The organism is Pseudomonas sp. MYb541, from assembly GCF_037479595.1.
In the GTDB taxonomy this organism is placed as follows: Bacteria; Pseudomonadota; Gammaproteobacteria; order Pseudomonadales; family Pseudomonadaceae; genus Aquipseudomonas; species Aquipseudomonas canadensis.
On sequence record NZ_JBBGYS010000047.1, the window covers coordinates 1 to 49,864 of the forward strand.

The window sequence follows — 49,864 nt, forward strand, 5'->3', positions numbered from 1 at the left end:
ATAGCACCGTCTACCAGCACCTGCGCCTCTTCCACCAATTGCTTGAGGTGATCCTCACCGATAAAGCTCTCGGCGTAGATCTTGTAGATATCCTCGGTGCCCGATGGCCGTGCGGCGAACCAACCGTTTTCGGTCATCACCTTCAACCCGCCGATCGCCTGGTTGTTGCCCGGCGCGTGACTGAGAATCTGCTGGATGCTTTCCCCGGCCAATTCGGTAGAGGTCACCTGGTCCGGCGACAACTTGCCCAGCAAGGCTTTCTGCGCCGGAGTGGCCTTGGCATCCACACGAATCGCGAACGGCTCGCCCAGGGCATCCGTCAGGCCGCGGTAGATCTGGCTTGGGTCCTGGCCTGTGCGTGAAGTCATTTCTGCAGCCAGCAGCGCCGGGATCAGGCCATCCTTGTCAGTACTCCATACAGTGCCGTCCTTGCGCAGGAACGAAGCGCCGGCGCTTTCTTCGCCACCAAAGCCCAACGAGCCTTCGAACAAGCCATCAGCAAACCACTTGAAGCCTACGGGCACTTCATACAGACGACGACCCATACGTGCAGCGACGCGATCGATCAAGCCGCTGCTGACGACGGTCTTGCCCACGGCGGCGTCTGCGCGCCAGTCAGGACGGTTCTGGAACAGGTAGTCGATGGACACCGCCAGGTAGTTGTTGGGCGCAAGCAAGCCACCGGACGGGGTGACGATGCCGTGGCGGTCGTGATCCGGGTCACAGGCGAAGGCTACGTCGAAACGTTCCTTAAGACCGATCAGGCCTTGCATGGCGTAGCTGGAAGAAGGGTCCATGCGGATCTGGCCATCCCAGTCGACGCTCATGAAACGGAAGGTGGAGTCGACTTCAGTATTCACCACGTCCAGGTTCAGGCGGTAATGCTCGGCAATCGCCGACCAGTAGCGGACCCCTGCTCCGCCCAGCGGATCCACGCCCAGGCGCAGGTCGGCGCTGCGGATGGCGTCCATGTCGATCACATTGATCAGGTCAGCCACATAGCTGTTGAGGTAGTCATGGCGGTGGGTGGTGTCGGCCTTGAGCGCCTGGGCGTGGGTGATGCGTTTGACCCCAGCCAGTTTGTTGGCCAGCAGTTCGTTGGCCTTGGCTTCGATCCACTTGGTGACGTGAGTATCAGCCGGTCCGCCATTGGGAGGGTTGTATTTATAGCCGCCACTCTGCGGCGGGTTGTGCGACGGGGTGATAACAATGCCGTCGGCCAGGCCGGTGGTGCGCCCACGGTTGTAGCAGATGATGGCGTGGGAAATAGCAGGCGTTGGCGTGTATTCGTCGCCTTCGGCCAACATCACATGCACGCCATTGGCCGCCAGGACTTCCAAGGCACTGGCACCGGCAGGTGTCGACAGCGCGTGGGTGTCCAGACCGACGAACAACGGGCCGTTGATGCCCTGCGCTTCGCGGTACAGGCAGATGGCCTGGCTGATGGCGAGCACGTGCCATTCGTTGAAGCTCAATTCAAACGAGCTGCCACGGTGCCCAGAAGTACCGAACGCTACGCGCTGAGTGGAGATTGCTGCATCAGGCTGGCCCGTGTAGTAGGCCGTGACCAGTCGCGGGATATCCACCAGCAGTTGAGCTGGCGCCGGCTTGCCCGCAAAAGGACTGATTGTCATGCATAAACCTCGGAAAGAAGGATTCAGGATAAAACGGCAGTTTACTGGGAGTTGGACTGCTGCGCGATGTAATCGATCCTACAATAGCCAGAGAAACTTCACGCATTTATCCCAACTGGGCCTGACGCAACGCTTCGCTTAGCGCCATCAGGACAATATCCAGGTCCGGTTGCGACTGAAAAGTATGGCTCAGGCGCAAATGCTGCTGATGCAGGCCGTTGACGCTGAACAGTTCGCCGGGGGCAATCACCACTTGCTGGGAAAGTAACCGCTGGAACACCTGGCGCATATCCACTGTCCTCGTGGAGGCCAGCCAGAACGCTGCGCCGGCAGCGGGCGCACGGTAGGTCAATTGGTCTCCCAGATGCCGATCCAGACGCTCGCACATTTCGTCCGCCTGCTGGCGCAATAGAAGGCGTAGTCCACGCAGGTGCTGGTCGATTCGCCCACTGTGATAAAGGCGCGCAATGGCGCGCTGGCGGATCGGCGACAAACGAAAGCAGCGCAACAGGAAATGACGCTGCAATTCGCTGTTCATACGCCGAGACAGTAGATAGCCATAGGGCGCCTCCGAACCCAACACTTTCTCGAACGAGGAAAACACTATCAGCCGTTCAGGGTTCACCAGCTCGCGCAATGCGGTCTGTGGCTCGTCGAAACCCAACTCGCCAAAGGTGTCGTTTTCCAGCAGCCAGCAGCCGTGCTGCTCCAGCATTTGCGCAATGGCCAGGCGATCTTGGGGCGGCATTGAAACGCCAGCCGGCACGCTGACCCTTGATGACAGCACCACTAGATGCACCGACTTGGCACATAACAACTGATCAAGATTTACCAGATCCAGTCGTCCTTCCGGCGTCCAGGGCAGCTCGACAATATGCACGCCAGCATCCTGAAGCAGGCGCAGGACCAGCCAATCGCAAGGCGATTCCACAATCACCGACGTCCCCCTCAAGCCCAAGACTTCAATGAGGATGTCCAGTACACCGCGCAAGTCGGCACCGATGTAAACATCGTCGGCCTGCCAGCAGCGGGTCGGCGACGACGTGTAGCGCGCCGCCAACGCTGCGCGCAGCTCCCAGACACCGCAAGGCTGAGACCAGGGTTGCGGATGTTGCGGATACTGGCGGACCAGCTCACGCTCCAGACGCAACAGGGTGCCATCCAGCGAAGCCAGCAGCGCGGGCTCATCTCCGCTGAGCACCACCATGCCGGGGCGCCGCGCCGCTGCGTAGAGTCGGTCAAGCAGGTCACCGCTGGCGCCTGCCAGCGGATTTGTGGAGAGTGGCCAGGCGTAATAACCGGATTTGGCTACCGAATAGACCCTGCCCTCTTTTTCAAGCAACGCGTAGGCATACTGAACCGTCGAGATCGACACGTTCAAGCGTCCTGCCAATTGCCGCAGGGAGGGCAGTTTTACCCGTGCGTCGGTACTGACTTCGTTGATCAGGTTGATCATGTAGCGATAGACCGCCTGATACGCGAAATCCGCCTGTCGTTCTCCGCGCAGCGTCATCGCCCGGACGATTGACAGGCTTGCGCGCTGCCATGGGCCATGGCGCCAGCACTGCGCAGTTTGCCACTCGAGTAGCCTGACGGACGTTTGCGATAGAGTTGCTGCAACAAAGGCATGGGTAAACCGCTGGTATCGGTAAGCCATTGTTGCAGCATGTCGGCAGACGGCTTGCCCTGCAGGACTTTGTGCATTTCCGGCAAGGCCACCAGCATGCCTGGGTGACATTGTCGCAAAAAGCCTTCCAGCCGTTCACCATGATGGATAAACGGGGAAAACAGCAGGCAAACCAACTGAGTCTCGTCCAAGCCAAAGTACTGCTGGGCGTAGGTGCTCGACAGGATGCGCCCTTCACTGGCGTTCATCTGCGTGAGCAATGCCTCGGGCATGTATTGTGCAGCTTGCTGGATAAAACCCTGCACCCCTTCCTCATATTCCAGGTCACGCAGGCATTGGGCCTGCAGCCCACGCAGGTGTGCCATCAACTGCGGGTTCGAATAGGTGGGATGGCTGAAGTGAAAACCCTGCGGGGCAGGCGTGAAGGCCATGAACACGTTGAGCATGGACGAGGATGGCAGGTCTACATCGTCCAGTAAATCGGCGATACCGATGTACGCCAAGTGACGATGGCTTGCCTTGCTGGGGTTTTCACTCGGCACATAATGGTCTGCGTATAGATCACGGTAATAATCGGTACTCATTTCGTCCATGCGTGCGAACAGCCCGGTGAGCGACGACGGCCAAATCTCCGGTATCGCAATACCCGCACCGAGCACTGTGTTCTTGAGCCAGGCGAGAAGCTGGGCCTGCTTGCGTGGCGAGTCACCGCTGACCAACGCATGCACTCCGCCATTCCAGGAGGTGACGCGCTGGTAGAAATCCCCAAGCGCCAGGTAGGTATCACTGCACAACGTGGCGCGGCAGTCGCCAGAACTCAGGTGGCCGACCATCAACATATTGCGCTGGCTGATTTCTCGTCCCAAGTTAGATGCGGGCCGCAGATGATTGAAGGGCAAAACTTCCTGGTTTTCCACCATCAGCAGCTCAACCCTTGGATCATCGTGGAGAAACAGCCGACCGTAGCCCTGATTAATATCCTCAAGCATGCCCTCGGTCATTCCTGAATGCCGCAATGTCGCAACCCGCAACTGAAAAGTTCGCGGGGCTCGGCCAGCGATGGTCAATTGAGCGGCTCGCAGCAAGGCCAATGTGTAGCTACTCACTTTGCCGCCGCCGTGGGCCACCAGCACTTTGTAACCCCCTACTTGCTGCATGCCGCCTGCCGCCACCACGATTCGCTGGACCAACAACTGGAGTGCCGTACGTTCTTGACGAGTAAAGTGCCCGATCAAGCGTTGTAGCACTTGCTGATAAACATAAGTCATAGCCTGTTCGTGAATAATGCTCATCGTTCTATTACCTGAGTTTGGATATTAGTTTCAAGCAACTGCTTGCAGTATTTGCTCGACCTATAACGCGTGTAAAAAATTCGCGCGCAGCTCTGCGCGCTAATGACCAAACACTAGCACCACACAACAATATGACATCAGTCCCGTCGTATTAGCGTTACGCCCTGCAAGCGCCAAAAGCGCCGTGCGTACTGGCCTATGACAAGCAGGATTGTGATCCTAGGATATTTCCGACAAATTCTTACACCCATCTTGGCAACCACTCAGGGAAGCGTCTTACAAATAACCGCAGCCAACTTTCCAACTTGTTTTGTTGAGGCTTTACATAAGCACCTGTATCCGCCTGGCGTCCTGCGCTTTCCGCGAGATCAGTTTCAACTCGCAACAGCATCATTGGATATTCAATCATTGCTCAATCCTTGAGATGAAAGTGAAGGCGCAATTATCAGTGCTGGAATAATGATTAATAGATACAGAACGCTGCCGAAAACCAGTGCAGATGAATAACAACAGACCTGTAAAACACGCGCATACAAAGACGCCGCACTGGAATTCAGGGCGGCGTCAGTGAAAAGATCAGGTTTTAGGGGTTAACGTGCCAGTCTGGCTGCTGACGGGACCACCGTTTCACTCCCGTCAAATGGCGCTTTTGCCACCTATGACAGGTGTAAGAAACACCCTTTTTGAGAATATTCCTACACCCTAAACAGCTTCAACCTGCAACGCAACGCGTTCGCGGCAAGGGCATTCATCCATGTAACGGTGTGCTTCCACGAACTGATTGAACGGAAACACCGTGGTTTTCAGCGGTACCAGCACACGGTCGGCGGTCAGTTGGTTGATATCCCGGAGCGCTCGCTGCAAGGCGACCTGGTCCTGGATAATGCCCAGCTCAGGCTTGCCGGTGAAATTGCCGATACAGTGCACAAAGAACTGAATGTTCTTCTGGAACGCTGCACAGGCCGGAAATGGCGTCTGGTTGCCGCCCTGCAAGCCGTACAGCACCAGGCTGCCACGCGGTGCGAGGACATCACCGAGCAGCGACATCTGCGGGCCGCCCAAACCGTCGAACACCACGTCAACTCCACGGTTGTCGGTGAACTTGTTGATTTGCATCAGCAGGTCCTGCTCTTCGGTGACGATGACCTTTTCCGCACCCAGGGATAGCAGGTATTCACGCTCATCGCTGTCTTTGGTGGCGGCAATCACTCGTACACCCAGGGCTTTGCCCAGTTGTACAAAGGAAGGGCCGGCGCAGTGGCTGGCATCAGTCACCAGCGCAAATTGCCCAGGCTTGACCCGTGCCAGATCCACGTAGGCAAAGTAGGCAATCAGCAACGGCGTGTAGTGCACGCTGGCCTCGATAGGGCTCAAGACATCCGGATAACGGGTCAGGGCCGAACGAGGCAGGACGATCTGTTCGCCATACACCGGGTAATCATTAGGGCTCTCGGCCGGAAAACTGGCCACCTTGTCGCCCACTGCCAAATCATCCACGCCATCGCCGACAGCGACCACGACTCCGGCCATCTCATGGCCAAGGCCGGACGGCAAGCGTGCATGGGAAGACGCCAGGTTCTGGCGCCACAGAATGTCATACCAGCTGATGCCAATCGCTTCGACACGCACCTGCACTTCGCCCGGTGCGGGCTGCGCGGCTGCATGCTCTTCGCATTTGAGCACCTCGGCCGGACCAAACTTGTGAAAACGGATCGTGCGGGACATCGCAAACCTCGTCAAAGTAACCTCTAATGCCATGAACTCTATCTGGGCTTTGTGGGTAAGACCACCGGTCGCCATTAATAGTCGACATGCCTGTCATTGATTCCGCATGTGAGGAATAGACCTCAGCTATCGTAGGAAAACTCAATTATCCTGTGCAGAGTACCAGCCTTTCCCCGTAAGATTCATGCCGGCCATTGTTTACATATGGTCGCTCTCGTCAAGTTTGCTGACTCTTCCAGGACACAAGATGAACCGTAACGACCTGCGTCGTGTCGACCTTAACCTCTTGATCGTATTCGAAACCTTGATGCATGAGCGCAGCGTGACCCGCGCGGCCGAGAAATTGTTCCTCGGGCAGCCGGCCATCAGCGCGGCGTTGTCACGCCTGCGCGGGCTGTTTGATGACCCCCTGTTCGTGCGCACCGGCCGCAGCATGGAGCCATCGGCCCGGGCGGTAGAAATCTTTGCCCTGCTCTCTCCGGCTCTGGACTCCATTTCCACCGCTGTCAGTCGCGCCGCCGAGTTCGACCCGGCCACCAGCACCGCCGTGTTCCGCATCGGCCTGTCCGACGACGTTGAATTCGCCCTGCTGCCGCAACTGCTCAAACGCCTGCGCGCCGAAGCCCCCGGCATTGTGCTGGTGGTGCGCCGCGTCAACTACATCCTGATGCCGGGCCTGCTGGCCTCCGGCGAGATCTCCATCGGCGTCAGCTACACCGCCGACCTCCCGGCCAACGCCAAGCGCAAAGTACTGCGCCGCAGCCTGCCGAAACTGCTGCGCGCCGACAGCGTGCCGGGCTCCCTCAGCCTCGACGACTTCTGCGCCCGCCCCCATGCGCTGGTGTCGTTTGCCGGTGACTTGAGCGGGTTTATTGACGAAGAACTGGAAAAACTCGACCGCAAACGCCACGTCGTATTGGCCGTGCCGCAGTTCAACGGGTTGGGTACCTTGCTGGCAGGCACGGATATTCTGGCGACCGTGCCGGACTATGCGGCCGAGGCGCTGACCTCAGCCGGTGGCTTGCGAGCAGAAGATCCGCCGTTGCCAGTGCGTAGCTTTGAGCTGCATATGGCGTGGCGTGGGTCGCAGGATAATGACCCGGGGGAGCGGTGGTTAAGGTCGCGGATTCAGATGTTTTTTGGCGCCCCTGAGAGCCTTTAGGCTTCGTCTGGCAGGCTGTTTAGCTGAGCATTTCTGGCTTTTCATGGGCATGGAGATCCATTCATTTGCAAGCCCGCCAGTCCCGTTGCCTCACCGAAATCGCCATCAATTTATTCTGGCCCAGCAAATACAACCGCGCCCCGTCAATAAATGGTTCAGGCACCTGATGTTCGATCTGTTCGGCGATTAACTGCGCGCGCAGCCTTTACTGCCAATGCGAAAACCTTGGAGCGCAGGTGCGACACCTTCGGCCAGACCGCATGCACATCAGCGTTACCGAAAAACGACTTGCGACACGAAGCAGACATTAGAGCAGGTAAATAAGCCCGTCTTTTTTCTTCCTTTGGCCTCGTTTTTTGCCAGCAGATTTCAGGTTGCTCACCGAGCACTCCGATAGAATCAGGCAATACTAAAATCGAATCAGGCATAGTTCCCAGCCACTCTCCGCCCTAGCATAGCCTGACCTTATATATTCAGGAGTGCGCCCCATGCGTGCAGAAAAAACCATTTTTATCACGGGCGTTAGTAGCGGCTTTGGCCAGGCCCTGGCTAAGGAAGCTCTCGCTCAGGGCCATCGAGTGATCGGCACTGTTCGCAGCGAATCCTCTCTGGCAACGTTCCAGGCGCTCTTGCCTGAGAGAGCCCATGGCGTGGTGCTGGACGTTACCCACTTTAATGCCATCGACGCCGTCGTCGCCGCTATTGAGGGTCAGTATGGCCCGGTGGACGTGCTGGTTAACAACGCGGGTTATGGCCACGAAGGGGTTTTCGAGGAGTCGTCGCTGGAGGAAATGCGCCGTCAGTTCGACGTCAATGTATTCGGCGCGGTGGCGATGACCAAGGCGTTTGTGCCCTTTTTTCGCCAGCGGCGGGCGGGACGTATCCTCAATATCACGTCCATGGGTGGCTATATCACCATGCCAGGTATTGCTTACTACTGCGGCAGCAAATTTGCCCTGGAGGGCATCTCTGATACGTTGAACAAAGAGCTTGCGCCCTTCAATATTTTTGTAACGGCCGTGGCGCCGGGGTCTTTCCGAACGGACTGGGCAGGTCGTTCGATGCAGCGTACGCCGCGCAGCATCAGTGACTACGATGCGACTTTCGACCCGGTGCGAAAAGCCCGTGAGGAAAAAAGCGGCCTTCAACTGGGCGACCCGCAGAAAGCCGCACGCGCCATGATGACTATTATCACCAGCCCTAATCCGCCGGCTCAACTGCTGCTGGGCAGCGACGCCCTGGCTCTGGTGCGTGACAAGCTGCAGCGGACGGCGGAGAGTATTGAGCAATGGGAAGCGCTGAGCTGTTCCACGGACGGCTGAGCATAAAAGTGGAGAACGTACAATCGATGCCGAAATCCAAGGACCCGAGCACTGCGCGTATGGTGCAGTTGATGGGCCAGCTTGCACCGCTGGAGGGTTACAACCTGAGTCCGCTGGATGATGTGCGTTTTCTGCGTTCCAACCGGCCGCTGAAGCGCACCCCGGTTCTATATGAGCCGGGCATCGTCATCCTCTGTCAGGGGCAGAAACGCGGCTATCTGGGTGATGAAATTTACATCTATGACGCCCAGCATTATCTGGTGGTGTCAGTGCCAGTGCCTTTTACAATGGAGACCGACGCTAGCGAGGCGGAGCCAATGCTGGCGGTGTACATACGTCTGGATTTCAATCTGGCCGGCGAGCTGATTCAGCAGGTAGATGAGGTATGGAACATCCGCGTGGCTCAGCCTATGGGTATGTACGCCTCGCCCATGGACGAACCGCTGCGCCAGTCGACCCTGCGTTTTCTGGAAGTCATGGGCGACTGCACCGACGCGCAAATCCTCGGACCAGCGATGTTGCGCGAACTCTACTACCGCATTCTCATTGGCGAACAAGGCAGTACCCTACGCGCGGCTATCGCCCAGCAGGGTCAGTTCGGCAAGGTGACGCGCGCCATTCACAAAATCCACCGCTGTTACCACGAGCATCTGGATGTAGAAATCCTCGCCCAGGAAGCGCAGATGAGCGTGCCTAACTTTCATCTGCATTTTCGCAAGGTGACCGATTCCTCGCCTATGCAGTACCTCAAGTCGACGCGGTTGCATCAAGCGCGATTACTGATGCTGCGTAACGACCTGACAGCGGCCAAGTCGGCATTTCTGGTGGGTTATGAAAGTGCTTCGCAATTTAGCCGCGATTTCAAGCGCCTCTTCGGACGCACGCCAATAGCGGAGGTGGCGCGGATGAAGCAGGCTTATACGTTGCCGGCACCGACAACCCCGTCGCCCTTCGTGTCATCACACTGAGTTTCAAACAATCCTGTCTTGCCCGTCGCCAGTAGGCGTGGGAACGTGCGGATGGCGTGCCTGCCGACACAACGGGCGAGTGAAGTGTCACATCTGCTGCCGCATAGATAAACACCCATCCAGGATTTGTATATTCAGGGGCCTATCAGAAAAGCTATCGCTCTACGGCGATGCATTTGATCTCCACGAGAAGGCCGGGGCGAGCCAGTTCACCGACACCTATGCATGTCCATGCACAAGTACTCCGAGGAAAGACTTTATCCTTCACGCGTCTAAAAATTGGCATGTGGCGGTGCATATCGACGTGATAAGTTGTCATTTCGACGACATCTTCAAATTCGCACCCGCCGGCTTCCAAGACGAGCCGGAGATTTTCCCAAGCTGCCAAAAACTGCTGCTCTGGGTCTTCGATAACTGATAATTCCGGCGTCCGGCCTACCTGACCAGCGCAGTAAAGAGTCTTTCCTACCTTTACAGCTGGTGCATAACCAGCATGCTCGCAGAGCAATCTCATGCCATCTGGAACAATGATCTGACGATCAGTCATGGTTGTGGAGCCCAAAATATAAACGGATACGAAAGCTAACTCACGTGCCAGAACGGCGTCCAATCGGGTCACTGGGACTCAGCCTCATAAAACCGCATTCGCCACTCTAGAAACCCCGGCCAGTAAGCGAACGACAGACCACTAATAAATAAAGACGCGCATTGGCGTAGCTGCTTTCTCGATAGAAATACTAGCCCCGCGGCGAAAGAGCTATCGAGATCCGCCCGTTTAACGCCCTTACTCTGAAATTGACTTGTCGAGAAGGTGGCTCTCGACTGAAGAGGACTTGCGACGGCGAAAAATCCGTACGCCAGGCGACCGTAGCGGTGCTCTAACAATCTCAATCGGTAACCAGGTGAGGGTTATCGGGGAAAGAGCCACTGCGGTAGCGAACGCATTCAATCCCTCTTTGCAGATCACATCAGAAGAGAATTCGCTTTCCTCGCCATTGAAAGTACACACGATTCGCTCATCAAAGGACTTTGAGTAGGGCCGTCTACCCTCCTCATTTCCGCAGGTGTGTTTGATAATCTCACTGCTATCCAGAATGTTTCGATCAGGAAAGTTGAAGTCCGCAATATCCAAGCCACTGGCTCGCGTACCTGGCACTGATCGGCCCGGTCTGCTGAAAGAACCGTCGGCGTTCCTTCGCCATGGCAACAATTGAAGCAGCGCTCGCATCTCCGGCCGGCATGACAGGTTTGTGGTCGATTCCGATAACAGATGAGCGCGGGTTGTATCCGGCTCCTGCACAGGTGATCTGGACTGAGCCTGCAATTGGGATTGGAAATCTGCACTATGGGTCGTTGCCCGCTTCTTGTTTTCTGAAGTCGGTAACACTGATGAAGCTGGCGGTACCGCAGATATATAGGTCATGGGGACGCCTCATATCAGGTCTGGTGTCATGAGTCTCGCCAGCATTCCTGGCGTGGCTGTTCAGTTTTTGCGCCATCAGATCCCGCTGAACCAGTTGTATCCCTGGTCTTCCCAATACCCGCCCGGGTTGTCGTTGCTCACGAAAATCTCGACAACATGCTTGGGGTTTTTGAAGCCCAATTTGGTGGGTACTCGAACCCGCAGCGGATAGCCGTACTCGGGCGGCAACGCGACATCAGCGTAATCCAGCGCCAGCAGTGTCTGTGGGTGCAAGGCCGTCGGCATGTCCAGACTGGAGTAATAGCGATCAGCACATTTGAAACCGACGAATTTCGCTGTGGTATCGGCACCGATGTGTTCCAGAAAGGTTTTGAGCGGTACACCTCCCCATTGTCCTATGGCGCTCCAACCTTCAACACAGATCAAACGGGTGATATCGCTACGTTGCGGCAGTTTGCGCAAGCTTTCGAGTGTCCATGGAGCCTTGTCCCTGACCCGGCCGGAGACGGCGAGCGAGTAACTGGCGAGGTCCACTTCAGGGATATCGTCCTGGCCATAGAATGCGTTGAACGGAAATGGCGTAGTGATCTGCGCGCGGGTGAAGGTCGGCGCCAGTTTCTGTCCGCTGAACAGCCATGCCTGGACCCTATCGTTCCAGCGCGACATGGCCCAAAGGACCTTGTCAACCTGATCGCCGTCCTGCAGGTTGCAGCCGGTCAGCATCGACATCGCACCCACGGTCAAGCCGGCACGAAGGAAATGCCGGCGCTGGATATTCTCCAACTCAAGCTGTTGCGCAGGTTCAAGCCTGACGCGCTGAACAGTTCCTTTTCTGGATTCAGTCATGGCCATTTCTCCTGATATCAAGCGACCGCACCCCACCTGAAATCATTGGCAGCAGGGTTTTGGGTACCAGCATTACCAACCCAAGATGAATCACGACGAATGCAGCAATTACCGCCATCGCCGCAAAATGTACGTAGCGAGCGACGTCATAGCCGCCCAGTAGCGCGACCAGCTCTTGAAGTTGAATGGGTTTCCAGATCGCCACACCCGAAATGACGACGAGTGCGCCTGCTGCCAGCACCATCCAGTACATCAGGCGCTGCACAGCGTTATAGACACCCTTTTCATGCACGAGCCGGAAGCGCAAAGCGTCCGTAAAATCACGCTTCAATGCGACAAGCCCAATGGGCAGCAACTCACGTTTGAAATGGCGACTGACGACGCCATACAGCACATAGATTGCGCCGTTGATCAGCAGCAGCCACATGAATGCAAAGTGCCAGGCCAGCGCCCCACCCAACCACCCGCCCACGGTTACCGACACTGGAAACCTGAAGCCGAACAGTGGCGAGGCGTTGTAAATGGCCCAACCGCTCATGAACATGCAGACCATGCAGGCGGCGTTGAGCCAGTGGGTGAGGCGAACCGGCCAGGGATGAAGCTTTTTCTGTCTCACGTGTTTCCCCCTCGAAACCAGCCATGTAGCGGAGCGTTGCCAAGCGGCAGCGCCCCTGCCTTTTCAGGTGATTACATCGGTGGCTGGAAGCCATCCTTGCCAACTGCAATGCCGCGCGCGGTGGTTCCATCTGCGGCGGGGAACACGACAATTTTCGTACCTTTGACCAGTTCATCGGCTTTGCCTGGCTCGACGTAGGCAATTGGCACATCGTCCGGTACGACGATTTGTTTCTCGCCACCCTTGTAGTTGACGGTCAATGTGCGGCCGTCAGCTTTGGACAGTTTCCCCACTGTACCGTTGGTCATGGTGCCTGTGCTGCCATCCGCGTTCTGCCAGCCATAATGACCTTCGCCGCTGCCCTTCAGGCTGGCGTCAAAAACCGTCACCTCCAGCGCCTTCAATGTTCCGTTGGCCTGCGGGATGGCCGCCGAGCCAATGAAGCTGTCGGATTTGATCGATTCGATATTGGCCTTCGATACCCGGTTGATACCGGTCTTGTCAGTCAGTCCGATAGTCTGCTGGGCGCCGGAGCGGACAGTGAATGTCAGCGTATTGTTGCTGACGCTTTCCACCGTGCCACGCAGCGGTTTGATCACCGGCATGTCAGCCGCGGTAGCAATGACGGCAGCACTGAGCATCAACAAACCGAATGTGGTAGACAAGGCGTTTTTTAGTTGCATGGTGACGATTCCTCATGGGGTGATGTGCCGCCATCCTCGACCGCAGACCGGGACGTCACGATGACCGCCGAATGACATTTTTGTCATTCGTCAGCCCTGCCCATGAATGACAGAAATGTAACCGACTGCGCCCGCTCATCCCGTTACACTGCACAGCCGAGATACCGATGTCGCGGGCTGAATCCTGTCATGAAGAGACCCGAGCGCGCCTCACGATGCATATCCTGCTAATCGAAGATGACACCAAAACAGGTGAGTACCTCAAAAAGGGGCTCGGCGAGTCCGGTTACAACGTCGACTGGACCCAGCACGGCGCCGACGGCCTGCACATGGCCTTGCATACGACCTACGATCTGATCGTGCTGGACGTGATGTTGCCCGGGATTGACGGGTTTCAGATCATCGAGCTTTTGCGCGCCAGACAAGACGTCCCCGTGCTGTTCCTGACCGCGCGCGACCAGTTGCAGGACCGCATTCGCGGCTTGGAACTGGGCGCCGATGACTACTTGGTCAAACCTTTTTCGTTTACTGAACTGCTGTTACGCATCCGCACCATCTTGCGTCGTGGTGTCGTGCGCGAAGCCGACCATTTCCACCTCGCCGACCTCGAGCTGGATCTGGTCCGGCGCCGCGTTACACGCCAGCAGCAGGTGATCGTGCTGACCAACAAGGAGTTCGCCCTGCTGCATCTATTTCTGCGCCGGGCAGGCGATGTGCTGTCCAGGACACAGATCGCTTCGGAAGTCTGGGACATGAATTTTGACAGCGATACCAACGTGGTGGACGTAGCGGTCAAGCGCCTGCGCAGCAAGGTCGATCAGCCCTACCCTATCAAGCTGATCCATACCATTCGCGGTATCGGCTATGTCTGCGAGGTGAGGCCATGCGGTCCCGACGCCAACCCTCTCTGACCCTGCGATCGACCGTGGCGTTTTCCATGGTAGCGATGCTGGCCGTGGCCGGTGCAGGCGTTTATCTGTATCAGACGATGAAAGCCTCGGTATTGGTGTACAGCGATCATGCGGTCATGGGCCGCCTGGAACATTTTCGCAAGCTGCTGCACTACGAGCTCGCCATCGAAAAGCTGCGCGACAGCCCGCAGATTTTCAAGAACATGCTCGACAGCGAAGACGACATCTTCATCATTGAAGAGCCCGGACAGCAACCGGTAATCCAGGTAAATCCACTGAACGTCACGTTGCCTGAACTGCCCGTGATCGGCCAGGATACAAAGCTGAGCGTCAGTGACCTGCGTAGCGGCGTGACCGACTCGGGAACAATGCTGCGCGCCGCCTCCGTCGTCACGACGTCGGGGGGACGTGAAGTGCGCCTGACCGCCGCGCACCTCATGGGCAAGGAAATGGCTATGCTCGCGGCGTATCGCGAACGTATCTACCTGGCCGTTGCCCTTGCGTTTCTGGCCACCGCGTTGCTGGGTTACCTGGTACTGCGTCGAGGGCTGCGTCCGTTACGCAAGATGGCCGCGCATGCGGCAGCGATAACACCCGAGCGTCTGCACAGCCGTATGGACAGCTCCGATACGCCGGTTGAACTGCAACAGCTGAGTGACGCCTATAACGCGATGCTCGATCGTCTTGCCCGGGGTTATCAACGATTGACGCAATTTTCCGCTGACCTTGCCCATGAAATCCGCACGCCGGTGGGGTCGCTGATGGGGCATTGCCAGGTCGCCCTTCGCCAGCGCCGCAGCGAGGATGACTATCAGGCACTGATCGCTTCGAACCTTGAAGAGCTCGAACGGATCTCGCGCATCGTCGAAAGCATTCTGTTCCTTGCGCGCGCCGATGAAGCGCACGCACTGGTGGAGCGCCAGCAACTATCGCTGCATGACGAATCGCAGCGCATTGCCGACTATTTTGAAGGCTTGGCTGAAGAGCGGCGAATGACCGTACAGATAACAGGCGATGGAAACGTGCTCGCTGACCCTTTGCTGCTGCGCAGAGCCTTGAGCAACCTGGTGGCAAACGCCGTTCGCTATGCCTACGAGGGCACCGAGATTCAGATCCGGGTGATGGAAACCCCCGGCGGAGCCCGCATTGAAGTGAAGAACCAAGGGCCTGTGCTGAGTGATGAAACCGTGGGCAAACTCTTCGACCGCTTTTACCGCGGCGATGCGTCTCGCCACCAGAACTCTGACTCCTACGGCCTTGGCCTCGCCATCGTCGTGGCAATCATGCAACTGCATGAAGGTCACGTGCGTGTCGAACAGCCAAAGCCCGGGGTTATCTGTTTTTCGCTGTCATTCCCTGGAGCTTGAACGACGTCGGCGGACAGTGCTTGTCGTTCGCTGCCCCCAACTGAAACTCATGCGCGCAGGTCAACTGTCTGAGGGCTTGCCCAGGCTCTGGTGCTCGACCGGCGCATACTTTTCTTCGCCAGCAACGGGTACCCAGTCCTTCAAAGGTGTAAGAAAGTGCAGTTCAAAACGACGTGACAAGAACGCCCATCTTCCGTCCCGACGTTCAAACCTGTCGTGGTACAGCCCGCTGACTTGCACCGGGCCTTTTTCAATGTCGTGAAACAGGCAATCCGCAGCCACCGTACCCACCGCGCTGTCACCCTTAATATCGATCAGCGGGTTGGCCATCCAGTGATGCATATGTGGCATCTGGCGCCAGCTGTTTTGCGCCATCGCGAGGATTTCGTCACGGTTTCCGGCTTGGCCAAAACCCGGTAGATCCAGTGTTGATTCTTCGTGCCAGATACCGCTCAGGAGCGAGGCGTCGATGCGGTCGAAGGCATTGGCGTAGGCGTTTATCAGCGACTCGATGGCGGCGCGACTTTCCAGGGCGTCCAGTCGGGCGGTCAGTTGTTCCATGTTCATGATGGGGTTTCCTGCTGAGGCTTCGCATAAGCGACGAAGGCAGCCCTCCGCGAGGGCTGCGCTACGGTTGAGCACGTGTTCAGATCTGCGACAGGCCGCCGTCGACCATCAGCTCCACACCGTTGACATATTTCGCATCGGCAGATGCAAGGAACAGCGCCGACGAGGCGATTTCTTCAGGTTGGGCCATATACCCCAGCGGAGTGATCTGCTCGACGTGTTGGCGCAGCGCGGCAATGTCGCTCTCGCTCATCTTCAAGCCGTTATCCATCAGAGGCGTGCGGGTGAAGCCAGGGCTCAGGACATTCGCTCGAATCTTGCGACCTTTGAGTTCGTTGGCCCAAGTCCTGGCGAAGGACCGTACTGCGGCCTTGGATGCGTTGTAGAGGCTCAGTCCTTCCATCCCATTGCTGGAACAGATAGAGGCCGTCAACACGATCGACGCACCGTTTTTCAACAATGGCATCAACGTTTGAACGGTAAAAAAAACCCCCTTCACGTTAATGTCGAACATGTTGAAATAAGCCGCCTCGGTGGTCTCGCCCAGCGGGTTCTTTTCGCAAATACCCGCGTTGGCAAACACTGAGTCCAGCTGATCGTCGCGCGCCTCAATTGTAGCTTTGAGTTTATCGAGATCAGCCTGGCTGGCGACATCGGAAATGACCGCTACGACTCTGTCGCCTAGCTTCGCCACCGCCGCCTCCAGCGTGGCTGCAGAACGACCCGTGATGTAAACACGCTTGGCTCCCTCGGCAATCAAACCTTGCGCAATTGCAAACCCGATCCCTGTGGATGCCCCGGTGACGACTGCAACCTGATTAGCGAATTTGCCTGACATATCTGACTCCTCAGTCTCGATTGTGTGGCTCGACTGGAACCACAGTGCGGCCATTTTGAGAGGAGTCAGGGGCTGAGCGGCACTGCCATAAATGAACATTGGCCGTTCATTTATGTGAGGCGTAAGGGAAGGTTTGATCGTTTAGATTGGAGTCAGCTGATTCAGAGCATGACCTGCAATCGAGAATATTCTGGAACCGAAGGGTTCCAGGAAGGAGACCTTATGCCTAAGACAAAAGTCGCCCCCCCGGAACCGCGGCGTTGGTTGATGTTCACCATCTTGTTGGTCGGTGCATTTTTACCGCCGCTGGATTTTTTCATCGTCAACGTAGCGCTGCCTTCAATTCAGCAATCGCTAGGCACGGCCTCCTCCGCCGAACAGTTGATCATCTCCTCGTATGCGGCGCTTTATGCCGTGACACTGATTACCGGTGGACGGCTGGGTGACATCTATGGCCGCATGAGAATGTTCTTCGTTGGTCTGGTTGGCTTTGCCGTTGCCTCACTGATCTGCGGTGTAGCCGAGTCACCCTGGGTGTTGATCGCCGGACGTTCGCTGCAAGGCGTGACGGCAGCCATCATGGCACCTCAGGCACTCGCATCAGTGCAGGCGATATTCCCCGACTCCGAAAAGCCCTTGGCACTGAGCCTGTATGGCGCGGTCTTTGGTCTGGCTTCGGTAGTCGGCCAGGCACTTGGCGGAATATTGATATCGCTCAACCTGATGAACCTGGGCTGGCGGGCGATATTTCTGGTGAATTTACCGATTGCGTTACTGGTCATCCTTGTCGCCATTCCAGTGGTCAAGGAAACCCACGCACCACAGACAAGCAAGCTGGATCTGGGCGGAACGCTATTGTCGATGGTGACGCTTGCGGCTCTGATCATTCCTCTGATCGAGGGGCGTGAATCGGGTTGGCCTTTGTGGGCCTGGCTGTCGCTTGCAGCGGTGCCGCTGCTGGCCTGGCTGTTCTGGCGCTACGAAGCCCGCCTGCATCAAGCGCAAGGTGCTCCGTTGCTGAATCCTGCCGCACTGCGCGCGCCCGGTCTTGCCCGGGCACTGCTCGTCGCCCTCACCTTTTACGCGATCGGCGTGTTTTTCCTGCTGCTTTCCATTTATCTACAGGGAGCGCTGCACACGAGCCCACTCAATGCAGGCCTCGTCTTCCTTCCTTTCGGCGCGGGATTTTTGCTGGGACCGCTTTCCACCCCTCAGTTCAGGCGTTTTCTGGGGGCATACGTCAATCCCGTCGGAATGGGGCTTGAAGTGTTGGGATTTGTGCTCTTGGCCTGGCTCGTGGCGCACACGCCGATGTCCGCCAGCCCCGCTGCGCTGCCCCTTGCCGTCATTCTGTTTCTGATCGGTTTCGGACAAGGATTAGCCCTTCCGACATTGATGCGCATGATCACAGGACGTGTGGCACCCGCATACTCCGGCATGATTGCAGGCATTACCAGCTCCACCCTGCAAATCAGCACGTCACTGAGCGTGGCAATAATAGGCGGCATTTTCTACACCCTTCTAGGCACGGATACGGACGCGGCTGCCATCACCCACGCTTTCACCGTCTCCATACTCTGCATCGCAGCATGCCTGGCGGTAGGCGCGGGATTGAGCCTTACCCTGACGCGCCAACCTGCTACTGATCCGCAAACGGCGGCCATGCACCCAGCAGAGTGAGTCAACCGCATGCCTGATTGCCGATCATGATGGAAGCAAGATCGGCAAGAGCACGAAGGCTGTCCATCTGGCGCATGTCCTGGTGGTAGCCCATCCATATGTCGCGACCCGGTGGCGGCTCGTGCGGATCAATCAACCGCAGCGCCGTTAATTGGTCACCCAAGGCGCGGGGCAATACGGCAACGCCCTGCCCCTGCGTGCACATTTGCGCCTGGACTGTGCGGCTGCTACTGGTGAACAAGGTACGCGCCAGAGGGTAACGCTGCTGCAGCCACTGCACATCGGGATAATGAGACTGGGCAACACTCATGGTAATCAAACCAACCCCCTCGCCCTGTGGCTCGGGATCAGCAGATCCGACGGCCGTGTATAACCCATAGCTCAGGGAGATCAGCTTGCGGTGAACAATATCGGGTTCGGTGAAAGGGACGATTCGAAACGCGATATCGGCGTCGCGACGAGCCAGGTCAAACAATCGATGCCCGGCGATAACCTCAGGCACAATCAGAGGGTAACGTCGCCCCAGTTCACTGAGGACGGGGGCCAGCACATAACAGGCAAACCAGTCAGCGCAAGAAATGCGCAACACACCTTCTGGCTGGGCGCTGTCGCCCGCCAGGCGCCTTTCGATGGCCAACGCACTCTGCTCCATTTCCTGCGCTAGGCTGAGCAGCTTCTCTCCGCTGTCGGTCAGTACCAAACCTTGGGTGGTACGCAGGAAAATGGGCTGGCCACTGGACTGCTCAAGCACCTGCAAGCGCCGCCCCACGGTCGGATGGCTAACACCCAACAGCTTGGCAGCAGCGCCCAATGACCCACTGCGGGCAATCGCGAGAAAGATCCGCACATCACTCCAGTCCATACTCTACCCCGTACAAAAATGAACAGTGAGAGTGCAGTAATGGCAGTGCCGTAGCAATCCCAGGCTCGACATACTTCTCTGCATACACCTTCGTCGAAACACCAACCGAGGGACTGCAAATGAAGATTGGCTTTATCGGTGTGGGAAGCATGACCAGAGCGATCATTCCGTTGCTCATCCGGGCCGGCCATCACGTATCGGCATGGAACCGTAGTCACGCTGCGATTATGGATCTCGAAGGAGTAAGCGTTCTCGAATCCCCGTCCTCGGCCTTTCAGCAAGAGGTCGTCATCAGCCTGCTGGCCGATGATGCCGCCGTCAGGGAAGTGCTGCTGTCCAGCGCTGCTCTGGAAAATGCAGACAAGGCCTGCGTGCATGTCGTGATGTCGACTTTGTCGCCTTCACTCATGGTCGAGTTGCAGGGCATGCATGATGCAATCGGCATGGCATTGGTCGCGGCACCGGTTTTCGGCGTGCCCGCCGTGGCCGCGAGCGGCGAGTTGAACATCCTGGCGGCCGGATCGCAGCTAGCTGTCTCGACGGTTCAACCGCTGTTTGACCTGCTCGGGAAAAAAACCTGGTATCTGGGCGATCAGCCTGAACACGCGTGTATCGCGAAAATCGCCGGCAACATGATGATCACTCAAGCCATCCAGTCGCTGGGCGAAGCAAGCGGACTCGTTCAACGCCACGGACTGACCCCTTCGATTTTCGTCAACCTCATGACCCAGACCCTGTTCGCCTGCCCCAGTTATCAACGGTATGGGCAGAACATCGCCAACAACAGCTTTGAACCGGGTTTCAAACTGTCTCTTGGCCTCAAGGATATAAATCTGGCTATTGATGCGGGCCGTCTCAAGGACCTGGAACTGCCTGCTGCGGATGCAGTGCGATCGAAAATGACGTCGGCAGTTGCCCGGGGAGACGGGCACAAGGACTGGTCGGTCTTCGCTACGCAGACACTTACCCAATCAGCCGATCATGCCCAGCAACCCTGGCGAAGCGCACCGATAAAACGTACGCGGCGTGGCAACTTCTGGGTGACCGGCGCCCGTGTTACCCAGAACGGTAAAAATTTCCAGAAGGGTCCGATGTACGTAGCCTGGGAATCCCCTGAGCACATCACTCAAGCCTATCCCGTGGTGCTGGTGCACGGCGGCACGCTGCAGGGCACCGAATGGCTGGATACACCCGATGGTCGCCCGGGATGGGCGCAGCGGTTCCTCGAAGCGGGCTTCGTAGTCTTTCGCGTCGACAGACCCGGCCACGGGCGATCGCCGTATCACCCCGACATCATGGGACCGATGGGGCCAGCGTTCTCCTATGAACGCGCCCGCGAAGTTTACTTTCCAGAGGGAGGTGGAGAAACGCAGTGGCCGTTTGAGTCGGATGACGAAGCAGCGTTTGACGCCTTCATTGCAGCTTACGGCCCCATGCCGGCTGACCTTGCGGCCTCGCAGACCCTGGACGCGGACCGACTGGCCGAACTGCTCGACAGAATCGGTAAGGCCATCATCGTTACGCATTCCGCTTCCGGGCCCAGTGGCTGGTTGGTCGCCGATCGTCGACCCGACCTGATCGCAGGGATTGTGGCAGTGGAGCCTATGGGGCCGGTATTTGGCCATACGCCGGGTATAGGCAGCCTCGAATGGGGACTGACCGCCGCCCCTTTGACCTTTGATCCGCCTCGCGAGACGGCGGAGCAAGTCCGCACAGCAGAACCATCAACCCTGAAAATTCCCGGATTGCAGGGCGTTCCGGTAGCGCTGATGACAGGTGAGACATCAGCGTTTGCTTCTTACGCATCCAGCATTGTCCCTTTCCTGCGAAATGCCGGTGCCAACATTCACCACCTGGATCTACCGGCACTGGGTATTCACGGCAACGGCCACGGATTGATCTATGAACGCAATTCAGACTCGGCTTTCAAGGTAGTCATGCAGTGGCTGGAGGAATCGTTGAACATGCCCGATCCCGCGTAAAGCGCCTGCTCAGGTTCTCCGTCCAATCATGGAAGGACCAAGGAAGGGTACAGACAAGCCCCTTAGAACAACTGCCACGAGGTTATCCATGGACAATTCCGACATCACGCGTCAACTCTCGGCATTCAGACAAACCATCGACAATATCGACGCCGCGCTCATCCACATGCTTGCTGAACGGTTCCGCTGTACTGATGAGGTCGGCTTGCTTAAAGCCCGACATCAATTGCCAGCGGTGGACAAGAAGAGAGAGCAGCATCAATACGAACGTCTGACAGCCCTCGCCCAGGAGGCCAACCTCGATACGGCCTTCGTCCAGAAGCTGATGCAGTTTGTCATCGGTGAAGTGGTCGACCGCCACAGACAATTTGCGGCCAGGCATAACCCAGGACTCTGCGAGGGCGCTGTCCTCAAACCTGAAAACACCGCCGTCTAACCCGCCGCCTCCCCTCACTAGACGCCCGGGAATTGCTGATAGATCGCAGACAACTCGATAGAGAAGCGACTGAATAAGCCCCTTTCTCCGACCGATTCCTGAAAGGCAATTAGACTATCAAGACGAGCAGAACCGCATGAAATGGCCAATGATCGATCAGATTCGCAGTTTCACTGTTTTACCCTCTGGCTACACATGGGATTACCTGAAACGCGAGGAGATCGATGTAGCGATAATTTTTTTCCAGACGTGGTTTCCCTCCATTACGGTGGGGTTAGGGAGCCCTTTTCTGAACCAGCAATTTTATGAAGACAACGTGGTGCTCGAAGACGATCTGGAGCGGGCGATGTTCGCTATAGTGGTCCGCCGAAATCATGAAATCGTCGCGATAGCAACGTGGGAAAAAATTGACGGCGCTGATGTCATCTTCGGGCGAGTGGGCGCGGTAGCCAAACATCATAGACAAACCAAACTGGCCGTAGCTGCCCAAGACCTCGGAGAAAAAATGGGAAGGTTCATGGGAGCGGGCTTGATCTATGGTATGGCGACAACCAGCGCTCCGTATATGCAACAAGCACTGGAGCATGCGGGTTACAAAGCCGTAGGAATAATGCCTGGCTTCGACCAAGAGGAAACAGAGCCAGGAATCGTTCGCAGGGTTTACGAAGTCATCTACGCAAAACGACTCGCCCCCAACTCAAATTTTCTGATTCCTTCAGTACACAACCTCACACCGACCGTCGCTCGGCTTTATGCAGAAATATTTCACGAAACAATCAGGGCTGAATGAGAGGCAAGCATAAAACCAGTGTGTTTCGGATCAAATAAAGATCCTCGCTCACGCTGATTGCGTTGCTCGGGAGCGCCGCTTTAGCTTGCGTGCACCGAATACCAGGTACTGCCATACTGGAGTCAGTCGCAGGTCACCATTCAAGATCACTCGCACACTCAATGCGATTGGGGGCAAAAGGGGGGGCAAATAACAGCATTATCGACCTGAAAACGCCTTCCTAGAGCCTAGTCAAAATGTTTTTCGGAAGCTCTGTCAACATGGAGCAGCTATGACTGACAGCTCTCGGCCAGAAGTGGCCATTCAGCTTTCACAATCCGGGCCAGTCAACTGCGCTGAATTGAAGCCTCATGCGAAGGACGACACACGCACACCGCAATGGCGCACTGGTTTCTAACCACCAAGTCTTTTCGCAGGGGCACCACGCAGCAGCTTCAAGCGTGCGCAGCGATACTGGCTTTGCTTTGGAACATGTCGGTGTCAGCCTTGAAAATCAAATCGTCGAGGCCTTCACCATCTTCCGGATACCACGCCACCCCTAGGCTAGCGCTAACCTTGATCTGGCTGTTTTCCCATGGAATGGGCAAGGCGACGGCTTCGCAGATTTCACCTGTGATGCGCTGGATATCGCTTCTGCGATGCGCGCCGTCGAGCAGCAAGATAAATTCATCACCGCCCATGCGGGCAGCTATTTCGAACTCGCAAATATTGGATTTGATCGCCGAGGCTGCGTGGATCAGCATGGCATCGCCCGCCTGGTGGCCATAACGATCATTGATCTGCTTGAAGTGGTTCAAGTCGATATAGCACAGGGCCAGATGCTCTCCACGATTCTTTGCATCGAGCAGCCTCTGACTAGCGAAGGGAATAAAACTATTGCGATTGGGTAAGCCAGTCAGGCTGTCATAGAAAGCCAGCTTGTGTACTTCCTCTTCGGCGAGTTTGCGCAACTTGATCTCGTTGCGTAGATGGCGCTGGGAATTCAACAGAACCAGAGCGAACATCAGGACAAGCACAGCGCCGATGCTGATCAGAACAATGGTCTTGCGCAGTCGCTCAACGAGTTGCGGCGGGTTGGGATCGTAAATGAAGTTTTCCAGCCCGGCGATAGTGTCGACCATACCCAGTTCGAGGAAAGTTTCAGCCATACGTTGCCAACGCCCTGGGTTCATATGACCGATCTCGATCAGGTCAGATACCACCAGCGGACGCATGGCCTGAGCTTCGAACTGCAAGTGCGCGCGACTTTTGTCCACCGAATACTGATTGAGCAGCAGGTCTATGATTTGCTCGGGGTTATCCATCGCGTAGCGCCAGCCGCGCAGGGTAGCGCGGCGGAAGGCCTCGACGCGCTGTGGATGCTCGTCAATCTCGGCCTGGCTGGTGAACAGGATGTCGCTGTAGAAGTCGATCCCGTAGGTGACGGGCGAGATGATGTTGTATTCCACGCCCCGCTGTTGCAGGTAGAAGGGCTCGTTGGTCAGGTACGAGTTGAACGCCGTCACTTTACCGCTGGCCAGATCCCCAATTTGAAAACTGCTGGGTAGCAGTTGTAGTTTTTCGAGGGGTATACCCTCGCTACGGAACATCGCCAGAAAATCGGCATCTGTCTGCGCATCCATCAGCATCAACGGCTTGCCGATCAGGTCGTGCGCAGTGCGAACACCCTGGTCTGTGCGAGCCACGAGCACGGAAGGTGAGTGCTGAAAAATCACCGCCAGCGCTACCAAGGGCTTTCCATGCAGGCGTGCGTAGAGCAATTCGCTATTAGCTTCGCCGTATTGGGCACGCCCAGAGAGCACTTCTTCGACCGGTGTGACATTGGGGCCACCTTCGTGCAAGCGCACGTCCAGTCCTTCTTCACGGTAATAGCCCTGAGCGATGGCGGCATAGTAGCCCGCGAACTGAAACTGATGCCGCCAACGTAGCTGTACATCAATAACCTGCTCAGCACTATTCTGTTTAGTGACCGGACTCGCCCACGCAGCCTGAGCCGAGAGCAACACGAAACACAGTAGTCGACGCAGCCGAACCAACAGAAGTCTCTCCGGCCGGTCGAGCGCGTTAGAACAGCAACAGCGGCTGGGCATCGTGAGAGTCCATGGATCGCGCTCGTGGTTGAGCGTGCAAGGCGTGGCGCGACATTGTGACATCACTCATACAGGGCCAGCAATCGCGCGCCACGCCGCAAGCGGCCGCTATACTCGCTTGCGGCGTGGCTGGCGTTTGCTTCCCTGGAACAGACAGCTCCCGGCCATTTCCGGACATTGGAGAAACTTAGGTGTGCGAGTATTAAGTAAGCGTCCGGAAACTCACTCTCCGGACGGTGAGTAGCAGTGGGAAGTTGCTAGCTGGCCCTGTTTTTGTTGCTGGCGCTTGCTGCACCGTATGCCTACACTCCAAAAACCTATAATACCAGTGCAGAACGGCGGACAAGCTCGTGCAAGGGCGTTCACAAGGATATGTGGAGTTGGATAGTGAGCAATTACCTACCAGCAGGAGCATTTTGAAAACAGAGCCGCGCTTGGGAGCGTTGCTTGCACTGGTAAGCTTGTTGGTGTTGGGCATGCCATGCGTGGAAGCACGTACGCTGTCCCAGATTCGGGAAAGCGGCGTCCTGCGCATATGCGTGGCTGGCTCAAGCGCTTCTTTCTACCGGACTAACGCGGAGGCGTTCGCGCGGTCACTCGGTTTACGCCCACAGGTAACGGAACTGCCGAGTTTCGATGCGCAGTTTCACGACGATCGGGGCGAGACCGTACGCGAGGCAAGCTACGACCCGAAGCTACTCGCCGAAGGCCGCTGTGATCTTTATCCAAATGACTTGCAGATCGTCCCTTGGCGCGAAACGAAGATGTTGCTCGTGCCCTATTACCGGGTACGCAACCTGGTCATCGCCCATCGCTCCAACCAGTCCCTTGGCAACGAGGTGTCTGATCTGCTCGGTCTGACGGCGGCAGTGCAGAAGGGTACGGGCTACGAGCAGTGGATCGATGAAGCCAACCGCGGTCCTCTATCCAGTCAGCCGGTCAGAATCGTCTATGCGCCAACCGAGCAGGCGGTGAAACTGGTAGCCGATGCGAAGGTGGACTTCACGGTGTTGGGTAGTGAAAGCGCGCTGCGCTGGGCTCGTGAAGATCCCGAACGTCTCTCCATTGCGTTTCCGGTCAGCGAAGCGACCAGCGTTGGGTGGGGTGTTGCGCGCAACGCGCCGGATCTCGCACGAGCGCTGGAGCAGTTCTTCCAGTCCAGCAATCGCATTGATTCGCCGCTCGATGCGAGCTGGCGGCGGTACTATCGCGTATCGCTCATGGAATACCGGCTGTTCGAGGAGTCCCTCAACGAGGACGGCCTCGATATTAAAACCGTAATGAGCTGGGCGATACCGAGCTTGGTCGCGGTCCTGCTGTTGCTCGGCGCCATGCTGGCCTGGAACCGACGCCTCAACCGGGAAGTAGACGAGCGCAAGCGCGTTGCCGCAGAGCTAGCCGAGCGCGAGGCTTTCACCCGCGCGCTCATGGATACCAGCCCCGCCAGCCTGGTGCTGGCAGATCGGAACGGAGCTGTCAGGGAAGTAAGCCAACGCTTTTCACAGGCGACCGGTTATGTCAGCGAGGACCTGCTCGGGCGCAACGCCACGAGCCTGTATTTCGACCCTGAGGAGCGCGAACGCTTCCTCGAACTGCTGACACGAAACGGCAAGGTCGAAAACTTCGAGACCCGCCTGCTGCACAAAAATAGATCAATTCTCTGGGTTCTGGTCGGTGCATCATTCGTGACAATCCACGGTGAGACCCTGGTCGCCAGTTGGGTGCGCGATGTCACGGATCATCATGCGGCAGCAGTGGCGCTTAGCGAAGAACGCGCGCGGCTGCAGGCAATCCTCGATACGAGTCCAATCAACATAGCCTTTTCTACCCAGGGCGTGATCCGCTTCGCCAACCCCCGCTTCTGTGAAACGTTCGGCGTAGGCGTCGGTGACGCTGCTTCGCAGATTTACGCGAATGGGCATGATCGCGAAGCCATCGTCGAACGCCTCACGGACGACGGCATCGCAAAGGACCAGGAAGTGCCGATGCGTGACCGGCAGGGGCGCGAACGCACCATGCTTGTCACCTACCTGCCAATCCAGATCCAGGGGGAGCAAGGGCTGCTCGGCTGGCTGCAGGACATCACCGAGCGCAAGGCAGCAGAGCACGCGCAGCAGCGGGCGAAGGAGATTGCTGAAGAGGCGACGCGGGCAAAAAGCGACTTCCTTGCAAACATGAGTCACGAAATCCGCACGCCCATGAATGCGATCATCGGCATGTCTTACCTTGCGCTGAAGACTTCTCTGGACCAGCGGCAGCGCGATTATGTCTCGAAGATCCACAACGCGGGCACTTCGCTGCTTGGCATCATCAACGACATCCTCGACTTCTCCAAGATCGAGGCCGGCAAGCTTAGCGTCGAGGCAGTGCCATTTGAGATAGACGCAGTGCTCGACAACGTGTCCTCGCTGATTGCGCAAAAGGCCTACGACAGGGGCATTGAGCTGCTGTTCGACCGGGCGTCGGACGTTCCCGATACGCTGCTTGGAGATCCGCTGCGTCTGGGCCAGGTCATCCTGAACCTGGTAGGCAACGCAGTGAAATTTACCGAACAGGGGCAGGTGACGGTCGTGGTTCGCAACCTGGGCCGCACCGGCGACAAAGTTAAACTGCAGGTTCGTGTCCGCGATACCGGTATCGGCATGACTCCCGAGCAAACCGGGCGACTCTTTGAGGCCTTTGCCCAAGCCGATAGCTCCACAACGCGACAATTCGGCGGTACCGGCCTGGGCCTTGCCATCTCGAAGCGCATCGTCGAGCTGATGGGCGGAACGATCGCGGTTGACTCAGAACCGGGCAACGGCAGCACTTTCTCTTTCAGCGTCTGGCTTGGTCTTGACCAGCACATGCGTACGCAGCGCCAGATTGTCCCTGCGGAGCTCGCCGGAGCGCGCGTCCTGGTCGTCGATGACAATGCCGACGCGCGCCAGATCCTTTCCGACATGCTTCGCGTAGCGGGGCTTTCGCCGGTCGCGGTGGCGTCAGGCGAGGCTGCTCTGGAGAGCCTTCGCGGTGCTTCGGCCGACCACCCATTCCTGGCGCTATTGGTGGATTGGCAAATGCCAGAGATGGATGGCATCGAGACGACGCGCCGGGCGCTTGGCCTGCAGCCTGCACTGTACGCCGTCATGGTCAGTGCATTTGGGCATGACGAAATGCACGCCGCTGCGCAAGCGGCCGGCATTCGCGCGTTCCTGGTCAAGCCGGTCAACCAGTCCTCGCTGGTAGAGGTACTGATCAACTTATTCGCGCCGCAAACGGGCGTGGTGGCGCTAACCGTACCCATTGCGCAGGCGAAGGTGCTCGCCGGAGTGCGCCTGCTCGTCGCGGAGGACAACGAAATCAACCAACAGATTGCCAGGGAGCTTCTCGAGGCTGCCGGTGCCCTGGTGGAAGTTGCCGGCAACGGCTGCGAGGCGCTGTCGATGTTGGCTGCAGCGCAATACGACGCGGTGCTGATGGACGTACAGATGCCGCAGATGGATGGTCTCGAGACGACCCGGCGTATTCGCGTCGGGCCTCACTGCGCACAGATCCCGGTGATTGCTATGACCGCACATGCCAGGGTCGAGGACCGGGAGCGCTGCATCGAGGCGGGCATGGTCGACCATGTGACCAAGCCCGTGGATCCGCAAGCACTCATCGCCACGGTTCTGCGCTGGGTCGTACCTCGGTCGGCGGCAGTGGAGCCGTCCAGCGCCGCATCGGGCGAGGAGCGCCTACCGGACATTCCAGGGCTAGATAGCGCCGACGGACTGAGGCGAGTGGCGGGCAATCGCCAGCTATACATCAAGCTGCTGGGTCAATTTGCCGACCGCAGGGCTATGGAAGGGCAAGCGCTGGGGAACGCGCTACGCGCGGGTGATCGGGCGACGGCCGAGCGAATGGCCCACACCGTGAAAGGCGTTGCAGGCAACCTCGGTTTCAGCGGCCTGCAAGCCATGGCCGGTAAGCTGGAAACCGCGATCAGGGCACACGCTGAGTCGGACGCATTGGTGAATGAATTGATCGAGGCGCTCTCGCTGGCCGTGCATGCAATCCGTCAAGCGCTGGGTAGCGGCCAGGCAGCACCGGCGGTGGTATCGAGCGTCGACTGGGCACAGCATGCCATAGCGCTCATCCACCTGCTGGAGGCCAATGACGGAGCAGCGCCGGATTATATGGAACAGTATGCGGATTCGTTGCGCGGAGCACTCGGCCAAGACAGTTTCGAGCAGTTGATGAATGAGGTGAACAACTTTGACTTCGAGGCCGCACGGCTAACCCTCAAACGTGCATCGACGAACCGCGATACCCCGTGCTGGAGGGAGCATCATGAGTGAAACGCTAAACTACTCACTTCGCCCGATCATCCTCATTGTCGATGATACGCCGGAGAACATTACGCTGATCAATGGCCTGCTGAAGGACATCTACCGCACGCGGGTTGCCATCAGCGGTGAGCGCGCGCTGAAGGCAGCGGTGCAGGAGCCTCGCCCGGATCTGATTCTGCTCGACATCATGATGCCTGATCTGTCGGGGTATGAGGTGGCAGAGCAGCTCAAGCGCGATCCGCGCACCGCTCATATTCCGATAATCTTCATCACCGCCATGGCAACAATGGAAGACGAGATCCTGGGTTTGCAGATGGGCGCCGTGGACTACATCACCAAGCCGATCAACCCACCCATCGTGCTGGCACGGGTGGAAACCCAATTGAAGATCAAGGCGGCCGCCGACTTTTTGCGTGATCAGAAGGCTTACCTTGAGCAGGAAGTCCAGCGCCGCACCGCCGAGGTCATCGCCATCCAGGATGTGACCATTCAGGCCATGACCTCGCTGGCCGAAACCCGCGACAATGAGACGGGTAACCACATTCGACGAACTCAGCACTACGTCAGACTACTGGCCGAGATGCTTCGCGAACATCCGAGGTTCCAGCAGTTTCTCAATGACGAAAGTATCCGCCTGCTGTTTAAGTCAGCTCCGTTGCATGACATCGGCAAGATCGGCATCCCCGATGACATACTGCTCAAGCCGGGGCGCCTCACGCCGGAAGAGTTCGAGACGATGAAGACCCATACGGTACTGGGACGCGATGCAATCCGGCATGCCGAAGAGCAGTTGGGCACCTCGGTGGGATTTCTGCGCCTGGCCAAGGAGATCGCCTACAGCCACCACGAGAAGTGGGATGGTACCGGTTATCCCGATGGGCTGAGTGCCGATGACATCCCCATCAGCGCCAGGCTCATGGCATTGGCGGATGTCTATGACGCGCTGATTAGCCGACGCGTATACAAGAAAGGCATGTCACACGATCAGGCGCTGGAGATAATCCGCCAGGGATGTGCTACGCATTTCGATCCAGATATTTGCGAGGTTTTCCTGGCCAACCATGAGCAATTCCAGGCTATCGCGGTGCGTTTTGCTGATCGCGGTCAGGATGGCTAATGAACGCGTCGCCGTGAAATCAATGCCATGTACGGGACAACCACCGTTTCGCGGATCGCGTGCTGGCTGACCAGGGCGCTCAAGGTGTCTGACTGGATCGCTTCACCATTCATGGCGCCAGATCCCGCCGGCGGCGTGCTGCGGCGTCTTCAACAGCGATAAACAACCGCTCAATCGTAGCGGGGGTTAGCGCACGTGCGGCTTCCACCCCCTCCACAAAACCTTCTGCGCGCTCTTCGGCCAGTGCCAAGGCAGGCACATCTGCTGCGCGGCCGAGGCGTGCCAGGTGATTGGCGAGTTTGGTGCGGACCAGATCGGGCATGCTGACACCATTGCGCGAGAATACGACGCTCATTCTTTCACCCATTATTGTTGAGGTGAGGGATAACGCCAGGAAGGCGCTTCCTGATCGAATTAGCGGTCACTGCGTAAAACCACCGCTGTGGGGGTTGGTCTACCAGCGCAGGGGGGGCTGGTTTTCACCGGCCCACAAAAAAGCCCCCACACTGGCTTCAAGTGTAGGGGCCTTTTGAACATAAGCGGCGTTATCAGAATCAGTTGTGACGCGGGCTATCCACCAAAATTTTGCGGAACAAATGCCAGACTCCAGTATCTTTTACAAAAAGTACGCGTTTGTAGAGATTTTCATGACCGCGCAAGACGATTTGATAAATTGGAATAGCAGATGGCAAACTTCTGGAGGGGTCGTTTCCTGTAGGAATTGCGGTTCCCAACAACGTGAAAACGATCAGACCGAACTGTTCCTGCACGCTCCGAGCTGCTGGTACCAGGGTCAGAAACACAGGCCATGGGACGAGCTGCAAGCTATCGCTAAAAAGATTCAGAGTTCATAAAGGCTGGGCATTGGATACTTCTCTCAAGCGCGCCTAGCAATGCATTCAACTAGTTCAGCTATCACCCTGCGTTCGCGCGCGGGTAATCCGTTAAATGCCACACCAAAATCGCTGTCCTCAGCGCGACTTAACCGTTGACCGGTTAACACATATAAGACGTCGACGCCGACTTGAGCTAGCTGCGCCATATATAGCGCGCTCGGGCTTCGCTCACCCCGCTCATACTTAGACTGCGCATTCGCCAGCACGCCGCCAATGGCTGCGAACCTCTGCTGTGTGTAATTCAACCGAGCACGCTCTTCTTTGAGGCGCATCCCAATCTTGTCCATACATAACCCCCGCTCAACTCTAAGATGGCTTAGGAATTTTATGCCACCTCAGCAGAGACGGGAACCAGATAGCGGCTGCAAAACCGGGGCCGCTCATGTCCTCAATGCGACGTGCGAAATACGACGCTCAAGTTCAGTCACTGAACGGCGCAATTTCGCACCAAAATAGAGCGCCAGTCCCATGGTGGTCCCATGGGACTATTTTTTGGACGCAAAAAACCACAAACCCCCGACTTTCTCTAGGAAAATCAGGGGCTTGCGTTTTCAGAATGTGGCGGTGAAGGAGAGATTCGAATCCTCATCACCTCACGTGTCCACAGCCTCCGATTCAGCGCCTAAGCAATGACTGCTATTGGCCGATTTCTGCCTGTCGCGACCGGCTGAAACCGACCCAAAGCTGACGGTGGCGACAGTCAGAGATCGGCCAAAAGCAGCTCCTCAATTCAGGGGCGTTTTCGTCCGAAAAAACACCATTCGGAAATGTCTGAAAGAGGACGCGCAGGCACCTACCTCAAGGACGATGCAGCCCTGTCGCATCCCGCCAGTACAAGGTTTTTTCGAACTGAAAGCTAATAAGAAAGAAAGCCGAACACGACTGAGATATGGACCGAGCGATTTTATTCAGATCTTCCATAGCCGACTCCCCCTCTGGTTCGGGCCCTTTAATTCTGATGGTGCAACGCACAGCGACAGGGAAGTCGATACCCATTGTATTCTCAGCATAAATCGTAGGGGCATCGAGTACGTCATTGGTACTCAATTTAAGTCCCGAGGTAAATTCAGCGTATAGCCCATTTCCTGCGACCTCTATTTCCCAAGCACCGGCATTCGCAACTGCCTTGCTCAGCGTCGAAATTGTGAGCGTACTATCAGCTTCCAAGCACAGATCAAGACTCATGAATCCTCCCTTTTCCTTGGCTGCACACTTGCACCAAAATTTTTGAGTGCGATCTTCGCGACAGTGTATTTGGCTAGGGGTTTGAACGACCTCCGCCGTTCACTATGGGCGGGAGTCGACCCAAAGCCGACATAACTCCGTGCATTATCGTTTTTCCACAACAACCACATAATCGGAGAAGTCGACATCACCCACCCCGTCGCTACATTCCAACGTCATCGTGCCATCGGTCCCGTGGACGTGAATTCCAGCATTGCCAACCCATGCATTCATGCCAAAAGCGCTCTTCCAGACGTTCCAGATTTTTAGAACGTTTCCACCTTTAGAAAACACTTCTATCTCCAAAGCATCGGGACTGGTATCAGACCACAAAACTATTTCGGGACAGCCGTTGCCAGAGCCTTCGACGACGATTTGCCCGCCCATCATCTTTAATGCCAATCCTTGCACTCGACCGTTCGTAGCGCCCAATCGACGAACTGAAAAGACGGTTCTGGGTTCTGTGATCTTGATCTCCATTATCGCAACGATAGTTTTTCCATTGAAACTTATGGGCTTCCCTTTGGTGCGCATAAATGTAGAGGAGAGTGTTTCTTCCATTTTTTGATCCCCGGAATCTCTCAGGTGCCTTGCCTCAGTTTGGCCTAGCGAGGTTAGCATCCCTATACCTTAAGGGATTATGAATGGCTGCTTTTGGCCGAGGCTGTGGAAAAACGTTTTTGAGCGCGACAGGTACTCAAAACCGAACCGAAAATCGCGTTTCTACGCAAAATCCACATCTGCTGACGTACCGATAAATTTCAGATTTGACGTAGACGCGGACACTTAAATTTTGGTGAAGCGTTTTTACACACTCTGGGCCATTAGCCGCCATTTACTAAAAGCCGCTTTCGACTCAAAGCTGGCAATGGCGATACCCCAGACTGATTCCGGCCCGATACGATAGAAGCATTTACAACACTTGGTCGTGCCCAGCCCCATTGTTCGGGAACCTTCTGGCCACTTAATAAGAACTAATGCTGATCGTCTGGAGGGACGGTAACGGGATGAAGAAAAGAGTTCCAGGCCTTGTATGCTTCATGATGCTTTTTGACTTCCTCATCCCAATCAGGCCCTGAAACTCTCTTCGAGACCACCATCATCATCATTTTGGTATTGGCGGCATCAAGCTCAACTAGTAGCTCGTGGCATCTAAATCTAAAATCATCTATGTCTTCCATATACTCACCTTGCGACAGGTCTAGCCGGATATACCGGGTCATGCCCATTTTCGTAATGACAAGTCCCCAAAGACAAAGGTTCATTGAGCAGCCGAGTTTCTATTCGGCATGTTTTGAACAGACTGCATCGCACAGCAGCTCCAACAACTCATTCGCCAGGACCGCCGCTTCTTGTCGATAGTCGGCGTTCCAGCGGCACGACCAGTTATCAGGCTTTCCCTCATCCTCCCATTGCGCCAATGCAAGCCCGTTGAGTATTTCCAGCTCGAACCAAACACGCTGCCAAGCGACGGCGTCCTGGACTGACGCCGTGTCTTGCCATAGGAATTCTGTTTGCACGACAAATGCCGACCATGCAAACAGATCCTCTGAGGCTCGCTCACCGATCATTCGGAAGTATTTTGCGCTAGCCAATCAACGATTCCTTGTAGTCGTTTACCTGTTTAGTAAACGTCTATCCCCGGATAGAGATCCGCGGGTGGACGATAATTGGGGTTCTCAAAGCGGCTGTTCTCGTAATGGGTTTTGGCCGTCGGTCCATCGCCGTTATAGGTCACCTGCGGGTTTGGCGTGAGATGCCAACCGCTTCCTTCCTTGTCGCGCTCGATCAGTGATGCGTATAACCTACAGTTGCCTGATGAGCCGGATGTCAGCCTGAACTGGTAATAGCGTCCGGCTTGGGGCGTGAACTTAGTCGAGACATAGCAGGAACGAGTGCGTGTCCCCTCCCAGAATAGATCCACTTGCGTTTCGATACCGGGTCGGATCTGCGTTTCGTAATAGTCCCATGTAAGGTCTTGCCCTGCCTTTGGCATGCCCACGTCCTGTGTGTGGGTGAACGGCAGGGGGCCGGTGCGAACGGCGCCGCCCGAACGTTTGCCGTTTTCGTATTGGTAAATTTCGGCGTGCTGCGTGTAGTCGACGATACGTACCCAGGCAGGGTTGGGCTCGTTTTCGGGCGCGGTAAAGTAGTTGGTATGGGGCAAAAACTGGCAGCCTGCGAACAACGGCAATGCAAGCAGGCAGAGCAGAGGGCGTATCGACATGAAGCCTTTCCTTTTGCGGAGTCAGGGTTACAGACAGCAAAAGAGGAGGCGCATTGCGTAAAAGCTGAAAATTTTGTGGCTGAATCGTCGCGACGATATCGGTTTCAACCGGTCGCGACAGGCAGAAATCGGCCAAAAGCGGCCCTTCGCAACAGGCATAAATCGGCCAGAAGCGGTCATTCATACGCGTCTACCAAGTTGGCATTCAGAACGGCGCGACAGGCTAGAACCTACTATTCAGTGCAGTCGTCCTGTAAATCGCTCTTCAGGGGATCCGGCAGCTAAAACGGCTTCGGCTTTTATCAGCGTGCCATCGAAATCTGCCGGCTTATCCAGCCCTATCCGTGCGCTGGTGCAGTAAAGCGTTTCATAACCAAGTCCCGCTAACACCGGACAAGTGGTCTGAATACACGGGGAGTCGATCACGCTGTCAACTTTGCCGTCAGTCGCGTAACGCACGACTCTGCTACCGCCCCATTCCGCATTCCGCATTCCAGAGAAAGCCCTGCGCATCAATACAAGAACCGTCTGGAGCACCCTGACCGTTGACTGTAGTGAATACACGCTGGTTTTCTAGCGACGGGTAATCGCAGCAGAAAATGCATCCTTGCAGGGAGTCCGCGTAATACATGGTGGAACCGTCCGGGCTAAAACAGATGCTGTTCGGGATCGCCACTTCGGGAAGGTCCAGCGTTTCAGTCTTGAGCGTCGCGGCATTGAACCGGTGAAATCGCCCTATAGTTTGCACCGCCTCACCGGCATCCATAGTGCTAAACACAAAGTTGCCCATACGGTCGCAGCGGCCATCATTGACCCGGGTTCCGGGTACTCCAGGCGTGATGGTAATTTTGGTGAAGCGAAGAGTACTCAGGTTATAATAACCTAGGCAGGAGGCCAATCCCATTAGCAATACGTCTGTATTGGTCGTAAGGGCGAACGACCCCAGCGGCTCGGGCACTCGCCAGTGCTGTACTTCACCGCTCACGGGGTCCAGAGCAAGCAGTTCGCAACCAGGGATATCGGTCCAGAACAGGCGTTCCGTTCTTTCACACCAGACAGGGCACTCGCCAAGAAGACTGGTGGTGCCGCTTAGGGTTTTAAACATGGTTGCGTCCTACGAAACAGGATGGGGCAAACAAGGCAGTCAGTTGGAGAAAAGCGCTGACCACCTGTCACCGAACAGGGCGATGGCCAGTCCTGCGAGCATCACCATCGACCCGGCCAACTTGATGAGAGACACCGGCCTTTCCGATGCCCCCATCAATCCGAAATGATCGATAACCAGTGAGGAGATAATCTGACCTGCGATAGCGAGGCCCAGCAGGGCTGACAGGCCGATTTTTGGCGCAAGCACCACATAACTAAGCAAGGCACCGGCACCCAGCAGACCGCCCAGCAGGCTCCACCAGGGCTGGGCAGGTATAGCCGCCAGTGAGGCCACTATCCCGCCACGCATCAATGAAAAGACGCCCAGGCACACCGCTCCGGCAGTAAATGAGAACAGCGCCGCCGCTACGGAATCTCCACCCACACCTTTAGCGAGTTGACCATTCAGCGTGGTCTGCAGGGTAATGCCAAGCCCCGCGGCGATGGCCAGCAGGTAGTAAGCTGCGTTCATTTCGCGCCTCCTTACTTGGCTGACTCAAGCGGCATGAATGTCTCGGCAAAAATATCCGGCTGGTAGCCTGCGGCAGCAAACAGATGCTCACGGGATTCGTCGATTGCTGCACGCAGCCTTTCGCTGTCCACGCCCAGCACCTTGCCGCCGCGCTTGACGATGCGCCCGCCAATCATGACCGTGTCGACATTGCTGCGTTCGGCCGCGTGTACCACGGTGCCGAATGCGTTACCCGACGGGTAAAGGTTGATGTCCTGCGCATTGATAAGGATCAGGTCGGCCTGTTTGCCGGGGGTCAGGGTGCCGACTTTGTCCTGCAATCCTGCACAGGTGGCGCCGTCAAGAGTGGCGGCTTTGAGCAGGCCATGAGCCGGCAGGGTCACCGGATGATGCTCTGCGCCGCAGCAGCGCTGCTGGTGCATGCCCATGACGCGTTGCAGGTAGAACGCCACCCGCATCTCCATGAACATGTCACCGCTATAGGAGGTTTCGTTATCGACACTCAGCCCCGGGCTGATGCCGTGACGCTGGGCCGACTGCATGGCGAACATTCCATCTTCAATGCCGTAGTGGGCATCTGAACGCGGGCATACGTTGACCCGCACGCCAGCCTCGCGAATGATTTTCCAGCCGGCGTCCGGCAGCGCTGTGCAGTGGTTGAAGATGTTATCGGGGCGCAGCAGACCCTCGCGATGCAAACCCTCCAACTCAGCTGCCATGTCCCCGCCGAAGAATTCGGTAATGATAGGCAGCCCCAAGCGCCGGGCCTCAGCCCATAGCTCAGGCTCCAGCTGCGCCATTACCGCCAGCGAGAGCAGCGGGTTGTCACCGTTCTTGACGTATTTCCCCTGGAGACGCTCCAGGTTGCCGGGCCAGTGGGCTTTGTCCCACTCACCAGAAACTGGCGCACCGGAGGCGTGTACAGACCGGATACCAGCATCGAGCAGCGCCTCGACCGCGGCGTCGGAGTGCGCGCCGGTGCGGCTGTTGTGCGAGTTATCGACCACGGTCGTGATGCCCGCATCGATGCACCCCAATGCAGTCAGTAGATTGCCAATATACATGTCAGCCGGGCGATAGTATTTGGCGAACGAGAAGTGCGTTGCGTTGCAGTAGTCTTCCAGGGTTTCGGCATTCGGATTGATTCGACGCAGTTGGCCCTCCCAGGAGTGACGATGCGTATCGACCATGCCGGGCATGGCAATCATGCCGGATGCCTCGATAACCATAGCGTCGCCGGCCTCGATGTTTTCACCTATGGCCGTGATGGTGCTGCCTTCGATAAGGATATCGCCGCGCGCCAGATTGCCGATATCACCGTCCATGCTCAGCACAGTGGCGCCGCGGATAAGGGTGCGGGCGGCCTGAGCGGTCGGGGCCTGCACAATGCTGCGGTTATATTCAGCCATTTTCTGTACACCTCTTCAAATTTCGTTGGAAGCAATGTACGCAATGCGATACTGCGGGAAAAAGATGGTTAAACTGTTTTTATTATTCAATATCTACGAATAATAACGACTTTACCCGATCACTGCTTTGAGGCTGCTAACAGTCATGGACCGTATTCAAGCGATGCAGGTTTTCGTACGTGTGGCTGAAGCAGGAAGCTTTATCCAGGCGGCGCAGACGCTCTCTCTGCCGGCCTCCACAGTTACCAGCAGCGTTAAAAATCTTGAGAAGTACTTGCAGGTACGCCTGCTGAACAGAACAACGCGTCGGGTCAGCCTGACCTCTGAGGGCGCACAATATCTGGCGCAATGCCGGGAAATATTGGAGCTGATCGAACACACAGAGACCAGCCTGACGGATTCCGTAAAACGGCCACAGGGGCGTTTGCGTGTCGATATGCCGGGTGGCATTGCACACTTCATCGTCATGCCAAACCTGCAAGACTTCTACAGGCGCTACCCGGATATCTACCTGATGATAGGCGTCAACGATCGGCAGGTTGATCTGGTTCAAGAGGGTGTCGATTGCGTTATTCGTACAGGCGAGCTCGATGACTCAACGCTCGTTGCGCGCCCACTCGGTCGGTTTCGCTGGGTAACCTGTGCGTCTGCCGCCTATCTCGAAGAGAACGGCACTCCGCAAAATCCGCAAGATTTGTCTCACCACCGGGCCATCCATTACTTCTCGGGCCGCGCAAGGCAAGCAGGTGAAATGCGCTTTGCCCGTGGTACCGAAAAAATCTCAGTCCCGGTGAACGGCACAGCGGCCGTCAACGAGACTGGGCTTTACATCAAAATGTGCCTTGAAGGCTTCGGGCTGGTGCAGCTCGCTGAGAACGTGGTCAGCGAGCATCTGCGAGAAGGGCGACTGGTCGAAGTGCTTGCTGACTGGCAGCCCGCATCGGTTCCTGTTCACCTGCTATACCCGCATCAGCGCTTTTTATCGCCAGCTGTGAGCGCATTCGCTGACTGGATTGCTGGGCTTGTTCGCGACGATGATTCAGCAGATTCAAGTTGAACGTTGCGCCCGGCCAGCATGCCGGTGAATGCTCCGGCTACGGAGATTGCGGCTGTGATCAGCAGCGGTCCTGTCCAGCCACCGGTCCAGTCGTGCAGTTGGCCCAGCAGCAAGGGGCCTGCGGCTGCCATCAGGTAGCCGACGCACTGCGCCATTCCTGAAAGTGCCGCCGTGTCACCGGCATTTTTTGTGCGCAAGCCGATGAAGGTCAGGCCGAGCATCATGCTGGCACCATAGCCGAAGCCCAGGACCGCGGCCCACAACATGGCGTAGTCTGGCGCGTAAATGAGCCCGATCAGGGATGAGGCGGTTAACAGGCTGACGGTAGCGGCTGCCAGTTTCTGGTCTTTGAGACGACGAAGCGTGGCCGCCAGAATCAAGCCGGGAATGGCCGTCGTCAGTTGAAGCGTGCCGTGTACCGTGCCTGCTTGCTCCGGGGATATGCCATGGTCCATCAGAATGGTCGGCAGCCAGCCGACGGCGACATAAAAAGGCATCGCGTTCAGCCCCATGAACAGTGTGACCTGCCATGCCAGCGGCGAACGCCAGACGGCCACGGTTGGCGCTTGTTTCGGACCTGACAGATTTACGTGTTCGTGTTTTTTCAACTGCGGCAGCCACACCACCAGCGCCAACAACGGGGCTGCGACCAACAAACTCAGGGCAATCGGCCATCCCCATGATTGGGTCAGCGGAACTATTACGGCTGAACCGACAGCGCCCGCTGCACCCATGGTGATGGAATAAGCGCCGGTCATGGACGCCATTTTTGTCGAGAAGTCGCGTTTGATCAGGCCGGGCAGCAGCACGTTGCCCAGGGCGATCCCAGTGCCTATCAATATCGTACCGGCGTACAACACCCATGCGCTGCCTGCGGAGCGGAGCAGGATGCCCGCTGAAATGACCAACAGTGCACCGAAAAGCGTGCGCTCGATGCCGAACCTGCGGGCGACCGATGCGCTGAGCGGGGAGAAGGCTGCAAAGGCAAGTAATGGCAGTGAAGTAAGCAGGCCTAGAGCTGAGGCGCTCAAGCCAAAATCATTCTGGATCAGCGGCAAAACGGGCGCGATGCTGGTAAAGGGAACGCGCAGGTTCACGGCGATAAGCAGAATGCCTGCGACGAGCGCGATGGCATGCCACTTGTTTTTTGTATCTGACATATTCTTTATCTGTCCTCTTAAAAGAAGACAACTGTAGAGAACTTCAGAACCGGCTAATATAGATATCAAGACACCTGATATCTAAATCATGCCAAGCTCAAAAAATGTCGTTTCCTCGCCGGAAGATTTCGATTCAGACCTTTTCGCCCAGGCAGCGATTGCCCTCAAGGTTGCGCCTGACCTCAATGATTCGGGTGCCCGTCCGCATGATCATCGCAAAGGCCAGCTCATCCTGTCTTTGCATGGCGCAGTGAGCTGTGAGGTGCAAAATGCACTCTGGCTTGTCCCTCCCCAGCACGCCGTATGGATCCCGGGCGGCACGCCGCACAGTTGCCGAGTGACCGAAAACGCCCGGACCTGCTTTCTGTTCGTTGAGCCCGGTGCGGCAGCCATGCCTGAAGAATGCTGCACGGTTGCCATTACGCCCCTTGTTCGGGAGATGGTCCTGCATCTCGCTGAACAGGAACCTGCTTACCATTCCGAGGGCAAGACAGCTCGGCTGGTTGCAGTGCTGCTTGAGCAGCTTTCCGATGCCCCGCTGAAAGAGCTGCATTTGCCGATATCAGACCACCCCAAGATCAAACAAATCGCGGATACGCTCTTCTCAGATCCAGGCGACCGAACCACGTTGCGCGAGTGGGCCACTCGGCTTGCAACCAGTGAACGAACGCTGGCCAGGCTTGTAGAAAGCACGACCGGGCTGAGCTTCGGACGCTGGCGTCAACAATTGCATTTGATGATCGCACTGAGTCATTTGGCGGAGGGGGTATCCGTGCAACGTGTGGCGGGCATCCTGGGATATGACTCTGTTAATGCATTCATCACTATGTTCAAGAAAGCACTGGGTAAACCGCCTACTCAGTATTTTTCCTCTCTGCGCTAGTGCTCTGCTGGCTGATACAAAGCGCCGAGGCTGTAGAACGATCTGTCTGCTATTGGCCGTCTGCTGCCTGTCGCAACGGCAGTTTTTGGCGAATGCTGGCCCTCACTCTAAACCGTTTCATGCACTTAACTCACGGGTGGCTCAGGACATCCGCCTCCCCCGCTGCTACGCTTTCGGCTCCTTCATTGGAGTCGAAACAATGCCCACTGAATATTCACTGCCTGATGTCCTTGAGCGTCTGTACCAAAACCAGCTCGCCTTAGAGGCGGCGGTGATGGAGTTGACGTTGTGGATTGAGCGCAAGGGTACGACGGACACAGGCGACAATATCCGCGGCGCGCTACAAACGATTGGAGAGAACGCCGGACACATCAAACAAGGTTTGGCAAAACTGAAGGCCCGAGGCCCACACTAATTAAGCTGTCCACGACGTCCCGCATGCGACAGCCTTGCTTGGACTTTGTGCGCTTACAGTCCGGGCCATCTGTTCGGCGCAAAGGATGACCCCACACTTTACAGTTCGTCAGGTACAAATCCTAAACTCCCTGCTTTTATGTAAAATGGCATAATATGCCAACGTTCGAAACAATATGTTTGCCCAGAGTTGGAGCTAATGATGGCGACGCGAAACGTTGTGCTCACCCCTCACCAAGAACAGGTTATCCAGGACCTGGTCCAGTCCGGCCGTTATCAAAATGCCAGCGAAGTAATGCGAGAAGGCTTAAGGCTATTGGAGCAACGCGTCGCCGAAGATACCGCCAAAATTGAGGCCCTGCGTCAGGCGACCTCGATCGGCATCATGGACCTTGAGCACGGGCGCTTTACTCAGGTGAACGAAGGAGATCTGGAGCACTACCTCGAGGGCTTGAGCCTGGAGGCCACCCTCCCCGCGCGAGAGAAACACTGAGCATGCCGCAGTATCGGATTTCCAACGCGGCGCGTGCCGACATTGTCGACATCCTCAGGCTCTCCCAAGCGCAGTTCGGCGATCAAGCACGCCAGCGCTACCAGGCGCTGATCCTCGCGGCGCTGCAAGCGCTTGCCGACACGCCTTATTGCATTGGCAGCCATGACCGCGATGAGCTTGCACCGGGCCTTCGCAGCTATCATCTCACCTATTCACGCCAGCAGGCCAGACATCCCCATGGAACGGTCAAAAGCCCACGCCACGTCGTATTTTATCGTTTGGCAAATGACGACGTGATCGAGGTCGTCCGACTCCTTCATGACGCCATGGAAGTGCAGTTGCACTTACCTAACGACTGATCAGCGACCTGGCCCAACGGCTTAACTGGCCAGGAATAGCGAAGGTAAGGCGTCCCCTCTATATCTCAACCTGAGCGCCCTCGTTGTCAGCCGACTTGGCGGCCAATTGAGGCGGGAGGTTCGGTGTCCACCGGGCTATCGAGACCCACGACCAGAGCCCTGGCAACATCACGCAGAGCACGAGCATCTCGCGGGTCAATTTCAGGATAGGTGCAGAGAGACAGACCCGACAACTCCACTTAAGGATGTCGACTCATTACCCAAATCCTCTTCCGAGCGACCAAGGATTTGCCAGATACGGGTTGCTCATCCAGTATACGGAGGCGCACTGAATACCAGTGACGGCCACCCAGATCCATGTCAGAAATCGCCATTCGCGATCGCTCGCACACCCTGTGCAATTGGGGGCATAAATGGGGGCATAATTCGCTTTTTTCAAGCTGAAACTACTGTCCTAGAGCCTAGTCAAAATGTTTTTTGGCTTGCCTGAAAGTCTGTAAGCCTCTTAGGACAGGCAGTTCTTCTGATCATTTTTGCCTTTCCACAAACCATGGAGCTCCATTCACCTCCATGCGATCGCTATAATGGGGGCATATCTGAGGGCATGCTTTGGATGGTTTGAAATGGATGCCCCCAGCCCGACCCGCAAAAAGCCTCTCTCGAAATCACTCTCGCCCAAGCCAAAGAGTAGCCTCCATCCACGCCCCCGCCGTCACCAACTCTTCCAGGGTTTCCAACAGAATTTTTTTCCCAGCTCAAGGCCAGCCGACTGCTCCTGCGATCCTTGAGCGTGGTCAACGAGACCGTGGAGCGAATGCCCGGTCGTTCAATCGCGTGACCCACCAGCCCCCCCCCCATGGCTACATCCTCCTGGACTGCGGCATGCGCCAGGATCGAGTAGCCCATGCCTTCGGCGACCATCCGTTTGGTCAGACTGACACTGTCCACGTCGAATATCACATTCAAATGAAATCCGCTCTGTGCCGCCACTTGTTCAATCAGCCGGCGGTTGCTGTGAGGCAGACCGGGAAGGATCAATGGAAAATCCGCCAGCCCCATGATGCGCACCGATTTCGGCGTCTCCCCAGGCGGTCCGACCAGCACCATGCGTTTACTGAAAATCGGCCGCACATCAAAGGCCTCGAGCAGTGGCTGGTTGTACACCACGGCGACCTGGATCCGACCGTCCAGTAACCAACTCCTGCAGCGACGTGCTCAAGCCTTCCGATACATGCAATGAGGCCTTGGGCCAACGCTCGTGAAAACGCCGGATCAATTGCGGGGCTCTGCCACTACACGCGACCTAACATCGCCCTGAAGCTGAATGACATCAGTTTTGTCCACCGCTCAGGCGCGCTTCAAAACAACGGCGGCGCCTACTGCTGAAGAAACCTTCGGCCCCTTGGTGCCGCTGTTTCGTTTCTCCAGCGAAAATGAAGGCGCGCGCACTGGGTATCGCTGAGGCTCAGCAGGCCTTCGATGCCTCGCCCAAGCGGTGGTAAGCACGGTTGAAATACACTAGGCCTTCGTCCGCGCCGCTTTGGCGAATGGTCTGGACCTCACAGTAGAAAATACTGTGGGAGCCCACTTCATGGACCTGCACGATCCGGCAGTCGAAATTCACCAGCGCTTGCAGCATCACGGGCGCACCGCTTTCAAGCGTGGTCCAGCCTGTGACGGCAAAGCGCTCATCCATACTCAACGTGCGGTCGGCAAAGGCACCGGATAAATGCTGATGATCGCCGCACAGGGTGTTTACGCACACTGTGCCGTTACGCTTGAAATGCTCGTTGGAATGAGAGGAACGGTTCATGCATACCAACAGGGTCGGCGGTGAATCAGTCACGCTGCACACCGCCGAGGCGGTAAAGCCGAACCGGCCTGCCACGCCATCAGTGGTGATGACCGACACGGCACCGCCCAGCATGGCCATTGCATTGCGAAAGCTGCCTACGTCTACCATTGTCGTTCCCCTTAGATATCCAGCACGAGTTTTTTAGATTTGGCTCGTGAACAGCACACTAGAATTTGATCATTGCCGGCCTTCTCATCGTCCGTCAGGTACACATCACGATGATCCGGCTCGCCTTCGAGCACATCGCACAGGCAGGTACCGCACACACCCTGCTCGCAGGAAATCTCGATCTTGATCCCGACCTGCGCCAGTGCGGCGAGAATGCTCTGCCCTTCTGCCACCTGCACGGTCTTGCCGCTGCGGGCCGCTACCACTTCGAAGCTGCCCCCCGAGCTGTCCACTTCCACTTGGAAATATTCCTTGTGGATGTGCGCTTCGGTGTAGCCCTGGTCGCGGGCGCCCTGAATCACCCAATCCATGAAGCCGGCGGGACCGCAGGTGTACATGTGCACGCCGGTCTTGCCCTCGCCCAGCACCTTGGCCAGGTCGAGCTTCTGTTCGGCCCCTTCATCGTCGAAGTGGGTAAACACCTGCGCGGCAAACGGTGCGTCGGCCAGTTCCGCCAAGAACGCACTGCGTCCGCGCTCACGGCCGCAGTAATGCAGTTCGAAGGGCTGGCCGGCCGCGTGCAGCGCGTAGGCCATGGCGATCATCGGGGTCACGCCGATCCCGCCACCCAGCAGCACCGAACGCCGCGCCTGCGGTGCAAGCGCGAACAGATTGCGCGGTACGCTGATCTGCACCTCGCAGCCTTCGAGCAGGGTGTCATGCACCCCGACCGAACCGCCGCGCGATGCCGGATCCTTGAGCACACCCAGGCGGTACAGGCTCGGATCCGCAGGGTTGCCGCACAACGAGTACTGGCGCACCAGCCCCGGGGCAATATGGATATCCACATGCGCGCCGGCGTCGAACGCGGGCAACGGTGCGCCGTCGCGACGGGTCAGGTCCAGGACGACAACGCCGTCCCCTTGCAGCTCGCGCTTGCGCACGACTACGTCCAACAGTTCTTCAGTCATGGCCGTTATTCCATGGAGTTCGCAAAGGCCGCCGTGGCGGCCGCTATCAGTCAGCGCATGAACAAGCCGCCATTCACATCCCACGTCGCCCCGGTAGTGAAATAGGCGTCGGGCCGGGCCAACTGCACAATTAGGTCACCGAGAAAATCTGCATCTCCCAGGCGCTGCACCGGGATATTGGAGAGCAGTCCCGGCAGGCGTTCGACCGGTATGGCTGCGCGCACCGCCGCCGACTCGATAGGGCCAGGGGCAATGGCATTGACCGTCACCCCGCGGGCGGCAAACTCCTTGGCGAAGATCTTGGTCAGCGTCACGATGCCGCCCTTGCTCGCGGCATAGTGTGCGCCGGTCGCAGTACCGCCGTTCTGGCCGGCCAGGGACGCCATGTTGATGATCCGCCCATAGCCGGTTTCGGCCATGTACGCGCCCAGCACCTGGCAGCCGAGGAACACGCTGCGCAGGTTCAGGCCCACCACGGCGTCGAATTCCTCGGGGCTGATCTGCATCAGCGGCGTGGTCTTGGTGACGGCAGCGTTATTGACCACCACGTGCAGCGCGCCGAAGCGCGCCAGCACCTGGTCCAGGCCCGCTTCGAAATCGGTTTTGCTCCCGGCGTCCAGTTGCAGCGCAAGCGTGCGCTCGCCGCCCGGGTCCAACTGGTGGGCGCACGCCTGTGCGGCTTCAAGGTTGAGGTCGGTGATCGCCACCGAGTACCCGGCCCGCAGGAGGCTGGCGCAGAAATGCTGCCCCAGCCCCTGCCCCGCACCCGTCACCAATGCAATATGGCTCATGTCGGCGCGCCTCAAAGGATGTAGCCGATACCGGCAAGGGCATCGTCACTGTTGATCAGGCTGACCACTTTGCGCTGGATCTTGAAACCACCCTCGCTGCGGATCAGTTGGTAGGTAAGGTCGGCGCTGTAGAACTTCAGGTTTTCCTTGCGGAACTCACGGATGTTCTGCGCGCAGCGCACAGTCACCTGCACGCCGTCATCGACCAACACCCGGAACCGCGACTGCATGCGCACCGTTCGCGGTTGCGGGCTGGTGGAGATCGATTCGCCGCCGATCAGGCGCTGCACCCGCAGTTCACGCATATGATGGTCGTCGTAGGCGTAGTTGAGGGTGTTCTCGAAGTCGGTTTCCTTGGGGTCGATGGGAATGATGTAGGTGCCCTTCTCGGTCCACATCTTCAACCAGCCGTCGTATTCTCCGTGGTCGAGCATGTCGCCTTCCTGCCAGATGAAAGCGGTCACTTCTTGCAGTAATTGCAGGTTCATAAGGTTCTCCACGGATCAGGCCGACATCATCTTTTTCCACTGCTGATAGGCGGCGCGCATACCGGTTTCGGCACTCACGTCGGATACCAGCCCGTCTGCGCTGGCCTGCTCGCCGGGCAAGCCGCGGTTGAGCATGATCCATAGATCTTCACCAGCGTTGGCGCCCTTCTGTACCCGCTCCCAGGCCTCGGAATCGTCCGGAGTGCCGAAGCCCATCGGCCCCTGGAAGTGCTCATGCAGGCGCAGTCGATAGCGGTTGGCCACGGCCGGCCCGCCGTCCATGGTGATCACCGAGTGGTGGATTTCGGTCTCGGTCACCGAGATCGGCTGCAGCACCCGGAAAAACGCCATCGAGCATGCAACGTTGGGGAACAGGTTGAGGTTGAAGCCGGTGCCGCCGACCGCACGCACGATCCGGCGCACCTGCTGCTCCTCGATGCCCTCGTCACGCAGCTCGGCGGCCAGCTCTTCGAAGCGCTCGGGAATCGGCTTGTCCAGGTCGGCTTCGAGGTCGATCAAGTCGGGAATCATCACCATCACGCTGTGGCCGTTGCCCAGGTCCTCGACGTAGCCAGGTCCTTTGACGAAGTCGAACAGCGCCAGGGTCTGCTCATCCACCGACGACAGAAAACTCTTGTGCACCAACGGGAAGTGGTAGGCGTCGGTGGTGTTTTCCAGCTGGATCTTCCAGTTGCCGGGGAAGCGAAAACGGTGCTCGCCCGGCACCTTGATGCCATAACCGGCGCCCTGCTTCATGAACAGGTCCATCCATTTTTTCGCCGCACCGAGGTAGTCTTCCAGCGGCTCGATGTCGTCCTTGAAGGTGGCGAAGATCATGCCGGCGTAGCTTTCGGTACGCAGGCTGACCAGCGGCAGCTCGGCCTTGTCGATGCAATCGCCGTAGCTTTCCGGGTGTGGGATGCCACGCAGTGAGCCGTCGAGCGCGTAGCCCCAGCCGTGGTAAGGGCAGACGAAGCTGTTGGTCTTGCCTTTTTTGTGTTCGCACACAGTGGCGCCACGGTGGCGACAACGGTTGAGCAGCACGTGCACGTCTTTCTTGCGGTCACGCACCACGATCACCGGCTGCTTGCCGATATAGGTGGTCTTGTAGCTGCCGTTGTCGGGGATCTCGCTTTCGTGGGCGACCCAGATCCAGGTGCTATAGAAAATCTTCTCCAGCTCGGCGTCGAACAGTTGCGCATCGGTATACATCGAGGTGTGGACGCGATCGGCCTGTACCCGTTCAGCGGGGTCGACGGCGAGGTTTACAGCGGGAATCAGCTTGCTCATGGAAGTATCCTCGTCGGCATCAAGTACGCTGAATGATCAGCTCGCGCCCAACCCGGGCTTCAACCTTGGTGTAGCGCCACAGCTTGTAAGGGCCATCGCCCACCGGGGTGCTACGAAACAGGTTGCACGCGGCATGCACGGTCTCGATATCCGGCACGTCGGCCAACAGGTAGGTGGTCCAGGGGAAGCCATCGGACGGCCCGACCATGCTCTGGTCGTCATCCATATTGCCCAGCACCTTGACCCCGGCCAGGTCGTGGATACCGTTCCACATTGCACTGAACGCTGCCCACACCTGCAATTGTTCATCGCGCGGGGCATCGAAAAAATTCTGGTTGATGCCCATGCAGAACAGCACGCGCAAGGTCTTTTTATCGCTCATTTCATTTCCTCGACGGTTAGAGGTAGCCAGGCAAAGGCTGTTTGCCGAAGAACATGGCTCCGGCATTTTGATAGGTGATGTCGCCCATGAAAGCGTGCTGGGTCACCACCTGGGCGTCGTTGACGCAGCGTGCCAGCGGGCTGTCGTTGTACATACCGCTCATGCCCGAGAGCATCTGCGCGGTGCGCGCCACATCGGCAGCGACGCGGGTGGCATGGGTCGACGACAGGCGCAGTAGGTTGGTTGCGGCCACCGGCACCGCATCGCCGGCCAGTACGTAGTTCCAGGCGCGGTCGATGGACTCGTAGAAAAACGCCCGCGCGGCTCGCAGCTCGGCTTCTGCCCGGGCAATATCGACCTGGGCCAGGGGCCGGTCGGCAATCGCCGGGGCGCCGGTGACCGAGACGCGCCCGCTGGCCATGTCCGAAAGGGCATCCAGTGCCGCGCGGGCGACGCCAAGGCCGACGACCGACAGCACTTGGGTGGCGAACGACAGCGACGGGTAACGAAAGAACGGCTCGTCCAGGTTCGGCAGGCCGCCGCGCACGAAGGTCCACTCCTCGCAGACCCGCACGTTTTCCACCACCAAGTCATGGCTGCCGGTGCCGAGCAGGCCGACGGTGTCCCAGGTTTCGTCGATGCGGATCTCACTGCGCGGCATCACTGCAATGCGTGGCAGGCCGAAGGTGTCGCCGTTCTTCGGGGCGATACCGACGCCGACAATGTCGGAGCCCAGGGAGCCGCTGGAGTATTTCCAACGACCATTGACCACAAAGCCGCCTTCGACCACTTCCGCCGGTTGCGGCGGAAAGATGCCACCGGCGAATACCCGGTCAGGACCATCGGCATACACCTTGGCGATGCTGTCCAGCGGCAGTGCGGCAAGGTAAACCGGGCTCATGCCGAAGCTGGCAACCCAGCCGGCAGAACCATCGGCCTGGGCAATACGCTCGATCAACTGGCAGAACTCGGCCGGCGAACACTCCAGGCCACCGAAGCGCTTGGGCACCAGCGCCCGATAAATGCCGTGCTGTTTGAAGGACTCGATCACATCCCGCGAGATGTGGCGCTGGCGGTCGAATTCACCGGCCCTGGCACGCTCACGCACATCGACAAGCAAGGCGTCGAAGGTCGGGCCACTGGCAAGCGAGCTCACGGTATCGACCGCTGGTTTTTTTAGCGAATGCATACATTTACTCCGTTGTCAGGAACGGTATTGGGCTGAGCAGGAAGGCAGTGTCGAGCTGGGACGGGAGACGGAACGGGGGCGATGGATCGGCATAGTGGTTACCTTTGTTTTTGTGGGTGCCGTTGGGGTGAATCTGAGCTCGATTACGTGAATTGTCAATTGATTTATCGCGATTAAAAACAACACTAATCACGTAATAATTCAGTGACAAATCCAGAATAAAAATATTTAAGTAGCTGTTTTAATTGGTTTAAATGCGTTTAGATATGTCTTTATGCTTTGAGGATAATTCAAAAAATTATTGTGCGATTATCGGAATACATGCTGTTTTTTCGTAACGCTTTCAGCGCAATGGTGAGAACGGCGCCGGCAGGTAAACCGTGGAATGCATCTGCTTGAGCTGCGGCGCCGAATCTTCAGGTGGCCAGGCGCCGTCGACCACGGCGCGAGTACGTACTTCAAGGCGCTGCTCCAGCGAGCTGTAGGGCCAGATATGCAGATAACGCGGAATCTGCCCGCTGGTGGCATAGAACGCGGCGTATACCCGGGAATAATCCGTCCTGGTGCGACGCTCTATGGACTTGCACCAACCGCGCAACGTCGGTGCCAGCCCGCTGGGTACCAGGTTGTATTCGCGCAATTCGTAGAACGGGCCGTGAGCCCCGGGAGGCAGCGGCTCTACGAAGGCGAAGGCGCTGTAATCGTCCACCTGCTGGTCAAGCAGAAATTCGCCAATCGCAAACCCATCGGCCGCCAGTAGATACCGTTCGCGGGCGCGGGGGGGCGGGCCCCCCCCGGG

General features: G+C 57.3%; 52 protein-coding genes. 17 read left to right on the forward strand and 35 right to left on the reverse strand.

The annotated features are described in order from the left end of the window. The 5 genes from pgm to WH299_RS24385 all read right to left on the reverse strand — a co-directional run. The coding region (gene pgm, locus WH299_RS24365; RefSeq protein WP_339551514.1) for a phosphoglucomutase (alpha-D-glucose-1,6-bisphosphate-dependent) at nucleotides 1–1,634 on the reverse strand (1,634 nt) is incomplete at its 3' end. A 106-nt stretch (nucleotides 1,635–1,740) separates the two neighbouring features. Further along, nucleotides 1,741–3,147 carry an aminotransferase-like domain-containing protein gene (locus WH299_RS24370; protein WP_122726933.1) on the reverse strand — a complete coding sequence of 469 codons (1,407 nt, stop codon included), beginning with the start codon at nucleotides 3,145–3,147 and terminating at the stop codon, nucleotides 1,741–1,743. Next, nucleotides 3,144–4,553, reverse strand: coding sequence for a hypothetical protein (locus tag WH299_RS24375; protein WP_339551515.1), 1,410 nt, complete (start codon nucleotides 4,551–4,553; stop codon nucleotides 3,144–3,146). The genes WH299_RS24370 and WH299_RS24375 overlap by 4 nt, the downstream gene beginning before the upstream one ends. Nucleotides 4,554–4,794: 241 nt before the next feature. Next, on the reverse strand, nucleotides 4,795–4,962 hold the full coding sequence (locus tag WH299_RS24380; RefSeq protein ID WP_323623588.1) for a hypothetical protein: 168 nt from the start codon (nucleotides 4,960–4,962) through the stop codon (nucleotides 4,795–4,797). 293 nt (nucleotides 4,963–5,255) lie between these two features. Continuing rightward, the gene (locus tag WH299_RS24385) at nucleotides 5,256–6,278 is read right to left on the reverse strand and encodes a zinc-dependent alcohol dehydrogenase family protein (RefSeq protein ID WP_025854663.1); all 1,023 of its coding nucleotides are present in this window, start codon (nucleotides 6,276–6,278) and stop codon (nucleotides 5,256–5,258) included. Between the two features lie 247 nt (nucleotides 6,279–6,525). On the opposite strand from WH299_RS24385, the gene WH299_RS24390 reads away from it, so the two are divergent. From WH299_RS24390 to WH299_RS24400, 3 genes are all read left to right on the forward strand, one after another. Continuing rightward, nucleotides 6,526–7,440 (forward strand): LysR substrate-binding domain-containing protein, encoded by a 915-nt coding sequence (locus WH299_RS24390; RefSeq protein ID WP_122685129.1) that lies wholly within the window; start codon nucleotides 6,526–6,528, stop codon nucleotides 7,438–7,440. A 488-nt stretch (nucleotides 7,441–7,928) separates the two neighbouring features. Next, the gene (locus tag WH299_RS24395) at nucleotides 7,929–8,762 is read left to right on the forward strand and encodes an oxidoreductase (RefSeq protein WP_058426034.1); all 834 of its coding nucleotides are present in this window, start codon (nucleotides 7,929–7,931) and stop codon (nucleotides 8,760–8,762) included. A gap of 26 nt (nucleotides 8,763–8,788) precedes the next feature. Then, the gene (locus tag WH299_RS24400) at nucleotides 8,789–9,730 is read left to right on the forward strand and encodes an AraC family transcriptional regulator (RefSeq protein WP_339551516.1); all 942 of its coding nucleotides are present in this window, start codon (nucleotides 8,789–8,791) and stop codon (nucleotides 9,728–9,730) included. Nucleotides 9,731–9,884: 154 nt separating this feature from the next. On the opposite strand, the gene WH299_RS24405 is transcribed toward WH299_RS24400, so the two are convergent. The 4 genes from WH299_RS24405 to WH299_RS24420 form a co-directional block, all read right to left on the reverse strand. Next, nucleotides 9,885–10,277, reverse strand: a complete 393-nt coding sequence (locus WH299_RS24405; RefSeq protein ID WP_339551518.1) for a RidA family protein — start codon at nucleotides 10,275–10,277, stop codon at nucleotides 9,885–9,887. A 951-nt stretch (nucleotides 10,278–11,228) separates the two neighbouring features. Beyond that, on the reverse strand, nucleotides 11,229–11,999 hold the full coding sequence (locus WH299_RS24410) for a molybdopterin-dependent oxidoreductase (RefSeq protein WP_056859946.1): 771 nt from the start codon (nucleotides 11,997–11,999) through the stop codon (nucleotides 11,229–11,231). Further along, entirely contained in the window at nucleotides 11,992–12,615 is a 624-nt protein-coding gene (locus WH299_RS24415; RefSeq protein WP_056859945.1) for a cytochrome b/b6 domain-containing protein, read from the reverse strand. Before WH299_RS24415 ends, WH299_RS24410 begins: the two co-directional genes overlap by 8 nt. A gap of 71 nt (nucleotides 12,616–12,686) precedes the next feature. Further along, nucleotides 12,687–13,298 carry a hypothetical protein gene (locus WH299_RS24420; RefSeq protein WP_056859944.1) on the reverse strand — a complete coding sequence of 204 codons (612 nt, stop codon included), beginning with the start codon at nucleotides 13,296–13,298 and terminating at the stop codon, nucleotides 12,687–12,689. A 215-nt stretch (nucleotides 13,299–13,513) separates the two neighbouring features. Between WH299_RS24420 and WH299_RS24425 the strand changes: the two genes are divergently transcribed. Next, nucleotides 13,514–14,209, forward strand: coding sequence for a heavy metal response regulator transcription factor (locus tag WH299_RS24425; protein WP_056859943.1), 696 nt, complete (start codon nucleotides 13,514–13,516; stop codon nucleotides 14,207–14,209). After that, nucleotides 14,182–15,576 (forward strand): heavy metal sensor histidine kinase, encoded by a 1,395-nt coding sequence (locus WH299_RS24430; RefSeq protein WP_056859942.1) that lies wholly within the window; start codon nucleotides 14,182–14,184, stop codon nucleotides 15,574–15,576. Before WH299_RS24425 ends, WH299_RS24430 begins: the two co-directional genes overlap by 28 nt. Nucleotides 15,577–15,636: 60 nt before the next feature. Here WH299_RS24430 and WH299_RS24435 read toward each other — a convergent pair whose 3' ends face one another. Both WH299_RS24435 and WH299_RS24440 read right to left on the reverse strand, forming a co-directional pair. Beyond that, the gene (locus WH299_RS24435; RefSeq protein ID WP_078828237.1) at nucleotides 15,637–16,143 is read right to left on the reverse strand and encodes a nuclear transport factor 2 family protein; all 507 of its coding nucleotides are present in this window, start codon (nucleotides 16,141–16,143) and stop codon (nucleotides 15,637–15,639) included. A 79-nt stretch (nucleotides 16,144–16,222) separates the two neighbouring features. After that, nucleotides 16,223–16,981, reverse strand: coding sequence for an SDR family oxidoreductase (locus WH299_RS24440; protein ID WP_056860326.1), 759 nt, complete (start codon nucleotides 16,979–16,981; stop codon nucleotides 16,223–16,225). A gap of 267 nt (nucleotides 16,982–17,248) precedes the next feature. On the opposite strand from WH299_RS24440, the gene WH299_RS24445 reads away from it, so the two are divergent. Continuing rightward, a complete protein-coding gene (locus WH299_RS24445) occupies nucleotides 17,249–18,661 on the forward strand; it encodes an MFS transporter (RefSeq protein WP_223271418.1) in 1,413 nt (470 codons plus the stop codon). A gap of 1 nt (nucleotide 18,662) precedes the next feature. Here the strand turns inward: WH299_RS24445 and WH299_RS24450 are convergent, their stop codons facing one another. Beyond that, nucleotides 18,663–19,523 (reverse strand): LysR family transcriptional regulator, encoded by an 861-nt coding sequence (locus WH299_RS24450; protein WP_056859940.1) that lies wholly within the window; start codon nucleotides 19,521–19,523, stop codon nucleotides 18,663–18,665. A gap of 119 nt (nucleotides 19,524–19,642) precedes the next feature. Between WH299_RS24450 and WH299_RS24455 the strand changes: the two genes are divergently transcribed. The 3 genes from WH299_RS24455 to WH299_RS24465 all read left to right on the forward strand — a co-directional run bounded on the left by WH299_RS24455 (nucleotide 19,643) and on the right by WH299_RS24465 (nucleotide 22,731). Continuing rightward, nucleotides 19,643–21,505, forward strand: a complete 1,863-nt coding sequence (locus WH299_RS24455) for an NAD(P)-binding domain-containing protein (protein WP_223271419.1) — start codon at nucleotides 19,643–19,645, stop codon at nucleotides 21,503–21,505. Nucleotides 21,506–21,593: 88 nt separating this feature from the next. Further along, entirely contained in the window at nucleotides 21,594–21,941 is a 348-nt protein-coding gene (locus WH299_RS24460; protein WP_058426038.1) for a chorismate mutase, read from the forward strand. 148 nt (nucleotides 21,942–22,089) lie between these two features. Continuing rightward, complete coding sequence (locus WH299_RS24465; RefSeq protein WP_065873175.1) at nucleotides 22,090–22,731, forward strand: hypothetical protein; 642 nt, start codon at nucleotides 22,090–22,092, stop codon at nucleotides 22,729–22,731. A 434-nt stretch (nucleotides 22,732–23,165) separates the two neighbouring features. Here the strand turns inward: WH299_RS24465 and WH299_RS24470 are convergent, their stop codons facing one another. Beyond that, nucleotides 23,166–24,821, reverse strand: a complete 1,656-nt coding sequence (locus tag WH299_RS24470) for a GGDEF domain-containing protein (protein WP_223271420.1) — start codon at nucleotides 24,819–24,821, stop codon at nucleotides 23,166–23,168. A gap of 374 nt (nucleotides 24,822–25,195) precedes the next feature. On the opposite strand from WH299_RS24470, the gene WH299_RS24475 reads away from it, so the two are divergent. Together WH299_RS24475 and WH299_RS24480 are read left to right on the forward strand one after the other, a co-directional pair. Continuing rightward, on the forward strand, nucleotides 25,196–29,143 hold the full coding sequence (locus WH299_RS24475) for a response regulator (protein WP_339551540.1): 3,948 nt from the start codon (nucleotides 25,196–25,198) through the stop codon (nucleotides 29,141–29,143). Then, nucleotides 29,136–30,251 (forward strand): HD-GYP domain-containing protein, encoded by a 1,116-nt coding sequence (locus WH299_RS24480; RefSeq protein WP_058426041.1) that lies wholly within the window; start codon nucleotides 29,136–29,138, stop codon nucleotides 30,249–30,251. Before WH299_RS24475 ends, WH299_RS24480 begins: the two co-directional genes overlap by 8 nt. A 109-nt stretch (nucleotides 30,252–30,360) precedes the next feature. Here the strand turns inward: WH299_RS24480 and WH299_RS24485 are convergent, their stop codons facing one another. The 12 genes from WH299_RS24485 to WH299_RS24535 form a co-directional block, all read right to left on the reverse strand. Beyond that, complete coding sequence (locus WH299_RS24485; RefSeq protein WP_058426040.1) at nucleotides 30,361–30,606, reverse strand: hypothetical protein; 246 nt, start codon at nucleotides 30,604–30,606, stop codon at nucleotides 30,361–30,363. Between the two features lie 199 nt (nucleotides 30,607–30,805). Further along, on the reverse strand, nucleotides 30,806–31,021 hold the full coding sequence (locus WH299_RS24490; protein ID WP_339551523.1) for a hypothetical protein: 216 nt from the start codon (nucleotides 31,019–31,021) through the stop codon (nucleotides 30,806–30,808). A 107-nt stretch (nucleotides 31,022–31,128) separates the two neighbouring features. Then, on the reverse strand, nucleotides 31,129–31,434 hold the full coding sequence (locus tag WH299_RS29755) for a helix-turn-helix domain-containing protein (RefSeq protein WP_445262722.1): 306 nt from the start codon (nucleotides 31,432–31,434) through the stop codon (nucleotides 31,129–31,131). Nucleotides 31,435–31,945: 511 nt separating this feature from the next. Further along, complete coding sequence (locus tag WH299_RS24500) at nucleotides 31,946–32,332, reverse strand: hypothetical protein (RefSeq protein WP_017530034.1); 387 nt, start codon at nucleotides 32,330–32,332, stop codon at nucleotides 31,946–31,948. A 144-nt stretch (nucleotides 32,333–32,476) separates the two neighbouring features. After that, complete coding sequence (locus WH299_RS24505; RefSeq protein WP_174556999.1) at nucleotides 32,477–32,932, reverse strand: hypothetical protein; 456 nt, start codon at nucleotides 32,930–32,932, stop codon at nucleotides 32,477–32,479. Between the two features lie 413 nt (nucleotides 32,933–33,345). Further along, entirely contained in the window at nucleotides 33,346–33,552 is a 207-nt protein-coding gene (locus tag WH299_RS24510; protein WP_032883549.1) for a hypothetical protein, read from the reverse strand. A gap of 99 nt (nucleotides 33,553–33,651) precedes the next feature. After that, nucleotides 33,652–33,966 (reverse strand): hypothetical protein, encoded by a 315-nt coding sequence (locus WH299_RS24515; protein ID WP_015371109.1) that lies wholly within the window; start codon nucleotides 33,964–33,966, stop codon nucleotides 33,652–33,654. A gap of 29 nt (nucleotides 33,967–33,995) precedes the next feature. After that, nucleotides 33,996–34,598: a hypothetical protein gene (locus tag WH299_RS24520; protein WP_015371108.1), complete on the reverse strand. Its 603-nt coding sequence runs from the start codon at nucleotides 34,596–34,598 to the stop codon at nucleotides 33,996–33,998. A 237-nt stretch (nucleotides 34,599–34,835) separates the two neighbouring features. Then, nucleotides 34,836–35,111, reverse strand: coding sequence for an SMP-30/gluconolactonase/LRE family protein (locus tag WH299_RS29760; RefSeq protein ID WP_445262723.1), 276 nt, complete (start codon nucleotides 35,109–35,111; stop codon nucleotides 34,836–34,838). Next, nucleotides 35,065–35,703, reverse strand: coding sequence for an SMP-30/gluconolactonase/LRE family protein (locus WH299_RS24525; protein WP_339551525.1), 639 nt, complete (start codon nucleotides 35,701–35,703; stop codon nucleotides 35,065–35,067). The genes WH299_RS29760 and WH299_RS24525 overlap by 47 nt, the downstream gene beginning before the upstream one ends. A 39-nt stretch (nucleotides 35,704–35,742) precedes the next feature. Continuing rightward, complete coding sequence (locus WH299_RS24530; RefSeq protein WP_015371102.1) at nucleotides 35,743–36,216, reverse strand: DMT family transporter; 474 nt, start codon at nucleotides 36,214–36,216, stop codon at nucleotides 35,743–35,745. An 11-nt stretch (nucleotides 36,217–36,227) separates the two neighbouring features. Then, nucleotides 36,228–37,625, reverse strand: a complete 1,398-nt coding sequence (locus WH299_RS24535; protein ID WP_053139078.1) for an amidohydrolase family protein — start codon at nucleotides 37,623–37,625, stop codon at nucleotides 36,228–36,230. A 145-nt stretch (nucleotides 37,626–37,770) separates the two neighbouring features. Between WH299_RS24535 and WH299_RS24540 the strand changes: the two genes are divergently transcribed. Beyond that, complete coding sequence (locus WH299_RS24540) at nucleotides 37,771–38,682, forward strand: LysR family transcriptional regulator (RefSeq protein ID WP_015371104.1); 912 nt, start codon at nucleotides 37,771–37,773, stop codon at nucleotides 38,680–38,682. Here WH299_RS24540 and WH299_RS24545 read toward each other — a convergent pair. Beyond that, nucleotides 38,595–39,842: an MFS transporter gene (locus tag WH299_RS24545; protein WP_122811446.1), complete on the reverse strand. Its 1,248-nt coding sequence runs from the start codon at nucleotides 39,840–39,842 to the stop codon at nucleotides 38,595–38,597. The genes WH299_RS24540 and WH299_RS24545 overlap by 88 nt on opposite strands. 88 nt (nucleotides 39,843–39,930) lie before the next feature. Between WH299_RS24545 and WH299_RS24550 the strand changes: the two genes are divergently transcribed. From WH299_RS24550 to WH299_RS24565, 4 genes are all read left to right on the forward strand, one after another. Beyond that, nucleotides 39,931–40,725 (forward strand): AraC family transcriptional regulator, encoded by a 795-nt coding sequence (locus WH299_RS24550; protein ID WP_041931406.1) that lies wholly within the window; start codon nucleotides 39,931–39,933, stop codon nucleotides 40,723–40,725. 199 nt (nucleotides 40,726–40,924) lie between these two features. Beyond that, nucleotides 40,925–41,140: a hypothetical protein gene (locus WH299_RS24555; RefSeq protein ID WP_058426048.1), complete on the forward strand. Its 216-nt coding sequence runs from the start codon at nucleotides 40,925–40,927 to the stop codon at nucleotides 41,138–41,140. A 201-nt stretch (nucleotides 41,141–41,341) separates the two neighbouring features. Further along, a complete protein-coding gene (locus WH299_RS24560) occupies nucleotides 41,342–41,632 on the forward strand; it encodes a type II toxin-antitoxin system ParD family antitoxin (RefSeq protein ID WP_027605753.1) in 291 nt (96 codons plus the stop codon). Nucleotides 41,633–41,634: 2 nt separating this feature from the next. Continuing rightward, nucleotides 41,635–41,991, forward strand: a complete 357-nt coding sequence (locus WH299_RS24565) for a type II toxin-antitoxin system RelE/ParE family toxin (RefSeq protein ID WP_058426049.1) — start codon at nucleotides 41,635–41,637, stop codon at nucleotides 41,989–41,991. Between the two features lie 579 nt (nucleotides 41,992–42,570). Here WH299_RS24565 and WH299_RS24570 read toward each other — a convergent pair. Beyond that, the gene (locus tag WH299_RS24570; protein WP_339551532.1) at nucleotides 42,571–43,155 is read right to left on the reverse strand and encodes a LysR substrate-binding domain-containing protein; all 585 of its coding nucleotides are present in this window, start codon (nucleotides 43,153–43,155) and stop codon (nucleotides 42,571–42,573) included. A 160-nt stretch (nucleotides 43,156–43,315) separates the two neighbouring features. Here WH299_RS24570 and WH299_RS24575 point away from each other — a divergent pair, with 160 nt between their 5' ends. Continuing rightward, the gene (locus WH299_RS24575) at nucleotides 43,316–43,453 is read left to right on the forward strand and encodes a hypothetical protein (protein ID WP_339551533.1); all 138 of its coding nucleotides are present in this window, start codon (nucleotides 43,316–43,318) and stop codon (nucleotides 43,451–43,453) included. A gap of 3 nt (nucleotides 43,454–43,456) precedes the next feature. Here the strand turns inward: WH299_RS24575 and WH299_RS24580 are convergent, their stop codons facing one another. The 8 genes from WH299_RS24580 to WH299_RS24615 form a co-directional block, all read right to left on the reverse strand. Then, entirely contained in the window at nucleotides 43,457–43,954 is a 498-nt protein-coding gene (locus WH299_RS24580) for a flavin reductase (RefSeq protein ID WP_065930110.1), read from the reverse strand. Nucleotides 43,955–43,965: 11 nt separating this feature from the next. Continuing rightward, nucleotides 43,966–44,925: a PDR/VanB family oxidoreductase gene (locus tag WH299_RS24585; protein WP_099491986.1), complete on the reverse strand. Its 960-nt coding sequence runs from the start codon at nucleotides 44,923–44,925 to the stop codon at nucleotides 43,966–43,968. A 50-nt stretch (nucleotides 44,926–44,975) separates the two neighbouring features. Then, nucleotides 44,976–45,716, reverse strand: a complete 741-nt coding sequence (locus WH299_RS24590) for an SDR family NAD(P)-dependent oxidoreductase (protein WP_099491985.1) — start codon at nucleotides 45,714–45,716, stop codon at nucleotides 44,976–44,978. 11 nt (nucleotides 45,717–45,727) lie between these two features. Next, nucleotides 45,728–46,204, reverse strand: coding sequence for an aromatic-ring-hydroxylating dioxygenase subunit beta (locus tag WH299_RS24595; protein WP_099491984.1), 477 nt, complete (start codon nucleotides 46,202–46,204; stop codon nucleotides 45,728–45,730). 15 nt (nucleotides 46,205–46,219) lie between these two features. Beyond that, on the reverse strand, nucleotides 46,220–47,494 hold the full coding sequence (locus WH299_RS24600; protein ID WP_099491983.1) for an aromatic ring-hydroxylating oxygenase subunit alpha: 1,275 nt from the start codon (nucleotides 47,492–47,494) through the stop codon (nucleotides 46,220–46,222). Nucleotides 47,495–47,513: 19 nt separating this feature from the next. Further along, on the reverse strand, nucleotides 47,514–47,876 hold the full coding sequence (locus WH299_RS24605) for a hypothetical protein (protein ID WP_017528258.1): 363 nt from the start codon (nucleotides 47,874–47,876) through the stop codon (nucleotides 47,514–47,516). A gap of 16 nt (nucleotides 47,877–47,892) precedes the next feature. Continuing rightward, nucleotides 47,893–49,065 carry an indole-3-acetate monooxygenase gene (iacA, locus tag WH299_RS24610; protein WP_099491982.1) on the reverse strand — a complete coding sequence of 391 codons (1,173 nt, stop codon included), beginning with the start codon at nucleotides 49,063–49,065 and terminating at the stop codon, nucleotides 47,893–47,895. 343 nt (nucleotides 49,066–49,408) lie between these two features. Continuing rightward, nucleotides 49,409–49,864, reverse strand: a 456-nt coding sequence (locus WH299_RS24615) for an NIPSNAP family protein (protein WP_339551537.1), incomplete at its 5' end; no start/stop codon positions are given.

Bases quoted from the DNA above. Each gene is read 5' to 3' on its own strand.
- WH299_RS24535 (WP_053139078.1), bottom strand. From the start codon at position 37,625: ATGGCTGAATATAACCGCAGCATTGTGCAGGCCCCGACCGCTCAGGCC.
- WH299_RS24565 (WP_058426049.1), top strand. From the start codon at position 41,635: ATGCCGCAGTATCGGATTTCCAACGCGGCGCGTGCCGACATTGTCGAC.
- WH299_RS24525 (WP_339551525.1), bottom strand. From the start codon at position 35,703: ATGTTTAAAACCCTAAGCGGCACCACCAGTCTTCTTGGCGAGTGCCCT.
- iacA (WP_099491982.1), bottom strand. From the start codon at position 49,065: ATGCATTCGCTAAAAAAACCAGCGGTCGATACCGTGAGCTCGCTTGCC.
- WH299_RS24405 (WP_339551518.1), bottom strand. From the start codon at position 10,277: ATGACTGATCGTCAGATCATTGTTCCAGATGGCATGAGATTGCTCTGC.
- WH299_RS24390 (WP_122685129.1), top strand. From the start codon at position 6,526: ATGAACCGTAACGACCTGCGTCGTGTCGACCTTAACCTCTTGATCGTA.
- WH299_RS24385 (WP_025854663.1), bottom strand. From the start codon at position 6,278: ATGTCCCGCACGATCCGTTTTCACAAGTTTGGTCCGGCCGAGGTGCTC.
- WH299_RS24545 (WP_122811446.1), bottom strand. From the start codon at position 39,842: ATGTCAGATACAAAAAACAAGTGGCATGCCATCGCGCTCGTCGCAGGC.
- WH299_RS24580 (WP_065930110.1), bottom strand. From the start codon at position 43,954: ATGGTAGACGTAGGCAGCTTTCGCAATGCAATGGCCATGCTGGGCGGT.
- WH299_RS24540 (WP_015371104.1), top strand. From the start codon at position 37,771: ATGGACCGTATTCAAGCGATGCAGGTTTTCGTACGTGTGGCTGAAGCA.
- WH299_RS24510 (WP_032883549.1), bottom strand. From the start codon at position 33,552: ATGGAAGACATAGATGATTTTAGATTTAGATGCCACGAGCTACTAGTT.
- WH299_RS24455 (WP_223271419.1), top strand. From the start codon at position 19,643: ATGAAGATTGGCTTTATCGGTGTGGGAAGCATGACCAGAGCGATCATT.
- WH299_RS24380 (WP_323623588.1), bottom strand. From the start codon at position 4,962: ATGATTGAATATCCAATGATGCTGTTGCGAGTTGAAACTGATCTCGCG.
- WH299_RS24600 (WP_099491983.1), bottom strand. From the start codon at position 47,494: ATGAGCAAGCTGATTCCCGCTGTAAACCTCGCCGTCGACCCCGCTGAA.
- WH299_RS24420 (WP_056859944.1), bottom strand. From the start codon at position 13,298: ATGCAACTAAAAAACGCCTTGTCTACCACATTCGGTTTGTTGATGCTC.
- WH299_RS24465 (WP_065873175.1), top strand. From the start codon at position 22,090: ATGATCGATCAGATTCGCAGTTTCACTGTTTTACCCTCTGGCTACACA.
- WH299_RS24550 (WP_041931406.1), top strand. From the start codon at position 39,931: ATGCCAAGCTCAAAAAATGTCGTTTCCTCGCCGGAAGATTTCGATTCA.
- WH299_RS24585 (WP_099491986.1), bottom strand. From the start codon at position 44,925: ATGACTGAAGAACTGTTGGACGTAGTCGTGCGCAAGCGCGAGCTGCAA.
- WH299_RS24450 (WP_056859940.1), bottom strand. From the start codon at position 19,523: ATGGACTGGAGTGATGTGCGGATCTTTCTCGCGATTGCCCGCAGTGGG.
- WH299_RS24425 (WP_056859943.1), top strand. From the start codon at position 13,514: ATGCATATCCTGCTAATCGAAGATGACACCAAAACAGGTGAGTACCTC.
- WH299_RS24575 (WP_339551533.1), top strand. From the start codon at position 43,316: ATGACATCAGTTTTGTCCACCGCTCAGGCGCGCTTCAAAACAACGGCG.
- WH299_RS24480 (WP_058426041.1), top strand. From the start codon at position 29,136: ATGAGTGAAACGCTAAACTACTCACTTCGCCCGATCATCCTCATTGTC.
- WH299_RS24410 (WP_056859946.1), bottom strand. From the start codon at position 11,999: ATGACTGAATCCAGAAAAGGAACTGTTCAGCGCGTCAGGCTTGAACCT.
- WH299_RS24560 (WP_027605753.1), top strand. From the start codon at position 41,342: ATGGCGACGCGAAACGTTGTGCTCACCCCTCACCAAGAACAGGTTATC.
- WH299_RS24485 (WP_058426040.1), bottom strand. From the start codon at position 30,606: ATGAGCGTCGTATTCTCGCGCAATGGTGTCAGCATGCCCGATCTGGTC.
- WH299_RS24430 (WP_056859942.1), top strand. From the start codon at position 14,182: ATGCGGTCCCGACGCCAACCCTCTCTGACCCTGCGATCGACCGTGGCG.
- WH299_RS24530 (WP_015371102.1), bottom strand. From the start codon at position 36,216: ATGAACGCAGCTTACTACCTGCTGGCCATCGCCGCGGGGCTTGGCATT.
- WH299_RS24395 (WP_058426034.1), top strand. From the start codon at position 7,929: ATGCGTGCAGAAAAAACCATTTTTATCACGGGCGTTAGTAGCGGCTTT.
- WH299_RS24460 (WP_058426038.1), top strand. From the start codon at position 21,594: ATGGACAATTCCGACATCACGCGTCAACTCTCGGCATTCAGACAAACC.
- WH299_RS24440 (WP_056860326.1), bottom strand. From the start codon at position 16,981: ATGTCAGGCAAATTCGCTAATCAGGTTGCAGTCGTCACCGGGGCATCC.
- WH299_RS24470 (WP_223271420.1), bottom strand. From the start codon at position 24,821: ATGCCCAGCCGCTGTTGCTGTTCTAACGCGCTCGACCGGCCGGAGAGA.
- WH299_RS24605 (WP_017528258.1), bottom strand. From the start codon at position 47,876: ATGAGCGATAAAAAGACCTTGCGCGTGCTGTTCTGCATGGGCATCAAC.
- WH299_RS24435 (WP_078828237.1), bottom strand. From the start codon at position 16,143: ATGAACATGGAACAACTGACCGCCCGACTGGACGCCCTGGAAAGTCGC.
- WH299_RS24370 (WP_122726933.1), bottom strand. From the start codon at position 3,147: ATGACGCTGCGCGGAGAACGACAGGCGGATTTCGCGTATCAGGCGGTC.
- WH299_RS24445 (WP_223271418.1), top strand. From the start codon at position 17,249: ATGTTCACCATCTTGTTGGTCGGTGCATTTTTACCGCCGCTGGATTTT.
- WH299_RS29760 (WP_445262723.1), bottom strand. From the start codon at position 35,111: ATGCGCAGGGCTTTCTCTGGAATGCGGAATGCGGAATGGGGCGGTAGC.
- WH299_RS24595 (WP_099491984.1), bottom strand. From the start codon at position 46,204: ATGAACCTGCAATTACTGCAAGAAGTGACCGCTTTCATCTGGCAGGAA.
- WH299_RS24375 (WP_339551515.1), bottom strand. From the start codon at position 4,553: ATGAGCATTATTCACGAACAGGCTATGACTTATGTTTATCAGCAAGTG.
- WH299_RS29755 (WP_445262722.1), bottom strand. From the start codon at position 31,434: ATGGACAAGATTGGGATGCGCCTCAAAGAAGAGCGTGCTCGGTTGAAT.
- WH299_RS24590 (WP_099491985.1), bottom strand. From the start codon at position 45,716: ATGAGCCATATTGCATTGGTGACGGGTGCGGGGCAGGGGCTGGGGCAG.
- WH299_RS24555 (WP_058426048.1), top strand. From the start codon at position 40,925: ATGCCCACTGAATATTCACTGCCTGATGTCCTTGAGCGTCTGTACCAA.
- WH299_RS24400 (WP_339551516.1), top strand. From the start codon at position 8,789: ATGCCGAAATCCAAGGACCCGAGCACTGCGCGTATGGTGCAGTTGATG.
- WH299_RS24505 (WP_174556999.1), bottom strand. From the start codon at position 32,932: ATGGAAGAAACACTCTCCTCTACATTTATGCGCACCAAAGGGAAGCCC.
- WH299_RS24500 (WP_017530034.1), bottom strand. From the start codon at position 32,332: ATGAGTCTTGATCTGTGCTTGGAAGCTGATAGTACGCTCACAATTTCG.
- WH299_RS24520 (WP_015371108.1), bottom strand. From the start codon at position 34,598: ATGTCGATACGCCCTCTGCTCTGCCTGCTTGCATTGCCGTTGTTCGCA.